The 57,671-nt window shown below is 73.3% G+C and carries 46 protein-coding genes; 20 read left to right on the top strand and 26 right to left on the bottom strand.

Annotation, left to right across the window (positions count from 1 at the left end; all coding sequences use genetic code 11):
• Window positions 1–17 precede the first annotated feature (17 nt).
• Complete coding sequence (locus tag ACZ6RT_RS26230; protein ID WP_470156771.1) at window positions 18–716, top strand: hypothetical protein; 699 nt, start codon at window positions 18–20, stop codon at window positions 714–716.
• Between the two features lie 185 nt (window positions 717–901).
• Here ACZ6RT_RS26230 and ACZ6RT_RS26225 read toward each other — a convergent pair whose 3' ends face one another.
• Both ACZ6RT_RS26225 and ACZ6RT_RS26220 read right to left on the bottom strand, forming a co-directional pair.
• Complete coding sequence (locus ACZ6RT_RS26225) at window positions 902–1,171, bottom strand: hypothetical protein (RefSeq protein ID WP_470156769.1); 270 nt, start codon at window positions 1,169–1,171, stop codon at window positions 902–904.
• Window positions 1,172–1,331: 160 nt separating this feature from the next.
• Complete coding sequence (locus ACZ6RT_RS26220; RefSeq protein ID WP_470156768.1) at window positions 1,332–2,282, bottom strand: SURF1 family cytochrome oxidase biogenesis protein; 951 nt, start codon at window positions 2,280–2,282, stop codon at window positions 1,332–1,334.
• Window positions 2,283–2,472: 190 nt separating this feature from the next.
• Here ACZ6RT_RS26220 and ACZ6RT_RS26215 point away from each other — a divergent pair, with 190 nt between their 5' ends.
• Window positions 2,473–3,138, top strand: a complete 666-nt coding sequence (locus ACZ6RT_RS26215; RefSeq protein ID WP_470156766.1) for a VC0807 family protein — start codon at window positions 2,473–2,475, stop codon at window positions 3,136–3,138.
• Between the two features lie 101 nt (window positions 3,139–3,239).
• On the opposite strand, the gene ACZ6RT_RS26210 is transcribed toward ACZ6RT_RS26215, so the two are convergent.
• Entirely contained in the window at window positions 3,240–3,755 is a 516-nt protein-coding gene (locus ACZ6RT_RS26210) for a winged helix-turn-helix transcriptional regulator (RefSeq protein WP_470156764.1), read from the bottom strand.
• Between the two features lie 86 nt (window positions 3,756–3,841).
• Between ACZ6RT_RS26210 and ACZ6RT_RS26205 the strand changes: the two genes are divergently transcribed.
• Together ACZ6RT_RS26205 and ACZ6RT_RS26200 are read left to right on the top strand one after the other, a co-directional pair.
• Window positions 3,842–4,525, top strand: coding sequence for a GNAT family N-acetyltransferase (locus ACZ6RT_RS26205; RefSeq protein WP_399190196.1), 684 nt, complete (start codon window positions 3,842–3,844; stop codon window positions 4,523–4,525).
• A 187-nt stretch (window positions 4,526–4,712) separates the two neighbouring features.
• Window positions 4,713–5,309, top strand: a complete 597-nt coding sequence (locus ACZ6RT_RS26200; RefSeq protein ID WP_399190194.1) for a TetR/AcrR family transcriptional regulator — start codon at window positions 4,713–4,715, stop codon at window positions 5,307–5,309.
• A 33-nt stretch (window positions 5,310–5,342) separates the two neighbouring features.
• Here the strand turns inward: ACZ6RT_RS26200 and ACZ6RT_RS26195 are convergent, their stop codons facing one another.
• Window positions 5,343–5,657 carry a hypothetical protein gene (locus ACZ6RT_RS26195; protein ID WP_470156761.1) on the bottom strand — a complete coding sequence of 105 codons (315 nt, stop codon included), beginning with the start codon at window positions 5,655–5,657 and terminating at the stop codon, window positions 5,343–5,345.
• 136 nt (window positions 5,658–5,793) lie between these two features.
• Here ACZ6RT_RS26195 and ACZ6RT_RS26190 point away from each other — a divergent pair, with 136 nt between their 5' ends.
• Entirely contained in the window at window positions 5,794–7,245 is a 1,452-nt protein-coding gene (locus ACZ6RT_RS26190; protein ID WP_470156759.1) for a DUF7059 domain-containing protein, read from the top strand.
• Window positions 7,246–7,563: 318 nt separating this feature from the next.
• On the opposite strand, the gene ACZ6RT_RS26185 is transcribed toward ACZ6RT_RS26190, so the two are convergent.
• Window positions 7,564–10,845, bottom strand: a complete 3,282-nt coding sequence (locus tag ACZ6RT_RS26185; RefSeq protein ID WP_470156757.1) for an AfsR/SARP family transcriptional regulator — start codon at window positions 10,843–10,845, stop codon at window positions 7,564–7,566.
• A 591-nt stretch (window positions 10,846–11,436) separates the two neighbouring features.
• Between ACZ6RT_RS26185 and ACZ6RT_RS26180 the strand changes: the two genes are divergently transcribed.
• Both ACZ6RT_RS26180 and ACZ6RT_RS26175 read left to right on the top strand, forming a co-directional pair.
• A complete protein-coding gene (locus tag ACZ6RT_RS26180) occupies window positions 11,437–12,102 on the top strand; it encodes a ribonuclease HII (RefSeq protein WP_399190186.1) in 666 nt (221 codons plus the stop codon).
• A 268-nt stretch (window positions 12,103–12,370) separates the two neighbouring features.
• Window positions 12,371–13,474, top strand: a complete 1,104-nt coding sequence (locus tag ACZ6RT_RS26175) for an LLM class flavin-dependent oxidoreductase (protein WP_470156756.1) — start codon at window positions 12,371–12,373, stop codon at window positions 13,472–13,474.
• A 7-nt stretch (window positions 13,475–13,481) separates the two neighbouring features.
• Here ACZ6RT_RS26175 and ACZ6RT_RS26170 read toward each other — a convergent pair whose 3' ends face one another.
• The gene (locus ACZ6RT_RS26170) at window positions 13,482–13,868 is read right to left on the bottom strand and encodes an SCO5389 family protein (protein WP_399190182.1); all 387 of its coding nucleotides are present in this window, start codon (window positions 13,866–13,868) and stop codon (window positions 13,482–13,484) included.
• Between the two features lie 63 nt (window positions 13,869–13,931).
• Window positions 13,932–14,897 carry an ATP-binding protein gene (locus ACZ6RT_RS26165; protein ID WP_470156826.1) on the bottom strand — a complete coding sequence of 322 codons (966 nt, stop codon included), beginning with the start codon at window positions 14,895–14,897 and terminating at the stop codon, window positions 13,932–13,934.
• Window positions 14,898–15,714: 817 nt separating this feature from the next.
• Here ACZ6RT_RS26165 and ACZ6RT_RS26160 point away from each other — a divergent pair.
• Window positions 15,715–17,817, top strand: a complete 2,103-nt coding sequence (locus tag ACZ6RT_RS26160) for a DUF7927 domain-containing protein (RefSeq protein ID WP_470156754.1) — start codon at window positions 15,715–15,717, stop codon at window positions 17,815–17,817.
• A gap of 96 nt (window positions 17,818–17,913) precedes the next feature.
• Here ACZ6RT_RS26160 and ACZ6RT_RS26155 read toward each other — a convergent pair whose 3' ends face one another.
• Window positions 17,914–19,305, bottom strand: a complete 1,392-nt coding sequence (locus ACZ6RT_RS26155; protein ID WP_470156752.1) for an LCP family protein — start codon at window positions 19,303–19,305, stop codon at window positions 17,914–17,916.
• Window positions 19,306–19,534: 229 nt separating this feature from the next.
• Here ACZ6RT_RS26155 and ACZ6RT_RS26150 point away from each other — a divergent pair, with 229 nt between their 5' ends.
• The gene (locus ACZ6RT_RS26150) at window positions 19,535–20,581 is read left to right on the top strand and encodes a hypothetical protein (RefSeq protein WP_470156751.1); all 1,047 of its coding nucleotides are present in this window, start codon (window positions 19,535–19,537) and stop codon (window positions 20,579–20,581) included.
• On the opposite strand, the gene ACZ6RT_RS26145 is transcribed toward ACZ6RT_RS26150, so the two are convergent.
• From ACZ6RT_RS26145 to ACZ6RT_RS26125, 5 genes are all read right to left on the bottom strand, one after another.
• Complete coding sequence (locus tag ACZ6RT_RS26145; RefSeq protein ID WP_470156749.1) at window positions 20,536–21,447, bottom strand: NAD-dependent epimerase/dehydratase family protein; 912 nt, start codon at window positions 21,445–21,447, stop codon at window positions 20,536–20,538. The genes ACZ6RT_RS26150 and ACZ6RT_RS26145 overlap by 46 nt on opposite strands.
• A 148-nt stretch (window positions 21,448–21,595) precedes the next feature.
• The gene (locus ACZ6RT_RS26140; RefSeq protein ID WP_470156747.1) at window positions 21,596–23,389 is read right to left on the bottom strand and encodes a class I adenylate-forming enzyme family protein; all 1,794 of its coding nucleotides are present in this window, start codon (window positions 23,387–23,389) and stop codon (window positions 21,596–21,598) included.
• Entirely contained in the window at window positions 23,386–24,597 is a 1,212-nt protein-coding gene (locus ACZ6RT_RS26135) for a cytochrome P450 (RefSeq protein WP_470156745.1), read from the bottom strand. The genes ACZ6RT_RS26140 and ACZ6RT_RS26135 overlap by 4 nt, the downstream gene beginning before the upstream one ends.
• Window positions 24,594–25,325, bottom strand: a complete 732-nt coding sequence (locus tag ACZ6RT_RS26130) for a glycosyltransferase family 2 protein (RefSeq protein ID WP_470156743.1) — start codon at window positions 25,323–25,325, stop codon at window positions 24,594–24,596. The genes ACZ6RT_RS26135 and ACZ6RT_RS26130 overlap by 4 nt, the downstream gene beginning before the upstream one ends.
• Complete coding sequence (locus tag ACZ6RT_RS26125) at window positions 25,325–26,284, bottom strand: 3-oxoacyl-ACP synthase III family protein (RefSeq protein ID WP_399190164.1); 960 nt, start codon at window positions 26,282–26,284, stop codon at window positions 25,325–25,327. Before ACZ6RT_RS26125 ends, ACZ6RT_RS26130 begins: the two co-directional genes overlap by 1 nt.
• Window positions 26,285–26,454: 170 nt before the next feature.
• Between ACZ6RT_RS26125 and ACZ6RT_RS26120 the strand changes: the two genes are divergently transcribed.
• The 3 genes from ACZ6RT_RS26120 to ACZ6RT_RS26110 all read left to right on the top strand — a co-directional run bounded on the left by ACZ6RT_RS26120 (window position 26,455) and on the right by ACZ6RT_RS26110 (window position 29,987).
• Window positions 26,455–27,906 (top strand): MFS transporter, encoded by a 1,452-nt coding sequence (locus tag ACZ6RT_RS26120; RefSeq protein ID WP_399190162.1) that lies wholly within the window; start codon window positions 26,455–26,457, stop codon window positions 27,904–27,906.
• Between the two features lie 74 nt (window positions 27,907–27,980).
• A complete protein-coding gene (locus tag ACZ6RT_RS26115; protein WP_399190160.1) occupies window positions 27,981–28,361 on the top strand; it encodes an ArsR/SmtB family transcription factor in 381 nt (126 codons plus the stop codon).
• Between the two features lie 279 nt (window positions 28,362–28,640).
• Window positions 28,641–29,987 carry an ABC transporter substrate-binding protein gene (locus ACZ6RT_RS26110; RefSeq protein WP_470156740.1) on the top strand — a complete coding sequence of 449 codons (1,347 nt, stop codon included), beginning with the start codon at window positions 28,641–28,643 and terminating at the stop codon, window positions 29,985–29,987.
• 12 nt (window positions 29,988–29,999) lie between these two features.
• On the opposite strand, the gene ACZ6RT_RS26105 is transcribed toward ACZ6RT_RS26110, so the two are convergent.
• A complete protein-coding gene (locus tag ACZ6RT_RS26105; protein WP_399190155.1) occupies window positions 30,000–30,965 on the bottom strand; it encodes a GlxA family transcriptional regulator in 966 nt (321 codons plus the stop codon).
• A 59-nt stretch (window positions 30,966–31,024) separates the two neighbouring features.
• Complete coding sequence (locus ACZ6RT_RS26100; RefSeq protein WP_470156738.1) at window positions 31,025–31,498, bottom strand: MarR family winged helix-turn-helix transcriptional regulator; 474 nt, start codon at window positions 31,496–31,498, stop codon at window positions 31,025–31,027.
• Window positions 31,499–31,555: 57 nt separating this feature from the next.
• Between ACZ6RT_RS26100 and ACZ6RT_RS26095 the strand changes: the two genes are divergently transcribed.
• Window positions 31,556–32,344, top strand: a complete 789-nt coding sequence (locus ACZ6RT_RS26095; protein WP_399190151.1) for an alpha/beta fold hydrolase — start codon at window positions 31,556–31,558, stop codon at window positions 32,342–32,344.
• A gap of 19 nt (window positions 32,345–32,363) precedes the next feature.
• Here ACZ6RT_RS26095 and ACZ6RT_RS26090 read toward each other — a convergent pair whose 3' ends face one another.
• The 8 genes from ACZ6RT_RS26090 to ACZ6RT_RS26055 form a co-directional block, all read right to left on the bottom strand.
• Complete coding sequence (locus tag ACZ6RT_RS26090; RefSeq protein ID WP_399190149.1) at window positions 32,364–33,143, bottom strand: glycoside hydrolase family 16 protein; 780 nt, start codon at window positions 33,141–33,143, stop codon at window positions 32,364–32,366.
• Window positions 33,144–33,145: 2 nt separating this feature from the next.
• Window positions 33,146–34,822 (bottom strand): hypothetical protein, encoded by a 1,677-nt coding sequence (locus ACZ6RT_RS26085; RefSeq protein ID WP_470156736.1) that lies wholly within the window; start codon window positions 34,820–34,822, stop codon window positions 33,146–33,148.
• Between the two features lie 19 nt (window positions 34,823–34,841).
• Window positions 34,842–35,558, bottom strand: a complete 717-nt coding sequence (locus ACZ6RT_RS26080) for a hypothetical protein (protein WP_470156734.1) — start codon at window positions 35,556–35,558, stop codon at window positions 34,842–34,844.
• A gap of 77 nt (window positions 35,559–35,635) precedes the next feature.
• Entirely contained in the window at window positions 35,636–36,628 is a 993-nt protein-coding gene (locus ACZ6RT_RS26075; RefSeq protein ID WP_470156732.1) for a MinD/ParA family ATP-binding protein, read from the bottom strand.
• A gap of 43 nt (window positions 36,629–36,671) precedes the next feature.
• Window positions 36,672–38,879, bottom strand: a complete 2,208-nt coding sequence (locus ACZ6RT_RS26070; protein ID WP_470156730.1) for a hypothetical protein — start codon at window positions 38,877–38,879, stop codon at window positions 36,672–36,674.
• Window positions 38,876–40,933 (bottom strand): hypothetical protein, encoded by a 2,058-nt coding sequence (locus ACZ6RT_RS26065; RefSeq protein WP_470156728.1) that lies wholly within the window; start codon window positions 40,931–40,933, stop codon window positions 38,876–38,878. The genes ACZ6RT_RS26070 and ACZ6RT_RS26065 overlap by 4 nt, the downstream gene beginning before the upstream one ends.
• A 62-nt stretch (window positions 40,934–40,995) precedes the next feature.
• The gene (locus tag ACZ6RT_RS26060) at window positions 40,996–42,222 is read right to left on the bottom strand and encodes a DUF8094 domain-containing protein (RefSeq protein WP_470156726.1); all 1,227 of its coding nucleotides are present in this window, start codon (window positions 42,220–42,222) and stop codon (window positions 40,996–40,998) included.
• 814 nt (window positions 42,223–43,036) lie between these two features.
• On the bottom strand, window positions 43,037–44,386 hold the full coding sequence (locus tag ACZ6RT_RS26055) for an MFS transporter (protein ID WP_399190134.1): 1,350 nt from the start codon (window positions 44,384–44,386) through the stop codon (window positions 43,037–43,039).
• Between the two features lie 263 nt (window positions 44,387–44,649).
• On the opposite strand from ACZ6RT_RS26055, the gene ACZ6RT_RS26050 reads away from it, so the two are divergent.
• The 3 genes from ACZ6RT_RS26050 to ACZ6RT_RS26040 are packed head-to-tail and all read left to right on the top strand — an operon-like array spanning window position 44,650 to window position 47,910.
• Entirely contained in the window at window positions 44,650–45,495 is an 846-nt protein-coding gene (locus ACZ6RT_RS26050) for a shikimate dehydrogenase (protein WP_470156724.1), read from the top strand.
• A gap of 9 nt (window positions 45,496–45,504) precedes the next feature.
• On the top strand, window positions 45,505–47,241 hold the full coding sequence (locus tag ACZ6RT_RS26045) for a bifunctional sugar phosphate isomerase/epimerase/4-hydroxyphenylpyruvate dioxygenase family protein (RefSeq protein ID WP_470156722.1): 1,737 nt from the start codon (window positions 45,505–45,507) through the stop codon (window positions 47,239–47,241).
• A gap of 9 nt (window positions 47,242–47,250) precedes the next feature.
• Window positions 47,251–47,910, top strand: coding sequence for a TetR/AcrR family transcriptional regulator (locus ACZ6RT_RS26040; protein ID WP_399190128.1), 660 nt, complete (start codon window positions 47,251–47,253; stop codon window positions 47,908–47,910).
• Between the two features lie 136 nt (window positions 47,911–48,046).
• Here the strand turns inward: ACZ6RT_RS26040 and ACZ6RT_RS26035 are convergent, their stop codons facing one another.
• Entirely contained in the window at window positions 48,047–49,681 is a 1,635-nt protein-coding gene (locus ACZ6RT_RS26035; protein WP_470156720.1) for a pectate lyase family protein, read from the bottom strand.
• A 514-nt stretch (window positions 49,682–50,195) separates the two neighbouring features.
• On the opposite strand from ACZ6RT_RS26035, the gene ACZ6RT_RS26030 reads away from it, so the two are divergent.
• Window positions 50,196–50,786 (top strand): hypothetical protein, encoded by a 591-nt coding sequence (locus ACZ6RT_RS26030; RefSeq protein ID WP_470156718.1) that lies wholly within the window; start codon window positions 50,196–50,198, stop codon window positions 50,784–50,786.
• A gap of 61 nt (window positions 50,787–50,847) precedes the next feature.
• Here ACZ6RT_RS26030 and ACZ6RT_RS26025 read toward each other — a convergent pair whose 3' ends face one another.
• Complete coding sequence (locus tag ACZ6RT_RS26025) at window positions 50,848–51,906, bottom strand: beta family protein (protein ID WP_399190122.1); 1,059 nt, start codon at window positions 51,904–51,906, stop codon at window positions 50,848–50,850.
• Between the two features lie 569 nt (window positions 51,907–52,475).
• A complete protein-coding gene (locus ACZ6RT_RS26020; protein WP_470156716.1) occupies window positions 52,476–53,327 on the bottom strand; it encodes an alpha/beta fold hydrolase in 852 nt (283 codons plus the stop codon).
• A gap of 72 nt (window positions 53,328–53,399) precedes the next feature.
• On the opposite strand from ACZ6RT_RS26020, the gene ACZ6RT_RS26015 reads away from it, so the two are divergent.
• The 3 genes from ACZ6RT_RS26015 to ACZ6RT_RS26005 all read left to right on the top strand — a co-directional run bounded on the left by ACZ6RT_RS26015 (window position 53,400) and on the right by ACZ6RT_RS26005 (window position 57,576).
• Window positions 53,400–54,581: a sigma-70 family RNA polymerase sigma factor gene (locus tag ACZ6RT_RS26015; protein WP_470156714.1), complete on the top strand. Its 1,182-nt coding sequence runs from the start codon at window positions 53,400–53,402 to the stop codon at window positions 54,579–54,581.
• A 176-nt stretch (window positions 54,582–54,757) separates the two neighbouring features.
• Window positions 54,758–55,513 carry an ABC transporter ATP-binding protein gene (locus ACZ6RT_RS26010; RefSeq protein ID WP_399190116.1) on the top strand — a complete coding sequence of 252 codons (756 nt, stop codon included), beginning with the start codon at window positions 54,758–54,760 and terminating at the stop codon, window positions 55,511–55,513.
• Window positions 55,510–57,576: an FtsX-like permease family protein gene (locus ACZ6RT_RS26005; RefSeq protein WP_470156712.1), complete on the top strand. Its 2,067-nt coding sequence runs from the start codon at window positions 55,510–55,512 to the stop codon at window positions 57,574–57,576. Before ACZ6RT_RS26010 ends, ACZ6RT_RS26005 begins: the two co-directional genes overlap by 4 nt.
• Window positions 57,577–57,671: the final 95 nt, after the last annotated feature.

Below are 57,671 nucleotides of genomic sequence, written 5' to 3'. Positions count from 1 at the left end.
GGGGACGGGGGCGGCGGATGCGCGTGGTGGTTCCGGTACGGGAGGACGTGCCCTTCGGGGTCCGCCTGGCGCTGTTGTTCGTGCTCGCCCTCTCCACGGTGATCGTCCACCTCAACCAGGCGCCCGTGCTGCGCCCGGCCGAGGAGCTGATCTCCGACCTGCGGGCGGGCGGGGTGAGCAAGGTGGTCCACGACCGCGACTGGCCCGCCTACGGCACGCTGACCTGGTCCCACGGGCCGCTGTCCTGGACCCAGGCCCGCTTCGACCAGCCCGACGACGTCTGGGACCCCGAGACCACCCGGCTGGACCGCGAGGCCCTGCAGCGCCGCCAGGAGGCGTTCCTGGCCCGGGTGCGCGCCGCCGCCGACCCGTCGGTGGAGATCGTGCGCACCGAGGGGTCCCGGGGAGCCGCCCTCCTGGCGGGCTCGCCCGCCTACGAGCGGTGGTGGAAGCCCTTCGCGCCGGTGGCGGTGACGGCCGAGGCGCTGACCTGGCTGCTCATGCTCGCCCGGCCGAACCCGCGCTACGCCAGCCGCTGGGCCTGGTTCTGGATGTTCCTCACCGGCGGCTCGCTCCTGTACGTCCTGCTGGAGCCGCGCCCGCTGTGGCGGGGACCGTACGAGATGCCGTCACCCGCGCCGGAGAGGCTCGACGGGACACGGGGGTTCGCGATCGCGGTGGCGGTCCTGTTCGGGACGGCGATGGTCAACGCCTGACCGCGGCCCGCCGGGGCCCGGTCCTCTCATCGAGGGCAAGGTCGTCGATCGGCCGCCGTCCCCGATGAGAGGAGCGGCGGCACCGCGACCGGGATGGCGGCAGCGGAGCCACCCCGGCCGCGCGATCGACCGGCCTCGTCACGGGACCTGTCCGGATCCGCCCGGACGGGATCGTGCCGTGACGATCAGCTCCCGAAGATCAGGTACAGGTCCCAGCCGCCGTTCTTGGCCTGGCACCGGTAGTCGTCGGCCCCGCCGGGGTTGTGGGGCCACAGGTACTCCTCGCCCACGGCGACGCACTCGGCGTGGGTGCGGTAGTGGCCGTGGTACTGCCAGTAGTCCATCGCCTTCGCCGTCGTGCCTGCGGCGGCCTGGCCGGCCGGCGCGGCGGACGCCACTCCACCGGTGAGCGCCAGGGCCGCGGTCGCGACCACTCCCACCGCCAGTGCGCGCATACGGGTTCTCACTGGAAGACCTCCCTGGGGTACGGCCATCGTTGATCCATTCATTGAATGGAAGATTCCGTTACCCCGCAAGAGGCTGGACCGTTACATCGGAAAGGGCTTTCCCGGCAGGGGCTCCGACGCGCGGGAAAAGCCCCGGACGGGCGCTCTCCTACGGCACCGGAGACGTCTCGGACGCGGAGTCCCGGCCGGTTCCCCCGGGCGCGGGATCCCGCCCCGTCCCGGCGTCCCGGCCCGACTCGGGGCCGTCGGAGCCGGAGCCGGAGGCAGGACCGGAGCCGGAGCCGGGGCCAGGGCCAGGGCCGGGGCCGGTCGGTGTGGCGGCCGCGGCCTTGAGGTCGGCGGCCTCCCTGCGGATCAGCAGCGCCCAGCCGCCGACCGCGACCCCGATGAACAGCCACCACTGCACGCTGTAGGCGAGGTTGAGCCCGCCTCCCCCTCCGACGTCCGGCGGCGGGACGGGCGCGGGCGCGGAGGCCGCCCCGGGCGTCTGCTCCACCAGCTCGACGTACCCGCCCAGGAGCCGGTACGGCAGGCGGCGGCCGATCGCCGCGGTGTCGATCAGCAGCACCTGGCCCGCGGGCAGCCCCGCCCGGTCGCGGATGCCCGAGCTCTCCTCGGACTCGGCGGGACGTAGCCTGCCGGTGACAGTCACCTCACCCGGGGGCGGCGGGGGCACCGGGGGGACGGAGTCGGCCGTGGCGCCCGCCTTGATCCAGCCCCGGTTCACCAGCACGCCGGTGCCGTCCCCGACGACCAGCGGGGTCAGCACGTAGAAACCGACCATCCTGTCCTGGGTACGGCGCCTGACCAGGAGCGACGCGCCCGTGTCGTACGTTCCCCGGACCGTGACGGCGCGGTGGCGGTCCCGGGCCGCGACGGTACCGCCGGGTGAGGTGAGCTCCCGTACGGGGACCGGGGGGGCGGTGAGGTTGGCGGTGGTCCGGTCGCTGCTGGCGGACCGTTCCTCGAAGCGCCCGAACTGCCACTGGCCCAGGAACAGGAAAGCGGGGATGACCAGCAGCACCACCACGTGGAGAGCCAGCCATCGGGGAGTCAGCAGGAACCGGTACACGCACCCAAGGGTAGGCACCGCGGGCACCGCCCTGTCCTTCGCGTGGGCCTTTGGGGCGACCGGGTGTGCCGTAGGGCGTAGTAGGGTGCCCGGAATCGCTGGATCGTTGGATGTCATGGAAAGGTTCGCCGGACACTCCGGACATCACATACGGTCGGGTGAGATCTCCCCCGGGACGTTCCATCACCTCCGGAGTCCGCCCCTGATGACCGTGCTCATGTCCGCCCCCGTGACTCCGCTCGTCCTTCCCCGTATCGGCCCCCTGCTGCGGCACGCCGCCCCCAGGGTGTTCGAGAGCATGATCCTTCCCGTCCTGGTCTTCTACGTCGCGCTGCTCTTCGCCGACGCCGGTGTCGCGCTGGGCGTGGCGGCGGCCTGGGTGTACGGAGGGGTCGCCTGGCGGCTGGTCAGGGGCGGCGAGGCGCCCGGCACGCTGCTGCTGGCGGCCGGCACGATCACCGTGAGGGTGGGGCTGGCCGTGGCGACCGGCAACCCCATCGTGTTCTTCCTGCAGCCCTGTCTCGGCGTGTTCTGCGTGAGCATGGGCTTCCTGCTCACCGCGCCGTTGCGGCGGCCGCTGATCCGGCGGGTGGTGGCCGACCTGGTGCCGTTGCCCGACCACGTGACCGAGCACCCGCGGATGCGGCGCTTCTTCGTACGGCAGTCGGTGCTGTGGGGGTGCGCGCAGCTGCTCAACGCGGTGCTGAGCCTGTGGCTGCTGCTCAGCCAGAGCCTGCAGACCTACCTGGTGGTCCGCACCTCGGTGGTCGCGGTGCTTCTGGGCGGAGCGGCGCTCGTCTCGGTGCTCAGCTTCCGGCACTGCCTGCGCAGGCTGGACGGCATCGCACCGCGTCCGGCGGACGCGGAGCCCCTCGCGGCGTGACCCCCGCCGACGGGCGCCTCCCGGTGTGATCCCTCAGAGCGTGACCCCTCGCGGGTGACCGCCGCCGACGGGCCTCTCCCAAGGCGACTCCTCACGGCTCCTCACGGCGCGACCTCGACGGACGTGCCCGCCGGGGCCGGGGCGGTACGCAGCCCGGGGCCGGGAAGCGCGGTGACCTGCCTGGGGCCGGCGACCTCGTGTCCCTCGGCGCAGCGGAAGTACTGCTCGATCGGCGCGCCGCAGTCGCGGTGGGTGAGGAGCACCGGCGGGCCCTCGCTGTCGCTGAGGTACCGGTCGCCCCACTGCATCAGGCTCACCAGGATCGGATAGAGGTCCAGGCCCATCTGGGTCAGCCGGTACTCGTCGCGCTGCCGCTGGCCGGGTTCGCGGTAGGGGACCTTACGCAGCAGCCCCGCCTCCACGAGCCGGGTGAGCCTGGCGCTGAGCACCTGCCGGGGCGCTCCGGTGGCGAGCTGCATGTCGGCGAAGCGCCGCACCCCGGCGAACGCCTCGCGCAGGACCAGGAACGTCCACTTCTCCCCGACGACACCCAGGGCGCGTTCGATCGAACAGTTCTCCAGCCGCAGGGGAAAGCCGCCGGGTGTCACCTCGCTCATGTGCGCATCGTAGGTCGCCATCACGCCACCTCCAATTATCGCTAAGTCTACTTGACATACCCAGCCCTTCGCGGAACTCTGAGTCCATGATGCGAACTCAGCCGGTGTCCCCGCGTTACGCCCCCGCGACGGCGGCCCCCGAAGGTGCCGGTGCGGCCGTCGTGGCACCGCCCGGCCAGGAGGCGACCGCGGGGTGCGGGCCGGACGCGGCGACGGCACCCGCGGGCATGACGACCGTGTCCGGAGTCGTGACGACCGCGCCGCAGCACGTGACGATCGCGTCCGGGGACGTGACGACCGTGCCCGGGGCGGCCGTGGGGATCCGGCCCGCGCGCCCTGAGGACGAGGAGCGGATCCGCCGCTTCCTGGCCGGCCTGTCGTCCCGCACCCGGATGCGGCGGTTCTTCACCGAGGTGCACCACCCCGGCGCCGGGTTCGTCAGGGCGCTCCTGGCGGTGGACGAGCGACGCGACGCGCTGCTGGCCCTGCACGGGGACCTGCTCGTCGGGCACGCCATGAGCTACCGGGGCCAGGAGACCGACATCGAGATCGCCGTGGTGGTGAGCGACGAGTGGCAGGGCATGGGGCTCGGCTCCCGCCTCGTCCGCACGCTGATGCGCCGGGCCGCGGCCAGGGGCGCCACGACGGTGGGGATGGACGTGCTCGGGGACAACCACACGGTACTGGCGATGATCCGCGGCATCTGGCCGGACGCGGCCATGCGCGCCTCCTCGGGCACGGTGGAGGTGACCGCCCGCGTCCAGGGCTGAGCGTGCCGGGGCCGGGTCAGGCCGGGCCGGGCCGGTGGCGGGCCCCCGGGCCGTCGGTCACCGCCCGCGACCGGCCAGGGCCGGGGGCGGGGGCGCGATACGACGATCACGACGGTACGATCGACGTGGTCCACGCCGTTCCCCGGAGAGTTTGCGGAACAAGGTTCTGTTACCCCACCATTGGAACGTGAAGACCGCCAAGAACGGCCGTGACGGCCGCACCAGGATCGTCGAGGGTGCCCTCCGCCGGTTCAGCCAGGACGGGGTCTCGGCCACCACGCTGGCCAGCCTCCGCGAGGAGAGCGGCGTCAGCGTCGGCAGCTTCTACCACCACTTCGCCAGCAAGGAACACGTCTTCGGCGTCCTGTACGCCGAGACCCTGAACATGTACCAGGAGGCGTTCCTGGCCGAGCTGCAGCGCCACGAGGCCGCCAGGGACGGCATCGAGGCCATCGTCGCGCTGCACATGTCCTGGTGCGGCGAGCACCGGGAGCGGGCGCACCTGCTGATCAGCGAGCGGCCGCCCCGGCGTGAGGAGCCGGGCGGCACCGAGGTGTCGGAGTCGCGCAGGGCGTTCTTCCGGAAGGTCGCCGACTGGTGGCGCCCGCACATGAAGGACGGGCTGCTCCAGCCCGTCCACCCGACGATGTGCTACGTGCTGTGGCTGGGACCGGCCACCGAGATGTGCCGCCTGTGGTTCGCCGGGGCGCACCAGCCCACGTCCGAGGAGATCGCCGGCCTGTGCGAGGCGGCCTGGCAGAGCCTGCGGCAGCAGGGGGCCTGACCCCGGCCGGAACGTTCCCGGCCGGTGCCGGGGTCAGTGGGCGCCCACCAGCCGGCGCGTCCCCGTCGGCACCCGCCAGACCGCCTCGTCCAGCGAGATGTCCAGCCGCAGGTCCTCGCGCCGCCGACGCAGGCCGGGGACGCGCACCCGGTCGGAGACGTCGAACCCGCCGTGCCGCGCGTAGCCGAACCCCAGCTCCCCGGTGAAGACCCGCAGCTCGTCCTGGTTCCCGCACCGCGGGCAGGTCCAGGCGACCACGTCCTTGCCGCGGTGGTAGTCGTGGCAGGCGCGGAAGTACTCGTCGGGCCGGAAGCGGGACTCGCAGGCGAAGCAGGGGATCAGCATCATGGATCCTTTGGAACGGGTGACGCGGTCATACAGGAGTACTCCCCGGCACTTGAACCGCGCTTGCAGAACGCTTGTCCGGGTGGGTAACGGTCTCGTCACCGCGTCGTGCGGACGCGCCCGGTGCGAGGATTGGCCGGTGAACGATCTGCCGATCCGGCTCAGAGAACTCCTGCTCGAAACCGGCTACACCATCGACGGCGTCCGGGCGCGCCTCGGCGACGTCGCGGCCGGCGCCCTCGCCCGCGAGGAGACGGTGCCCGCCCTGCGCGCCACCGCCGACGGCGACCCGCTGGGCACCCTGATCCGGCTGTGGTGGCTCGGCGTCCCCGTCGACGGGCGCGCGATGCCCGCGGGGCCCTCGGTGGAGGAGCTGGCCGCGGCGGGCCTGGTCCGGGTCGAGGACGGCCGGGTCACCTCCACGGTGCACCTGCAGCCCTGGGAGACCGGCGGCCACCTCGTCTCCGACCGCAAGGTCAGGCCGGGTGACCCGGCCCTGCGCCCGGACCACGTCGTGGGCGCGGGCGGAGCCTCGGCCAACCTGGCCCAGCTCGCCTCCCGCCGCCCGGCCGGGCGCGCCCTGGACCTCGGCACCGGATGCGGGGTGCAGGTCCTGCACCTGGACGGCAGGGCCGAGGAGATCACGGCCACCGACGTCAACCCGCGTGCCCTGGAGCTGGCCCGCCTCAGCTGGGCGATCTCCGGGATCGACGGGGTCGACGCGCGGCAGGGCTCCCTGTTCGAGCCCGTGGAGGGCGACCGCTTCGACCTGGTGGTCTCCAACCCGCCGTTCGTGATCTCCCCCGCGGGACGGTTCACCTACCGCGAGTCGGGCCTGCGCGCCGACGACTTCTGCCGCGAGCTGGTCCGGCGGGCGCCGCGCCACCTGGCCCCCGGCGGGACCTGCCACCTGCTGGCCAACTGGCTGCACGTCGCCGGCGAGGACTGGCGCGACCGGGTGGGCGGATGGCTCACCGGGACCGGCTGCGACGGCTGGGCGGTCCAGCGTGACGTCCAGGACCCCGCCGAGTACGTGGAGCTGTGGCTGCGCGACGCCGCCGAGCAGGGCACCCCGCGCCACCGCGAGCTCTACGACGAATGGCTGGCGTGGTTCGAGGCCGAGAACGTCACCGGGGTCGGCTTCGGCTGGATCACGCTGAACGACTCCGGGAGCCTGGACCCGGTCGTCCGGGTGGAGGAGTACGCCCTGCCGGTGGAGCTCCCGGTCGGCGGATACGTGGACCGGGTGCTGGAGGCGGTCACCACGGCGCACCGGCTGACCGACGCCGAGCTGCTGGACGCCCGGCTCGCGCTCGCCGACGGGGTGGTGGAGGAGCGGATCGGCCCGCCCGGCGCCGAGGACCCGGCGCGGATCGTGCTGAGGCAGACCGCGGGGCTGTGCCGCAGCGTGCGGGTCGGGACCGTCGAGGCCGCCCTCGCGGGGGTCTGCGACGGTGACTATCCACTGGGCCCGCTGCTCGCCGCGATCGCGGAACTCACCGGCGAGGACCCCTCCGACCTGCGGGCCAAGGCTCCGGCGGCGCTCCGCCCGCTGATCGCGGAAGGGTTTTTCCACATATCCACAGGGTGATCGTCCACAGGCTGTGGATATCGCGGCTAACGTCTGGCAATCGAACGTTGACCGCGGCCGGGCAGTCTGTTCGTCGTGGGGCACGGACCCGGGGGGGTGAGGGGTCCGTGCCACGTTCGGCCGGCCGTCCCAGTGAGGCGGCCGATCCGCGGGCGACGTACCGGACAACCGGGCCCCCTACACGTCGCCCGAGGTCCAGACGGCCGGCCGGACGCCCACGCCCATCGGGGGCCGTACGGCCTGACGTCAAGGGAAGAGCCGTTGATCAATCACGTCTGGATGACACGTCTCGACGACGACCTGTACGACGACCTGCAGTCAGCGCTCGACCCGATCGTGCTCGACCCCGTCGTGCTCGATCCGGCCGTGCTCGACGCGGTCGCGCTCCAGCAGGAGGCGCAGGTCCTCGGCCTCGGGCGCCCCGAGCCTGCTGAACAGGTGGTGGGCCCGCTCCAGGCAGTCGCGACCCCGCCCGGCGTCGGCGGTTCCGGGGGCGCCGGCGCCGACGGCACCGCCGATGGCCTTGCCGAGCACCCATAGGGCCTGTGCCTCGCCGTAGGGGTGGCCGATCTCCCGGCTCACGGCCAGCGCCTGCTCGGCGTAGCGGACCGCGTCGGAGAAGCGGCCCGCGTGGATGAACGTCTCGGCCAGCCGGGAGCAGACCCGCTGCTCCCAGACGCGCTGGTCGCTGGCGCGGAAGAAGGCCAGGCACTCGGCGTGATGGTGCACCGCCTCGTTGAGCCGCCCGACCCGCGACAGGATCATCCCCAGGTGGTAGCGGGCCCTGGCGGTGCCCGCGCTGGAGCCCATTTCGATGAACAGCGCCAGTCCCCGCTCGGCGGCGGCGATCGCCTCCTCCGGCTGGCCCAGGAAGAGGTGGTCGCGGGCGGAGTAGCTCAGCGTCAGGGCCTCCCCGCCCCGCGCCCCTGCCCTGCGGAACTCCTCGCGCGCCGCCTCGAACCAGGAGAGGGCCTCCCCGTGCCGCCGCATGCGCCCGGACACGACGGCCAGCGCGTTGAGCGCCTCGCCGGCCACGATGCGGTCGCCCCCGTCCGACAGCTCCAGCGAGAGCCGGAACTCCCTCTCGGCCTCGGTGAGCCGGTTCGCCCCGAACAGCACGCGTCCCAGCACGTACCGGCAGCGCAGCTCGCAGGGGGCGGCGTCGAGCTTGCGCGCGACGGCCAGCATCTCCCGGGCCCGGTTCTCGAACTCGCGGACGTGGCTTCCCGACTCCAGCAGCGGTTCCATGGCCAGCAGCAGGTCGGCGCCGGGCAGCAGCTCGCCGGGCTCGTCCGTGCAGATCACCTGGGCGATCGCGGCGAACAGCGACTCCGCCTCCAGGGCCAGCCAGGCCACCGCCTCGTCGGCGGAGGAGAAGACGCGGCCGGACCCGCCGACCTCGATCCGGTCGGCGACCGTGCTGCCCTCGTAGGCCAGGCGGTGCGCCGAGCGCGCGGAGGCCAGGTAGAACTCCAGCAGCCGGCGCAGGGCCTTCTCTCCCTCGCCGCCGATGGTCACGCTCACCTCGGAGCCGCGCCGCCCCCCGTGCTCCACCTCGCCCCCGGCACAGCTCTCCTCGGTCGCGTCGGTGACCCGTTCCGCGGTACGGCGGGCGAAGAGCTTGAGCAGGTCGTGGAAGCGGTAGCGGCCGGGGGTGGGGGCCTCCAGCAGGCTGGCGTCCACCAGGGACTCCAGCAGGTCCTCGGTGTCCATCGGGTCCAGGTCGAGCAGCGCGGACGCGGCCTGCACCGAGATGTCCGTCCCGCCGGGCAGGGAGAGCAGCCGGAACGCGCGGGCCTGGGCGGGGGCGAGCTGGCCGTACCCGAGGGCGAAGGTCGCCTCCACCGCCAGGTCGCCCACCCGCATCTCGTCCAGTCGGCGGCGCTCGTCGGCCAGCCGGGCCACCAGCGAGGCGACGGTCCAGGACGGCCGGGAGGCCAGCCGGGCCGCGACGATCCGTACCGCGAGGGGCAGGAAACCGCAGGCGGCCACCACGTCCATGGCCGAGCCGCGCTCGGCCTCCACCCGGTCCGCGCCGGCGACCGTGCCGAACAGCGCGAGGGCCTCCTCCGGCTCCATGACGTCCAGGTCGACCAGCCGGGCCGAGGCCAGGTCGGCGAGCTTGCCGCGGCTGGTGACGATCGCCGCGCACCCGGTCGAACCGGGCAGGAGCTGGCTCACCTGGGCCGCGTCGCGGGCGTTGTCCAGCAGCACCAGCATCCGCCGGTCGGCCAGCAGCGAGCGGAACAGCGCCGACCGCTCGGCCAGGCCGTCGGGGAGGGCGTCACCGGGCAGGCCGAGCGCGCGCAGGAAGGCCGCCAGCACCGAGTCGGGCGCGGCGGGCGCCTCGCCGTACCCGCGCAGGTCGGCGTACAGCTGCCCGTCGGGGAACAGGTCGTGCACGGTGTGGGCGACGTGCACGGCCAGGGCCGTCTTGCCCACGCCGCCGATACCGGAGATGGCCGCCACCGGCACGCCCTCGGAGCCGTCCCGGGCCGACAGCAGGGTGCGCAGCCGGGCGATGATCTGGCGGCGCCCGGTGAAGTCGCTCGCGGCGGCGGGGAGCTGCGCCGGGCGCGGCAGCTCCGCGATCGGCGACGCGAGTCTCGCCTCCGGTACCGCCCGGTCCGCCGACGTCGCCGTGGGGAGACCGTCCCCGCGGTCCCCGGAGGCGCGTCCCGCCGCCGTCCCCGCCGTCCCCGCCGTCCTCGTCGTGCCCGGCTCGGGGCCGCGGGACGCGCCGCCGCCGCGCGCCTCGCGGGTCTCGTCCGTACGGCCCGCCGGGGCGGACGCGGACCGGCCGGCGCGGACGGGCATGAGGGACGGGTCGTCGTTGAGGATGCTCCGGTGCATGCTCGTCAGGTCGGGGCCGGGCTCGATGCCCAGCTCCTCGATCAGGGTGGCGCGGGTGTCGGCGAAGGCCGCCAGCGCCTCGGCCCTGCGCCCGCAGCGGTAGTAGGCCAGCATCAGCTGGGCACGGAGCCGCTCGCGCAGCGGGTGGTCGCCGACCAGCGCGATCAGGTCGGACAGGACGTCGGCGTGCCTGCCCAGCTCCAGGTCGAGGTCCATCAGGACCTCCAGCACGTTCATCCGGCGCTCGGTGAGCCGGCCGCGCTGGTGCTCGGCGTAGGGGCCGACCGCTCCCGCCAGCGGTTCGCCGGTGTGCAGCGCCAGGCACGCGCGCAGGCTCTCGGCGGCCCCGGCCAGGTTCCCCGCGCGGCGCGCGGACTCGGCCTCGGAGACGCCCCGCTCGAACAGCAGCAGGTCCAGGGTGCTCCCGTCCACGCGCAGCGCGTACCCCCTGCCGACGGAGGTCAGCAGCTCGGGACGGGTGCGCGGGGACCTGCCCGGCTCCAGCACCGAGCGCAGCCGGGAGACGTAGGTGCGCAGCGCGCCGAGCGCGCGGGGCGGGGCGTCCTCCCCCCAGATCGCGTCGATCATCTCGGCCGGGGTCACCGCCCGGCTCTCCCGCAGCAGGAGCATCGCCAGAATGGAACGTTGCAGGGGGGTGCCCAGATCGAGTTCGGTTCCCCCACGCCAGGCCCGGACGGGACCCAGTACGGCGAACCGCAGTCCGTCTTCGCCGTCCTGAACAGCCATTTCCTGAATCTCCGCCCCACCCGAAAGTTTTATGGGCAAATGATAGGTCCTTTCTTGCTTACCCCGCGGGTAGAGGCTTGCTTGTTCTCCCTCCCGTTGATTACACGTTGATCCGTTGTCAAGTCGCACTCGTCATGCTGAACACGTCGGGCATGGTCCCTACGGGGGCGGCCATGCCCGGCATGCCGTGACGGTTCTCCGGACGGGCGCGAAACCGGCGACGCGGACGGTGCGTATCCCGAAACGGCGTGTACGCGGGGGCGGGACGTCTCCGGAAGGGCACGTGACCGAGGACGGCGCGTATCCGGGAACGGCATGTGGCCGGGGACCGGTGCGTATCCGGAACGGCGCGCGACCCGGAGGGCGCGTGTCAGGGAACGGCGCGGGCGCGCATCGGATCCGTACCCGGATATCGCAGGGCGTTTCACGCCCTCAAGTCACCCGAGCAGTTGTTTTTCCTTTATATGCATGATTAAAGATATTCATCCTTTTTGTCGTGGCCCGGTCCTCCGGCGTTTCCGCGCCACGGAACGCCACGGAACGCCACGGAACGCCGCGCCCGTGCGGCCCCTCTCCCGGTAACGTCGGCACGTGCCTCCCTCCTACGCGCTCGAACGGTTGCTGAACGACGGCGGATCCAAGCTGGTCGCCGGGGTGGACGAGGTCGGGCGCGGGGCCTGGGCCGGTCCGGTGGCGGTCTGCGCCGTGGTCACCGACCTGTCGGAGCCACCCGCCGGGCTCACCGACTCCAAGCTGCTCACCCCCGCCCGCCGTGCCGCCATGGCCGATGAGATCACCGCCTGGGCGGCCGGGATCGGCTACGGCGAGGCGTCCCACCGGGAGATCGACGAGCTGGGCATGACCGAGGCGCTGCGCAGGGCGGCGGGCAGGGCACTGGCCGAACTGCCCGTCAGGCCCGACGTGGTCGTCCTCGACGGCAGGCACGACTACCTGGGCGCCCCCTGGGCGGTGCGCTGCGAGATCAAGGCCGACCTGTCCTGTGTCTCCGTGGCCGCCGCGTCCGTGATCGCCAAGGTCCGCAGGGACGCCCACATGGCCTCGCTGGGACCGGACGCGTACGGGTTCGCGGCCAACGCCGGGTACCCCTCGCCGGTCCACCAGGCGGCCCTGGCCGAGCTCGGCCCGACCGAGCACCACCGGCTGTCCTGGTCCTACCTCGACGACCTGCCCCGGTGGCGGCACCTGAAGAGGCACCGCAACCCGCTGGCCGGGGAGGGCCAGCTCGACCTCTTCTGACGGACGCCTGCCCGGAGGCGGCGGCCACGATCGCCGGGACGAGGGCGGACGCCGGGCGCCACCCGGGGACCGGGGCGTCACCGGGGGACCAGGGCGCCACCCGGGACCAGGGCGGCCTCGGAACCGGTGGTCACCGTCACCGCACCCGGGCGCCGAGCAGATCGCCCGGGGTGCTCCCCTGCTCTCCGCCCTCCTGGTTCGCTTCGCCGTACGGACTCGCGCGGCGGGCCGGGTACCGGATGCCGCTCGCCGGGGACATCATCGGAACATGCGGATCGGAGTCTTCCTGGTCGCCGCCGGATTCCCTGGACGGGAGCCGGGACAGGTGCTGCGGGACACGGTGGAGGCGGTCGTCGCGGCGGAACGGGCCGGGTTCGACGACGCCTGGATCGCCGAACACCACTTCATGTCGTACGGGGTGTGCCCGTCGGCGGCGACGCTGGCCGGGGTGGCGCTGGGCCGCACGACCAGGATCGGGCTCGGTACGGCGGTGAGCGTCCTGTCCACCCGGCACCCCGTGGACCTGGCGGAACAGGCGGCCGTCCTGGACCGGGTGTCCGGAGGGCGGTTCACCCTGGGGGTGGGCAGGGGCGGGCCGTGGGTGGACCTGGAGGTGTTCGGCACGGGGCTGGAGAGGTTCGAGCGCGGCTTCCCCGAGTCGCTCGACCTGCTGTGCGAGGCGCTCTCCAAGGACACGGTCTCCGCCGACGGGGAGTTCTTCGGGTTCAGGAAGGTGCCGATGGTCCCCGCGGCCAGGTTGCGGCCGGTCGTCGCGTGCACCTCGCCGCGGACCGTGGCGCTCGCGGCCGAGCGGGGGCTGCCGATGCTGCTGGGCATGCACATCGGCGACGAGGACAAGGCCGCCCTGCTGCGCGGGTACGAGGAGGTGGCCGCGGCGCCGGTGCCGGGCGCGCGGGCGAACGGGGCCCCGAGGGTATCGGCCTCGTCCCGGGATCGGGACCGGGACGCGTCGTTCCGGCCGGCACCGCCCCGGCACGTCGCGGCGGCGGTGGGCCACGTGGCCGACACGACGGAGCAGGCCGTACGGGAGCTGCGGGAGGCCATGCCACGCTGGCTGGAACCGGGCCTGGCGGGCTACGTACCGGTGGACGGGCGGTCGCGGCCCGCGCGGGACGTGCCGGGATACGTGGACTTCCTGTGCCGGACGCATCCGGTCGGCTCGCCCGGCCGCTGCGTCGAGATGATCGAGCGGACCGCCGCGGCCACCGGGCTGCGGCACCTGATCCTGCTGGTGGAGGGGGCGGGCGACCGCGCGCGCACCCTGGAGAACATCGGGCGGCTCGGCGCGGAGGTGCTGCCCCGGATCCGGGGCCGTGCCCGTCAGGCGCGGGCGGGCACGACCCCGGGATGAGGGCCCGTCAGCAGTCGACGAGCTCGGGCGTCTGGTTCAGGATCTGCGACCTCGCGGTGATGAACCTCGCGTGGGCGTCGGTGGCGGCCGGGTCGAAGACCGCGACCCGGTGACAGTTCTGGAAGGCGAGCCGTACCCCGAAGTGACGTTCCAGGGCGCCGCGCATGGCGTCGCTGGCGAGAGCGCGCAGGAGTTGACCGCGGGCGGCCTCGTCCGGCGGGGGCACGGTGTTGTCGGCGAACTCGGCGCCGGTGTTCTCCCGCTGTTCGACCAGGCCGGTGATCAGGGCCCAGGCGTAGGGCAGGGAGTCCCTGACACAGGTGACGAAGGCCGCGTCGTCCACCTCTCCGGCTTTGGCCTGGTCGAGAAGATCGTTCGAAACGGTCAGCGACATGCTGCGTTCTCCTCTCAAAAGGGGATCATTGAGACAGTAGTTGGGGGGCGGTGATCGCTCCACCTAGCCGGAGAGCGACACTCGCGTGGGTCCGAAGACGAAGTCGGGATCGATCTGGGCCGCCAGGTCCTCGCCGGTGGCCCTGTTCGCCCACGCCTTCGCGTTGCGCAGATGGAACAGCGCGGCCTGGTCGCCGAAGCGGGTCCAGTCCTTCTCCTGGGCGTCGAGACGGTCGAGGAGCCTGCCCAGCGCCAGGGCGTTGGCCGGTTCGAGGTCGCGGAGGGTGAAGGGACGGCCCTGCTCCATCGCGCGGATCGCGGCGGAGTGCTCCAGGCAGACCAGCAGGTCGTCGCCGACCTCGTCGCGCAGGAACGCCACGTCACCGGGACCGTGCACCTTGTTGCCCACCACCGCGATCGGCACCCCGTAGTCGGCGGCGTAGTCGCGGTACTGGCGGTAGACGCCCACGCCCTGCCGGGTCGGCTCGGCCACCAGGAAGGTCATGTCGAAGCGGGTGAACAGCCCCGAGGCGAAGGAGTCGGCCCCGGCCGTCATGTCGACCACGACGTACTCGCCCGCGCCGTCGATCAGATGGTTGAGGTAGAGCTCGACCGCGCCGACCTTGGAGTGGTAGCACGCCACCCCGAGGTCGTCCTCGTCGAACGGCCCGGTGACCATCAGCCGGGGCCCCTCGGGCGTGGTGACGGCGAACCGGGAATGGATCGGGTCGTCACCCCCGTCCAGGTGGAGCAGTCTCGAGCCGCGTCCCGGCGGGGTGGTCTTCACCATCGCCGAGGCCGACGAGATGCGGGGGTTGTCGCCCCGCAGGTACTCCTTGATCTCGGTCAGGTGCGAGCCCATCGGCCTCGGTAACGCCCCGTCCTCCATCCCCAGTGCCATACCCAGGTGCTGGTTGATGTCGGCGTCGACGGCGACGACGGAGCCGCCCCGGCTCGCCGCGTACCTCGCGAACAGCGCCGACAGCGTGGTCTTGCCGCTGCCGCCCTTGCCGACGAATGCCACCCTCACGGACGTTCCCATCTGATTATGAAAATCATTACAGTCGGTTCGAGGAACATCATGCCACGGCCGCGCGGGGCGCGGGGCGATTACGGCCGCGGGTGGCGCGTCCCTGACCAGGCCGGATATGCGGACAAAGGTGATCTTTGCTGACATCGGCCACGAAACCGGAGGGAGAAACGCGTGCCCTGTCATGACCGGTCCGGAAGATCCTCCGTTCCCGCTTCGCGGTCTCCTGTACGGGCTCGGCGACCGGCTTGGGGGCCGGCGGGGCAGAAGTTTGCCCTGGCCGACGATCAGGTGCCGCCGGTACGGGTATCCCCCTCCGAATCAATGGATCTTGAGCCCCCCGGCGAGATCGTGGACAAGGGTCAGCAAGGGGCTTGCGGTGTTGCGTACCGGTACCTGGTCGCGTCCTGTTCGAAGGGGGAGATCCGGCGGGGTCGCCGCGTGGGGGGCGGTGCTCGCGACACTCACGGTGCTCGCGACACCGTCGGTCGCACCCGCGGCGTCCCGGCCGGCGACGGCCGGCAAGGGCGGCGGGCCCGAGCTCTCGGTGAGGACGGGAGAAGTGGTCGTACCGTCTCCGGGGGGCGTGACGTTCCGGCAGGCGACCCCGTCCATGACGGCGGTCCCGTCCGCGCGGGCGGTGTCATCCGCGCGGACGGCACCGTCCCGGGAAGCCGTGCCGCCACCGGAGGCGGACCCGGAAGCGAGCCCTGAAACGGGTCCGGAGGCGGATCCCGAAGCGGGCCCTGAAGCGGGCCCGGAGGCGAGCCCGGGATCGGGGACCGGGCCGGGGACGGCGCCCGCGGCGCCCGCGGGGGTGAGGGACGCTCCCGGCACGTCCCGGACGGACGACGAGTCCCGGACGGACGACGAGCCCCGGGCGGACGACGAGTCCGAGGCAGGCCGGTCCCGGACGGGCGACGAGTTCCGGGCCGGTGAGGGGTCCCGGACGGGTGGCCCACGGGCGGGCGGTGGGTCCCGGGCGTCCGACGAACCTCGGGCCGCCGGTGGATCCCGGGCCGGTGACGAGCCCCGGGCGAACCTCGGGCCGGAGATCGAGGTCGTCACGTCGGTCTCGCCCGTCCACGCCAGGCCCGGCCAGAAGGTCACCCACACCGTCCGGCTGCGCAACACCGGTGACGTCCCCCGCTCCGGCCTCACCTTCACCCGTGACCTGTCGGGCCTGCTGGACGACGCGACCTTCGGCCCCGGCCTGTCGGCCACCTCGGGCACGGTCTCCTTCGACACGCCCGAGGTGACCTGGACCGGTGACCTGGCCGCGGGCCAGGCGGTGACGGTCACCTACGACATCACGGTGAACGACCCTCCGGCCGGAGACCTGCGCCTGTCCCTGGAACCGGCCGGTTCCCGGGGACCCGGCTGCCAGACCGGCTCCGGGGATCCCGCCTGCGACGATCCCGGCGCGCCCGGCCTGCCGCTCCTGTACGTCCTGATGACCGCGGACCACGACAGGGTCGCGCCGGGTGAGGTGGTCACCTACACGGTCACCGTCGGAAACGTCGGGACCGCCGCCTACCCGGACGCCTCCCTCACCGGACAGCTCTCCCGGGTGCTCGACGACGCCGCCTACAACGGCGACGCGCGGGCCACCCGCGGGACGGTCACCTACACCGCGCCCAGGCTGGCGTGGACCGGCGACGTACCCGCGGGCGAGACGGTCACGATCACCTACAGCGTGACCGTCGACGCTCCCGACACCGGGGACCGCGTGCTGGACAGCGCCGTCCAGACCCTCGGAGGAGGGACGAACTGCCCGGCCCCCGCTCCCGTACGCGCGACCGCCCCGGGTGCCGTGCCCGTACCTGGGCCCGTACCTGGGCCCGTGCCCGGGTCCGGGTCGACGCCGGGATCCGGGGCCGGGTCCGCGCCGGGGTCCGTGGAGGGGGTCGCGGAGGGGGCCGCCAGGCTCGCCGGGCCCGTCCCCGGGACGAACCTCGGCTGCGGCCAGCGGGTCACCGTGGAAGGCGTGACGATCACCAGGAAGCAGGTGCCCGAGGTTCCCCGGCCGGGCGACGTGGTGAACTACACGATCACCGTCACCAACCCGCGCCGGGACGCCTACCCCGGGGCGCACCTGAGGGACGACCTGTCGGGGATCCTCGACGACGCGGCCCTCGGCGACGTCGTGGCCTCCTCGGGCACCGTCGCCCACGCCGGACCGGTGCTCGACTGGCGGGGGGACGTTCCCGCCGAGTCCACCGTGACGATCACCTACGCCGTCACGGTGGGCGATCCGCCCGCGGGTGACTCGACGCTTCGCGGTGGTGTGGTGGGGGTGCGGCCGGAGTCCAACTGCCCGGCCGAGTCGGCCGATCCCGCCTGCGGGAGGTCCCCGGTGAGGATCGCCCCCGCTCCTGCCCCCGTCCCCGCAACCGCCCATGCCTACGCCCCCGCTCCCGACGTCGCCCTCGCCCCGGTCGGGGCGCTCGGTCCCGACTCGGCGGAGGCCCCGGCCCCTGCCCTGGTCCCGGCACCGGTCCCCGGGCAGGAGCCGGTCCCCGGACGCGCCCCGGCACCGGACCTGCCCTCGGTACCTGACCGCGCCGCGGCACCGGATCGGCCCGCGGTGAGCGAGGAGAACGCCGTGCTCGATGAGGACTCGGTGCTCGCACGGGATTCGGCGCTCGGACAGGGCCCGGCCGCCGAGGAGGGGACGACGGCCGTTCCCGCCCCCTCGTGGGAGGCGGGCGAGCGTCCCGGCGAGGCGGTCGAAGGGTTCCGGGAGCCGGGCACGGAAGAGCCCTTCCCGGACGCCTGCCGCGTCGGCGGGCCCTGTGCCCGGCCGGCCGTTCCGGTCCTCCCCTTCACCGGGTCGCGGCTCGACCCGCTCCTGGCCGGGGTGCTGCTGGTCCTCCTGGGCCTGGCCCTGCGGTCGCGCACCCGGCGCGAGACCCCCTGATCCGACCCGGACGCCGTATCCCCGGCCGGGTCCGCCCGGTACCCCGGACCCTTCCGGACGCCCTGGACGTCCCGGAGGGTCCGGGTGTGCCGGACGTCAGTCGCAGGCGGAGTCGAGCACGACGGCCCTCGTACCGGCACGGCCGCCCGCGTTCTTGCGGTTCCCGGTCGGCACGGCCGGCAGGGCGGCGCGGGGAGCGGGGGGCGGCGCGGCCAGGGTCGCGGCGACCTCGCGCCTGATCAGGTTGTAGTCGGGCGCGCCCGAGTAGATCAGCGGGGGCACGAACTGCAGGCTCCTGATCCTGGAGTGCTTCACCTTCTCGGAGAGCTCCACCAGATCGGGCAGGAGCTCGCGCGGGATGTCGGTGGAGATCGCGTCGACCGCGGCGCGGGCCAGCCTCTCGAAGCTCTTGAACACCGTCATCGGGTCGGCCTGCTTGGCGACCGCGTTCAGCAGGCACTTCTGGCGGCTCATCCGCACGTAGTCGTCGCTGTAGGTGCGCGACCTGCCGTACCAGAGGGCCTCCTCGCCCGAGAGCCGGCGCCTGCCCGGCTCGATCCGGCCCTCGTTGCGCAGGCCGTAGACGATCGGGTCCTTGACGCGGACCCGCACGCCGCCCATCGCGTCGACGATCTCGGTGAACCCCCGCATGTCGACCATCGCGTAGTAGGGGACGTCGAGGCCGAGGATGCCGCCCACCGTCTTCTTCAGCAGGGCGGGACCGCGCTGCCGCTTGCTCAGCCGGGGGGCCATCTCGGGGTAGTCCTCGGCGTACTGGTAGACCTCGTTGAGCATGCCCGGCGTGTACGGCGGCTGGCCCTCGAAGCCGTAGGGGAAGCGGTCGCGGGCCGGGCCGGGCGGCATGGGGACGTTCTCCAGGTTCCTCGGCAGGCCGAACAGCACGGTGTCACCGGTGCGGGTGTCGACGCTGGCCACGGTCATGCTGTCGGTACGCACGCCGACGCGGTTGGCCGCAGCGTCGGCGCCGATGAGCAGGATGTTGATCCGCTCCATGTCCTTCCACGGGTCGTCGACCGGGATGGGCGTGACACTCTCGGCGAACACCGAGGTCACCACGGTCTGCGAGACGTACGCCAGCCGGGCCGTGTACACCAGCGGGGCGACGATGAGCGCGCAGAGCAGGCCGATGGCGGCGGCCGAGAGGCACTGCGCCGTCGGGGACGCCCCCTTGGGGCGGACCAGCAGGTACGAGCGGATCGTCACGGTCACCGTCACCCCGGCGACCAGTAACGCGGTCAGTGTGAAGGCCCACAGCCAGGCCGGCTGGACCGCGAGGGCGAGCAGGGCGGGCCCGGCGGTCAGCATCGCGGTCATGGCCGCGAGGGCGAGGATCAGCTCGATGCCCATCAGCAGGGCACCGGTCAGCCTGCGGCCGACCCACAGGTGCGCCAGACCCCACAGGACGGCGGATCCCAGTGCGAGGGCCAGGCTCGATCCCACGTCCGTCCGCCCCGCATCGCGCGTCATAGCCCCTGCTTCTGCCGTCCGTCACCCCACTACATCGCAGGTTAATAACGGTTTTCGGGTCAATGAGCTATGTGGTCGTTCGACGCGCTGAGGGGGGTCGGTCAAGGTTTGTAGACCCGATCTCACCATCGAGTTGACAACGAGTCCCAAATTATCGTCAAAAACCCCGTTTGTGGGGTTTTACCAGGCAAAACGGGGGATTTGCAGGTAAAGCGGAGAGGGGGTTTCCGTGCGCACCGTGATCGGCTCATTGGTGATCGCGCTCGGCTGTCTCCTGGCCCCCCTGGCCCTTCTCGCCGGGTGGGCGGCGAGCGAGGTCGCCGATCCCGCGGGATATCTGCGGACCATGGCCCCGCTCGCCGGTCATCCCGTCGTCCGGGACGCCGTCACCGACCACGTCGCCGACGAGGTCACCCTGCGGTTGCACGGGCTGGGCGTCCCGGCGCGCGCGGAGGTGGTCCGCCGGACCGCCGAGACCGGTACCGGGGACGACTTCGCCGCCGTCTGGGTGGAGATCAACAGGGCGGCGCACCACCGGTTCACCACCGTGCCGGGCGGTGCGGGCGACAGGGGCGACAGGGGCGACAAGGGCGACAGGGGCGGCACCGGTGGCACGGACCGCGCCGTACGCGGCGGGGTCGAGTACGACTTCACCCCGATGTACGAGCTGGTCAAGAAGAGGCTGCAACGCTCCGGCGTGGAGGCCGCCACCCGCCTGCCCGACACCCCTCCCACCGCCCGGCTGATCCCGGCCTCCGCCGCGGCCGACGCCCACCTCGTCTGCCACGGGCTCACCTCGCTGCGGTGGGGCCTGGCGGGCACCTCACCGCTCCTGATCGCCGCCGGGGTGTTCCTGATCCGCGACAGGCGCGTCGGGCTGATCGGCGCGGGCATCGGGACGGCCGTCGGCATGCTGGCCCTGGCGATCGCCCTGTCCGCGCTGCGCAACGTGTACCTGCCCGAGTCCATGCCGCGGAACGGCCTGCGGATCGGTGCCGTGCTCACGATGTTCGACACGCTGACGACGTCGCTGAGGAACGGCCTGAGGGCGATCTTCGGGCTGGGCCTTTCGGTGGCGGCGGCGACCTTCCTCACCGGGAGCGGCTTCAGCCGTCCCGCCCCCGAGGCACCGGGGGTCCCGGGGCCCTCCGCGTCCTCGGCGTCCTCGGCGTCCTCGGCCTCCCCCGGGTCCTCCGCGGCGCCCGCCGCCGTGTCCTTCGCGGTCCTTCCTCACCAGCCGGCGGCACCCGCGAAGGACGTCGCCGACGGCCGGTAGCCGAGCCGGAGCCGGGCGGCGGTGATGTCGAGGGTCCGCTCGACGGCCAGGTGTCCCACGGCGTACCGGGTCAGCCGGGGCGGGTACCGGCGGCGGAGCGACCGGTGGGCGGTCTCGGCCACGGCGGCGAGCAGACCGGCCGGTCCCGGCGGCAGGTAGTACGGTTCGGCGTCCAGGCCGCGTTCCCGAAGGAGCGCGCGCAGGGCCTCGTCGAGCACCACGGGCTCGGCGTCGGTGACGTTGAAGACGCCGTGGTCCACCGGGCCCGCCGCGGCGAGCAGGCAGGCGCGGACCAGGTTGTCCACCGAGGTCAGGCTGACCCGCTGGCGCCCGTCGCCCACCGCGAACACCCGGCCGCCCCTGACCGCGCCCAGGATCCGGGGGAGCAGCGTGGTGTCCCCCCTGCCGTAGACCGCGTGGGGCCGCAGGACGACCGCCCCGTCCAGGCATCTCTCGGCCGCCGCCTTCGAGGCGCCGTACGCGTTGGCGTACCACCGGACCGGGGCGGCGTCCTCGGCGGCCATCACGGTCGGCCGGAACGGGTCGTAGACGCTGGCCGTGCTGACGTGCACGAACCTGGCGCCGGGGAAGGCCGCGGCGGCGTTGCGGGTGCCGTCCACGTTGACCGCCCAGATGGCGCGCGCCGGGCCCCAGTCCGTGACGCTCCCGGCGCAGTGGACCACCACGTCCACCTCGTACGACCGCGGGGCGGCGTCGAGGAGATCCCAGGAGGTGTACGGGGCACCGCCGACGTGCTCCCCGGCCACGGCCGGCCGCCTGCCGAAGGCCGACACCGTCCAGCCCTCGGCCACGGCCGCCCGGCAGACCGCGCCCCCCACGAACCCCGACGCCCCGGTCACCGCCATCCTCCGCCCGTTCCCCGCCCGGGTGCGTACGGGAAGGAGAGGGCGGTCCTCGGCCTCGGGGACGGTCCCGGTCACGGCGGACCCGGGTACAAAGGACACGGAAGGCTCGACGGGCCGGGGGACGGCGGGCACGGAGGGCACGGCGGGGTCAGGCACGGCGGGTGACCAGGTCCCGCAGGGCGGCCCGGTCGAGCTTGTCGGACCGTCCCGAGCGCGGGAAGGCGTCGAGCGGCTCGATCCGATCGGGCAGGGCCGCGGCGTCGACGATCCCGGGGAGCGCCCTGCGCAGCCGGGCCTCGTCGTAGCCGCCGTCCGGGACGACGGCCAGCACGACCTCCTCGTCCCCGGTCTCCGGGTCGGCGAGCCCGACGATCGCCGCCTCGGCCACCCCGGGCAGTGCCGCGATGCCGGGCTCGTACAGGCCCGGGTAGATGTTGAACCCGTCGCGGAGGATCATGTCCTTCTTCCGGCCGAGCAGTACCAACCGGTCCCCGTCGAGGCGGACCAGGTCGCCGGTGGCGACCTCGCTCAGCGGCTCCTCGCCGAGGTAGCACCGGGCCAGGTGGGGGCCGGAGACGAACAGCTCGCCGTCCTCGGCGATCCGGACGCCGACGCCGGGCAGGGGCGTCCCGAGCAGGTCCCCTCCGTCGTGGGCGAGCTTCTCGCCCGCGGACGCGATCGCGATGGGAAGCGCCTCGGTCATGGCGTAGACCGACAGCACCTCGGGCCCGGCCTCGATCGCCCGGCGCAGCACGCCCGGCGGGGCGGGGGCCGAGCCGAGCAGCAGGTAGCGGAGCGTCGCCGGGAGTCGGGGGGTCTCGCGCAGCAGCCGGTCCAGCCGTACCGGGACCGCGAAGGTGTGGGTGGCCCGCCGCTCGGCCAGCTCGGTGGCGAGGTCCCCGCCGCCGGGCAGCGACCAGGTCGCCCCGGCCAGCAGCGCGGGCAGCCCGAGCATCAGCTGGTCGGTGTGCACGACGTCCCCGGGTTCCAGCGGGAACGCGCTCCTGAACATCTCCAGCCCGGCGGCGAGCGACCCGCGGGTGTGCACGACCCCGCGCGGGCGCGCCGTCGTCCCCGAGGTGAAGATCACGGCCGCAGGCCGGTCCGGGTCCGAGCCGTACGCCGTTCCGTCGGCCCGCTCCGGGTGCCGTGCCCCCTCGCCGGCCGGGTCCGGGCCGTACGCCTCCGCCCGGCACGGGTCGGCGGACGTCCCTGCGGCGGCCGGGGCGGGTGGCCGCTCCCCGGGCCGGGAACGGCCGGACGGCCGCAGGATCCGCGAGAGCCGCAGCGCCCCGCGGGGGACCCCGGGCAGCCAGGGGCCCGCGTACAGGTGACGGACCGGCCGGCCGGGGAGCGGGTCCGCGAGGTCCGGCAGGAGCAGCCCGCGTCGGCGGGCCAGCCCCCTGAGCGGGCCGCTCAGGGTGTACAGCAGGGACTCGGCGACCACCCAGGCGGGCCGGGCCGCGGTCATGCGGGCGGCGAGCACGTCGGGCGCCAGTCCGGGGTCGGCCAGGACGAGCGTCCCGCCCGCCGCCACCGCCCCCAGGGCCAGCGCCACCGCGTCCACCCCCGGGCGCACCGCGAACAGCACCCCGTCCCCCGGCCGCACCGCTCCGGCCACCGGCCCGTCCTCGGACCGGGTCCCGTCCTCGGACCGGGTCCCCGCCTCGGACCGGCTCTCCGCTCCAGGGCGGGCCTCCGCTCCGGGCCGCGTGTCCGTCCCCGTCCCCGACCGAGTCCCCGGCCGAGTCCCCGATCGGGGCCCGGACCGGAGGCCGGGCCGTTCCCGCCGTGGCGGAGGGGCGACCATGGCGTCGCGGACCGCGGCCACCCGGCGGCCGAGCACGCCGTAGGTGATCTCGCGGCCCCTGCCGTCGACGATGGCGACCCGTGCGGGCTCCCGGGCGGCGACGGCCATGATCCCGGCGACGATGTCGTTCACGAGGCGCTCACCCACAGTCGCTCGTAGGTGGGGATGAGGACCCGCCTGGCCGCGCGCCGCCGTACCACGCGCACCCGGTGGGAGAGCAGGACGGAGGCCACCGCCCGGATCTCCGCCAGGGCCAGCGGGTAGCCGATGCAGAAGTGCGGTCCCGCGCCGAACCAGAGCCTGCGCAGTTCGGGAGGGTGGGGCCTGGAGGGGTCGAACGGGCCGTACGCCCTGGCGCAGTTGTGGGTGACGATCAGCACCCGGTCACCGGGCCGCACCCCGACCCCGCCGACGCGGGCGGGGGCGGAGACCGAGCGCAGCATCACCGGGGTCGGCGTGGTGACCCGCATGGCCTCCTCGACGAGCGCGTCCAGGTCACCGAGACCGCCGAGGCCACCGACGTCGCCGGGACCACCGGGACCACCGGGACCACCGGGGCCGTCGAGGCCACCGGGACAGCCGCGGTCGCCGGCCGGGGGCCGGTGGTCGTGCACGAGGGCGACGAGCCGGGGGACGAACGTGGCGACCGTCTCGGTACCGGTCAGGAAGAACGCCCCGGCCGCGCCCCTGGCCTCGGCCGCCGACAGCCCCTGCGCCCGCATCCGGCCCATCACCGTGGACTCGTCCCCGGCCTCGTAGGCGGCCTGCGCGATGTCCCCGATCCGGTCCAGCACCCGCCGGGCGGCCGCCACCTGCCGGTCCGACAGCCGCCGCGAGCGCAGCGAGACCATCGAGACGACCCGCTCGCCGTCGGCGAACAGCTCCCTGGCGCGCGCCTCGGAGACCTCGCCCAGGCCGATCACCCGGCAGATCACCGCCCCGGCCATCAGCCGCATGGCGTCCACCACGTCGACCGTCTCACCCCGTCCCAGCCGGGCCTCCAGGTCCGCCAGCGGACCGCGGAGCACGTCGTCCACCAGCGCGGAGACATGCGCGGGGGCGAAGAGCGGCGCCAGCTTCCTGCGCAGCGCGAGATGGCCGGGTCCCTCCATGTTGAGCAGCACGGAGGGGCCGAGCACGGGGGTCCACAGGTCACCGGGCGATCCGGGGCCGTCCTTGCGGAACCGCTCGTCGGTCAGCACGGCACGCGCCACGGCCGCGTCGTTGACCACGACGCCCAGGCCGGGGACGCGGACCACCGGCCCGAGCCGGGCCAGCGTCCGCATCAGCGGGTAGGCGACGGGATGGGCGGCGAACTGGAGCCTGCTCTCGTGGTTCACCGGACGTCGACCACGTCGGGCCGGTAGTGGTGGTCGGCGTACCAGGCGAGGGTGCCCGCCAGGCCGTACGCGCGCAGCCTGCGCACCGACCCGAAGACCACCACGTCGCGGCGCGAGGCGTACGCCGGGGTGAGCGTGCGCACCCGGTTGACCAGGGCGCGGTCCTCGTGGACCTCCTCGATCGCGGTCCTGGGGAAACCGCCCGCCCGCACGTACAGGCCGGCGGTGATGGCCAGCGTCGCACCGGGCATCATCACGTACGGCCCCCGGTAGCGCGGGTCCCTGTTGCCGGGCCGGAAACGCCCGAAGGCCGCGGCCACCCCGATCACGAACGGGATGAGGTGCCGCTCCCAGAGCTTCAGCCGGAACTCGTCGGTCCGGGGCCGCAGCTGCCCGCCGACCATCTCCAGCCCGTCGCCGAACGCCCGCCGGATGTTGCGGATCCAGTCCGGGCGGGGCAGGCAGTCGGCGTCGGTCCTGGCCAGGTGGGTCGCGCCGTGCGCGATGGCGTGCCGCATCCCGGTGTCGGAGGCGGCGCCGGTGCCCTTGCGGGTCTCGGTGATCACCTGGACACCGTGCCGCCGGACGATCTCGGCGGTGCCGTCGGTGCTGGCGTTGTCCACCACGAGCAGGGTGAAGTCCGCGTCGTCCTGCGCGGCCAGCGCGGCCAGCGTCCCCTCGATGCCCGCGGCCTCGTTGTACGCGGGGACGATCACCCACAGGTCCATCACATCTCCGCCAGCATCACGCCGGTGCTGATCCCGCCGCCGAGCCCGAGCATCGCCACCCGGTCGCCCGGACGGACGCCGCCCAGCGCGAGCTGGAGCGGCAGCGTGGTCGAGGCGCAGTTGCCGTGCTCGGTCAGGCTGACCACCAGCCTGTCCTCGGGGATGTCCAGCACCCGCGCCAGGAAGTGCAGGTAGGGCAGGGCCACCTGGTGCACCGCCACGACGGCGAAGTCGTCCCAGGTCAGGCCGGTGCGCTTGAGGGCGTTGAGGAAGATGTCCGGGCCCACCGCCTCGAAGGCCCGCCTCAGGGCGCGCCCGTCGCCGCGGAAGTAGGAGTACTCCAGGTCGCGGGGGTGCGCCGAACCGCCTCCGGGCAGGGTGCCGATCGGCCAGGCCGTGGAGTCGGCCGCGAAGTCGCGGTAGAAAATGCCACGTTCCACATCCGCGGCGACCGTCACGGCGGCGCCGGTGTCCGACAGCGTGTAGCCGGCGAACGAGTCGGCGAACTGCGCGCGGTCCCTGACCCGCCACCGGATCGCCCGCGACGGGATCTCCCCGGCGCAGACCACCACCTTGCGGTGGGCGCCGGACAGGATCAGCGCCTCGGCGATCTGGATCCCGTTCAGCATGCTGTTGCAGGCGTTCTTGACGTCGAACACCGGGCAGGACAGGCCCAGCTTGGCCGCCACGATGTGCGCGGTGGCGGGTTCGATCATGTCCTGCGAGGCCGACGCGAAGATCAGCAGGTCGACCTCGGAGTGGTCGAGCCTCCGTACCGCGTGGACGGCCAGGTCGGAGGCCTGCTCGTCGTCACCGGCCACGTGGCGTCGCCTGACGCCGGTCAGGCGCTCGACGACGCCCCGATGGGGCGCGTAGCCCTCGATCCGCCGCTCCACGTCCGCGCTGGACACGGTCCGTTCCGGCAGGTACGCCGCCACGCCCGTGATCCGGGCCTTCATTGATCCCCCTGAACGGGTCACGTATCCATCTGTTCGCGCAATGTATCTAAAAGCCTGGGATTTGTCCTGATCTGGGGTGTCATCATGGCGCCGCCGAGCAGGGGAAGGCCGAGCGGAAAGGGGTCCCCCGCGCCGCATGAGCCGGGCTCACATGGGTAATCCGGTGCGTCATGAACGACGCTCGGACGAAGGCGGTGACCACCAAGGTCCCCGCGCGCCTGGACCGGCTTCCATGGTCACGCTGGCACTGGATGATCGTCATCGGCCTCGGCACCGTCTGGATCCTCGACGGTCTCGAAGTGACGATCATCGGCAACCTCTCCGCCACCCTGGCCAAGGAGGGCAGCGGGCTTGCGATCACGCAGACCCAGGTGGCGGGCACGGCCGCGGCCCTCTACGTGGCCGGGGCGTGCCTGGGAGCGTTGTTCTTCGGCTGGCTCACCGACAGGTACGGCCGCAAGAAGATGTTCATCATCACCATGGTCGTCTACCTGGTGGCCACCGCCGCGACGGCGTTCTCGTTCTCCGCCTGGTGGTTCTTCCTGTTCCGGTTCCTGACGGGCTTCGGCATCGGCGGCGAGTACGCCGCGATCAACTCGGCCATCGACGAGCTCATCCCGAGCCGTCACCGGGGCAGGATCGACATCATCATCAACGGCAGCTACTGGCTCGGCGCCGCGGGCGGCGCGCTGCTGACCGTGCCGCTGCTCAACAACCTGCCGCTGAACATCGGCTGGCGCGTGGCGTTCGGCCTGGGCGTGGTGCTCGGCCTGGCCATCCTGCTGGTCCGCAGGCACGTGCCCGAGAGCCCGCGCTGGATGTTCATCCACGGCCGCGACCGGGAGGCCGAGGGCCTGGTCGACGAGGTCGAGAAGCGGATCGAGCAGGAGAAGGGCGTCCGGCTCGACGAGCCGTCGCGGTCGATGACCATCCACCAGCGCAAGGCGATCGGGTTCGGCCAGATCGCGCACACCATGGTCGCCCGCTACCCCAAGCGCACGGTTCTCGGCCTGTCGCTCTTCATCGGCCAGGCGTTCCTCTACAACGCCATCACCTTCGGGTACGCGCAGATCCTGTCGACCTTCTTCGGCATCGAGACCGAGACCGGCTACTACTTCGCGGTCATCGCGGTCGGCAACTTCCTGGGCCCGCTGCTGCTGGGACGGCTGTTCGACACGGTCGGCCGCATCCCGATGATCTCCGGCACCTACATCGGGTCCGGGGTGCTCCTGCTGGGCACGGCCTGGCTCTTCAACCAGGGGATGCTGACCGCGGTCACGCTGACCGCGTGCTGGTGCGCGGTGCTCTTCTTTGCCTCCGCCGGGGCGAGTTCCGCCTACCTGACCGTGAGCGAGATCTTCCCGATGGAGACCCGCGCCATGGCCATCGCGTTCTTCTACGCGATCGGCACCTTCGTCGGCGGCGTGGCCGGTCCGCTGATCTTCGCCAACCTCGTGGAGAGCGGCAGGCCCGCCGACACCGCGCTGGCCTTCACCATCGGCGCCTCCCTCATGATCGCCGCCGGTCTGGTGGAGGTCTTCCTGGGCGTCAAGGCCGAGGGCAAGGGCCTGGAGGACATCGCCGCGCCGCTGAGCACCGCGCCCGGTACGACGTCGAGCTGAGCACGACGCCGTCCCGGCACCCGATGACCTTGGTACGATAGTCGTTATCATTGAGCATCTGTTCAGGAGTCGTCATGGAAGCCGTCACCCCCCTGGACACCTGCGTGACCATGGAGCCGGACGAGGGCAGGGTGGCGGCGACGCGGGACCGGCTCGTCACCCCCGAGGAGGCCGCCCGGCTCGCCGACCTGTTCCGGCTGCTGGGCGACCAGACCCGGGCCCAGCTGCTGTACGCGCTGCTGGAGGCCGGGGAGATGTGCGTCTGCGACCTCACCGAGACGGTCGAGGTCAGCGACACCGCCGTGTCGCACGCCCTGAGGCTGCTGCGGACCGCGGGCATCGTGGCCGGTCGCCGCTCCGGCCGGATGATCTACTACCGCCTGGCCGACTCCCACGTCCGGATGCTCCTCGACCTCAGCCGCGAGCACCTGCGCCACGAGATCGTCGCGGGCTGACCGCGAGTCGGCGGCGGGCCCGGCCGGGCTGACAGCGGGCCCGGTCGGGCGCGGCCGGGCGGGGTCGGGCGGGGTCCACGCGCCTCGTGCGAACCGGCCACCCGGAGCCTGGCCGACGGCGGCCCCGGCGAGGGGCGCGCGGGACGGACGAGGCGTCCGAGGTGATCGTGGTGTTTGATCCCCCCGTGTGGTGGCAGTGGACCCATAAGATCGTTTTTCGCGGTAGGCCTCCCCGGGCTTGATGTCGCCGTCCGCACCACGATTCCGCTGGAGGTATGCATGCGCGGTACGACTCGCGTGTTCGCCGTGACCACCACCGCCGCACTCGCCCTCGGGCTGGCGGCCTGCAGCCCCGGCGGGACGGCCGACGGTGGCCGGCCGGTCCAGCAGGCCGTTCCGACGGGCGACCAGAAGTCCGCCAAGCCGGTCACCCTCACGTACTGGACCTCGTTCCTGCCGGACGCGACGCTGCGCGAGGCGATCACCGCCTTCGAGACGGCGCACCCCGGTGTCAAGGTCGAGCTGCGTTCCTTCGACGAGCCCGGCTACCACGGGCGGCTGCCCAAGGAGCTCGCCGCGGACAAGGCGGCCGACGTCGTGGGCCTGCGGATCCCGGCGATGACCGGTGAGATCAGGGACCTGCTCCGCCCGGTCGCCGAATGGAAGGACAAGGTCTCCGCGGGCTGGATCGACGAGCTCGACGAGGCCGCGATCGACCGTACCGAGAAGGCCGCCGGGAACGGGAAGCTCTACGCCGTTCCGATGGGCTCCAGCGGCGGCGCGGTCATGTACTACAACGCCGGGCTGCTCTCCGAGCTGGGGATGTCCTTCCCGGAGCGGGCCGCCGACCTGGAGACCATCGTCAGGCGGGTCAAGAAGGAACTGCCCGACGTGCAGCCGGTCGTCTTCTCCGGGGAGCCGCGCGGGCAGGAGGAACTGCTGTTCACCATCGCCGGCCAGAGCCACCCGACGCTCTCCGACGAACTGCTCGCCGGCCGGAAGGCGTGGAACGGCCCCGACGTGGTCTCCGCGCTGACCGCCTACGGGTCGCTCTTCGAGCGGGGTGTGCTGGCCAGGTCGGCGCTGAAGCTCAAGGGCGACCGCCCGGCCGAGCTGTTCCGCTCGGGCAAGGCGCTGTTCCTGGTGGACGACTCCGGCCAGAGCCCGATGCTGTCCGCGTCCCACCGCAAGACCGCCAAGATCTCCGTCAAGAACGTCGGCGCCGGCCCGTTCCCCACCATCCTGCCCGAGGCCGAGCCGGCCGTCCGCAGCACGCCCGAGGTGGGGCTGGCCGTCACCAAGAGCTCCAAGCACGTGGCCGAGGCGGCCGCGCTGGTCGAGTTCCTGACCGTGGGCGACGGCGTCCCGATCTGGGCGAAGAGGCTCACGATGATCCCCGCGCGCGAGGACTTCCGGCCGGAGTCGTCCGTCTTCGCCACCCCGGAGGGCAAGAAGGGCCACGCCGCGATCGAGGAGCTCGTCCGCGACGGCGGTTCGGCCAACGTCCCCGACGAGGTGTTCCTGAAGCGGGCCGAGGGCGCGATCATCCTCGACGTCGCCCACGGACGGCTCACCGCCCGCAAGGCCGCCGACCGCCTGCAGAAGGAGTGGGCACGCGGCCAGTGACACCCGCGCGGCTCAGGCGTCCACGGTCCTGAAGGTACGGCGGTAGGCCATCGGTGAGACCCCGATGGCCGACTGCAGGTGCTGGCGGAGCGAGGCGGCGGTGCCGAACCCGGCCCGCAGGGCGACGCCGTCGATCGGCAGGTCACTGGTCTCCAGCATCCGCCTGGCCAGCTCCACCCGCTGCAGGACGAGCCACTGCCCCGGGCTGAGGCCGACCTCGTCGCGGAACCGCCTGGTGAAGGTGCGCCGGCTCATCCGGGCGTGCGCCGCCAGCTCGCTGAGCGGGAGCGGCCGGTGCAGCCGCTCCAGCGCCCACGCCCTGGTCGCGGCGGTCGTGCTGGCGGCCGGGGCGGGGAGCGGGTGCTCGATGAACTGGGCCTGACCGCCGTCGCGCCACGGCGGGACGACGCACCGCCTGGCCACCCGGTTGGCCACCTCGGTGCCGTGGTCGCGCCGGACGATGTGCAGGCACAGGTCGATACCGGCGGCCACCCCCGCCGAGGTGAGCACGTCCCCGTCGTCGATGAAGAGCACGTCGGGATCGACCCTGACCCGGGGGAAGAGCCGCTGGAAGTGCTCGGCGCTGCTCCAGTGCGTGGTCGCGGGACGGCCGTCGAGCAGGCCGGCCGCCGCGAGCACGTAGGCGGCCGTGCAGATCGAGACCAGCCGCGTGCCCGGCCGGATGCGCGCGAGCGCGTCGCTCAGGGGCTCGGGCAGCCGCCCCTCGGCGGAGATGGGACCGAGCCCGTAGGTGGCCGGGATCACCACGGTGTCCGCGGCCGACAGGGCCTCGGGGCCGTGCCGGACCGTGATCGAGAAGTCGGCGTCGGAGCGCACCGGGCCGCCGTCGACGCTACAGGTGATCACCTCGTAGAGCCGCTCACCGGCCGGCCCGCGGGCACCGCCGAAGATCCGTGGCGGGATGCCCAGCTCGAAGGGGATCACACCGTCCATCGCGAACATGACGACCCTGTGCATGACCCGATTCTGGCACGCGATGGAAACGGGCCACGGGCCACGGGTCCGGTCCGGTCCGGTCAGTCCATGTCGACGTCGTCGAGGAGCCGCAGGAGGCGTGAGAGCACCTTCAGGCAGGCGGTGATCTCTGCGTCGGTCAGGTCGCCGCCGACCTCGCGCAGCATCGCGCGCTCCCGGTCCACCACGGAGGTGGCCGCGGCCTCGCCCTCGGCGGTCAGCCGGATGAGCGAGGACCTCCTGTGCGCCGGGTTGGGGACGATCTCGACCAGGTGGCGCGCGGCCGCGTCGTTGACCATGCGCTGCACGAACTGACGGCTCAGCGCCTGGGCGCGGCCCATCTGGGGGACGGTCATCGGGCCGTGCCCGCGGAGCATGACGAGCACGGCCCGCGTCCCCACGGAGAGCCCCTCGAGGGCCACGTCCTGCTCCACCCTGCGCCAGGCGCGCCGGTACAGCGGCCCCACCAGGTCGAAGACCTCGGTGAGGCGGTCGGTCGATGCTCCGGTCGCCGGGCCGCGGCCTGTCTCGTCCACGGGACCATGATGACACCCCAGTTGTCATCGTCGAGCAAAGATGACACCTTAGGTGTCATGAAAGATCTCTTCTGGCTCGACTCCGGCACCGGACGCCCCGTCGTCCTGCTGCACGGAGGCTTCCTGGACCACCACATGTGGGACGACCAGATCCCGGCCCTGGCCTCGCGTCACCGCGTCATCGCACCCGACGCCCGCGGTCACGGCCGGTCCGCCAACGCCACCGGGCCGTACCGGCTCACCGACGACCTCGCCGCGCTGCTGCGCCACCTGGACACCGGGCCCGTGACGCTGGTGGGCGTCTCCATGGGGGCGGGCATCGCGGTCGACACCGCCCTGGAGCACCCCGAGCTGGTCGCCGCCGTGGTCGTCAGCGGGGCCGGCACCAGCGAGCCGTACTTCACCGACCCCTGGACCACCCGGGCACTGGCCACGTGGCACTCGGCGATGGCCGCCGGTGACCTGGACGCCTCGGTCGAGGGGTTCGTGCTCCTCGCCACGGGCCCGCACCGCACCCTCGACGACCTCGATCCCGAGGTCGTGGACCGGCTGCGCCGGATGGCCAGGGCCACCATGTCCAAGCACACCGCCGGCGAGCCCGACCGGCTCGTCCCGGTGCGCGACACCTGGGAGCGCGCCGCCACGATCGGCGTCCCCGTGCTGGCGATCAACGGCGCCGCGGACTCGCCCGACCACATCGGCATGGCCGAACGCCTCGCCGGCGTCGTCGCCGACGGCCGCGCGGTCTCGATCGACAAGGCCGCGCACTACCCCAACATGGAGCGCCCGGAGGTCTTCGGCGAGATCCTCGACGACTTCCTCCGTACGGTGCGGTCACCGCTGTGACCGCACCGCCGGTACGGGGTCAGCCCGCGCCACCCGACGCCGGGTAGATGCGGAGCCAGTCCACCTCCATCCACGCCTCTCCCGCGCTGCCCTGGCCCGGGAACCAGTCCAGCTGCAGGCAGACCGACATGGAGCTGCGGGTGGCGTTGCCGGAGCGGAACCACTCCTTGCCGTCGATGTACCCGACGACGGCGGACGGGGTGATCTCCACGGCGTAGGTGTGCCAGGTGGTCATGTCGATGTCGGCGTGGGCCTGTTCCTGCCCCTGGGGAGTGTGCAGGAAGAAGTTCGGCCGCTGCCGTTGCGGGTCGTCGATGACCTCCAGGAAGTCCACCTCCTCCCCGGTGGCGCTCTGCACGTTGCCGCCGCCGTTCTCGGGCCAGAGCAGCGCGACCGGGTGGTAGGAACCGGCGCCCGGGTACAGCCGGACGCGGGTCTCCCAGCGCCCGTAGGTCTGGGCGTGACGGGCGGCCAGCCCGGTCGTCGTCCCGTCCTCGCGGCCGTGCAGGTAGAGCGCCCCGTTGCCCAGGTAGAGCTGCCCGGGAGAACGGCGGCCGTTGCCGGCGTGCCCGGCGGAGTCGTAGAAGACCCAGTCGGACTCGTCGAGGTAGTCGTCGAACTCCGCGCACCAGGACGGCGCGCCCCAGCCGAGGGCCTGCGCGGCACTCGTCTCGCCGGTCGCGGCCGGGGCGCAGGGCGCCGCCGAGGCCACCTCTCCCTGGGCCGAGCTGAGCGTGCTCACCGCCAGCGCGGCCACCATGCTGAGTACGGCCACCCGCACGTGGGATCGGGTGATCATGGCTACTCCTCCCAGGATCTGGCGCAGAGCGTGGAGGGACTGAAGCTCCAGCAGCCGACGCTCGTCGGGCTCGGGGCCGGGGTCGCCGCCGCGCTCGGCGACGGCCGGGCGGGAGAGGCGGGCGGCGCGAACACCCAGCGCGGTGCCGCCGGTGCGGCCGGTGCGGCCGATGCCCCCGACGTGGGCGCCTCATGGCCGGCGATCAGCAGGACACCGGATTCCGGGCCACGGCTCAGCCAGGGCGCCATGCTCCAGCACGAGGCGAGATCCCCGGGACCGCAGGGGTCCAGGGAGCGCCTGAGCGGGGGGAGCGGCACGACGACCCGTGGCGAGGGGGTCGGGGACGGCGCCGCCATCGGGGACCGGACGGGCTTCGTCCACTCGGCCCGCAGGGTGGGCTCGGTGACGGGCCGCTGTACGCGCGACGGCCGCCGCGACGGGGTGACGGACGGCGAGGCGGGCTTACGGGACGAGCTCGCCGAGGGCTTCGGCGGGGCCGGCTTGGAGGTGGCCGTCCTGGTCGGTGAGGGAGTGGCACTCGGCTTGGCCGAGGCCGTGGTGCTCGGTTTGGCCGAGGCGGTCGCGCTCGGCTTGGCCGAAGCGGTGGGGCTGGGTTTGGGTGGGGTGGACGCGGTCGGTTCGGCGGAGGTGGTCGCGCTCGGCGCGGGCGACGCGGTCGGTTTGGCCGTGGCGGTGGGGCTGGGTTTGGGCGGGGTCGACGTGGTCGGTTTGGCCGAACCGGTGGCGCTCGGTTCGGGCGCCGGTTTCGTGGCCGTCCCGGAGGGCTCGGGACGCGGGGTCGCGCCCGGCCGCCCCGGCGTGGTGGAGGCGGTGGGGACCGTGCTCGGTTCGGGGGCGGTGGAGGCACTGGACGACGGCCCGGGGGTGGGCTTGGTCTCCGGTCCCCTGTCACCGGGGTTCGCGGGCGTGGCGCTCTTGGGAGCCGCCTGGGACGACTTCGGCGTGGCCTGCGGCCGCGTCTCGCGTCCGCCGTTCTCGGGGGCCTTCGTCGCCCTGTTCCGCGACGGTTCCTCGGCGGGAGGCGTCCTTTCGGAACGCGGGGCCGTCGTCTCGCCGCGCCTCGGCTGTACCGGTTCCCGCGCGGCCTCCTTCCGCTGCGGCGTCCGGGACGGCTCGTCCGGGACCTGCTCCGGCGGGGCGTTCCGACGGGACCTGGCGGGTGGTTCGGCCTCTTCCGCGGGGGCTCTGCGGTTCGATCGTGCGGGTGGTTCGGCCTCCTCCGAAGGGGCCTGGCGGTTCGATCGTGCCGGTGGTTCGGCTTCCTCCGAAGGGGCCTGGCGGTTCGATCGTGCCGGTGGTTCGGCCTCTTCCGCGGGGGCTCTGCGGTTCGATCGTGCGGGTGGTTCGGCTTCCTCCGCGGGGGCCCTCGGGGCCGACCTCGTCGGCGGTTCGGCCTCGGCGGGCGGGTTCTCGTCCGGTCTGGAGGGGGCCTCGGCCTCGGGGGCGCTCTCCTCCTCCGGGGCGACCTCCTCGCGCCCGGCAGGAGGTTCGTCGGGGGGAGGCGCGGCGTACTCCTGCGAGGGCGCGCCGGTGTTCACGCCCGGGTCGGCCACGGCGGCCCACGGCTGGGCGATGACCGCGCTCGTCGTCGCGGATACCGCGGCCAGCAGAAGGCCGGAGACCAGGGTGACACGCCGGGATGAGCTGCGTGGGGGCATTGGGGGGCTCTTCCTGGATCTATGGGGTGGGCTCTGGGCCGGAGACGGGTTTCCAGCCCGCGGCCGTGAATTCGGGGGTGCCCGGCAGGGCGACGGGCGGCACCGAGGCGGAGAGCGGGTCGGGGACGTTGACCCAGTCACCCCGGTTCGTACCGCGCAGGTCGGGATGCCAGGCCATGAGCAGGCTCATGGCGTACGGGCTGGAGTAGGTGGGGTCGGTGTCCCCGACGCCCTTGGTGGCGGTCACCTGGACCAGCACGGAGACGTGTATCTGGTCGCGCGCGCGGGACCGCCACTGGACGCCGATCGTCCGGGTCCGCATGGCGGCCCCGTCGGGGAGCGCTCCCTCCTTGGGAAGGCCGAGGATCTCCCTCCATCCGGCGGCGGCCTCGCGGGCACCGGCCCGTGCCGCCTCGTGCTGGTCCGGCGGGGCGTACAGCACCGCCGCCTGCTCGGCCTGCTCGGCGTCCAGGGTCCAGGCCGCCTCCAGCGCGGCGGCGGCGGCCGAGGCCGCGCCCAGCTCGTTACGCGGGAAACCGACGGGGTAGCCGGCCGCGCCCTCGTAGCCGGACGGCGCGGCCAGACGCACGGTGTCCCCGGTCTCCCCGGCGTCCCCGGTGGTCCCGGCGTTCTCGGTGCCGCGCGAGGCCGAGACGTCCACGGGATCGAAGACGGGCCGCAGCAGTTGCCATGCGCCGGCCGCCAGCAGGATCGCCCCCACGATCGAGACGACCACGATGAGCATCCTTCGCCGGGCGCTCGGCGGAGGGCCCAGATCCCAGTCCAGCGTGGGATCCTCGGCGGCCGGCCGCACTAGTGACCCCGGTCGGGACGCTGGCCGAACGCCACCCCGGCCGCCGCGGCCAGGCGCAGGTACGCGCCCCGGGTCGTCGGGCGCAGGCGGACCAGGTCCACCTCGGCGCCCTCCTTGAGGTGCGGGTCGTAGGGGATGCGGATCACCGCGCGGCAGCGGGAGTTGAAGTGGCGCTCCAGCAGGTCCAGGTCCACGTCGGACTTGGGCTCCACCGCGTTCAGCACGACGATGGCGTTCTTGACGAGGTCGGCGTGGCCGTGGGCGGTCAGCCAGTCCAGCGTCGCGGCGGCCGAGCTGGCCCCGTCCACCGCGACCAGGCTGACCAGCACGATCTGGTCGGCCAGCTCCAGCGTCGCCCCCATGGCCCCGTGCAGCAGGCCGGTCCCGCAGTCGGTGATGCAGATGGAGTAGTAGCGCTCGATGAGACCGGCGACCGTGCGGTAGTCCTCGGCGTTGAACGCCTCGCTCACCGCCGGGTCGGTGTCGGAGGCCAGGACCTCCAGGCGGGCGGGCGACTGGGAGGTGAAGGCGCGGGCGTCGGCGTAGCGCACGATGTGCGGGGCCTCGGCCAGCATGGTGCGGATGGTCGCGGCCGTCTCGGACTTGACCTTGATGCCGAGGGTCCCCCGGTCGGGGTTGGCGTCGATCGCGATGACCCGGTCACCGCGGAGCGAGGCCAGGGTGTTGCCCAGGGCCACGGTCGTGGTGGTCTTGCCGACCCCGCCCTTGAGGCTCATGACCGCGATCCGGTGGTGCCCGCTCGCCACGGGGGTCTGGGCCTGCGCGATCAGCGTGCGGCGCTCCAGCTCCGCGGCCGACTCCGCCGGGATGATCCGCTTGCCGGAGAGCTGCCAGACGAGCCGGCGCCACCCTCCGGCGGGTTCCGGGCGGCGGTTGGTGAGCAGGTGCTCCGCGGTGAGCGGGACGCTCTCCTGGAACTGGTCGGGAGGGGTGGACGGCGATTTACGAATGTGAGGGGAGGTATCCGTCATTGCGAAGGTTCCTTTCGCAGGGAGCGAGCGCGGGTGGGGGCTGTCAGCAGGTCCGCCAGCGCACGGTGGTGCTGATCGAGTCGTCGGGGCCGTGGACCGTCAGCGGGGCGGTGACGGAGGCCGGGTTGCCGCACCAGCTACGGGTCCTGTGGGCACGTAGGTTGATCACCTGCGTGACCCCTTCCCGCAGGGTGCCTTCGGAGGGGCTCACGGCCAGGCCGGGAGCCGATATCCGCCAGCCGAGCGGTTCCCCCGACAGGGTGAGGACCAGGCTCCCCTGGCCGAACTCGTCCAGCGCCACGACGGGCGGCACCCGCAGGCGGGAGGCGAGCCCGTCCCGGCGCCCAGGCGTCCCGGCGGCCGGTGGCTCCGGGGTGGCCTGGCTGGTGGAGGACTGCAGCGACCTGGCGGGCTCCTCGGATCCGATCGCCGGGCCGAGGAAGTTCATCCCCGTCAGGGTGCCCGCCGCGCCGGCCACGACGATGATGACCACCTTGACGGTCGTGTTCCTGATCCGCGTCCCCGCCCAGCTGAGCGCCTCCAGCACCTGGACGGACGCCCCGATCCGCTCCTCCTCGGGACGGTCGTCGGGCTCGGTGTGGAAGCGCAGGGCCGGGATCTGGTCGTCGTCGCGCGTCCGGGCGGGGGTGCGCATCTCGACGGAGTGCTGCCCGGCGATGACGACGGGCTCGCTCCTGACCGGGGGCTCGGGGACGGGGGCCTGCCGGGGGATGGTGCCGGTGATCTCCTCGCTCTGCGCGAGGACCTCACGTGCCCAGGCCTGGGTCAGCAGGGCGTCGTAGAGGGGGGTGTCGTGCCCGGTGACCGGGGGCGCGACCGGCGGGCGGGACGGCCGGGTCCGGTGGGGCGGCAGGGCGGGCAGCGGCGGCAGCCCCGAGGAGACGGGGGATCCCGTCGCCGGCCCGCTCGCCGGTGACGACGGCGCCGTCGGCGCCGACGGCGACGGTGAGGACGGTGAGGACGGTGAGGACGCGGCCGGTGACACCGCACCCGGAGAGGTCGTCCCGGGCGGGGCGGCATCGGGTGAGGCGGTCCCGGACGGTGTCGTGCCGGGTGACGCCGTCCCCGGGGAGCCGGTGCCCGGCCGCCTCCGCTCCCGCCCTCCGGTGTCCGGCGTCTTGGACGCCACCGGCGGATAGGGGGACGCGCCCGGTCTGGGCGCGGGCGGCGTCGTCGCCGGGGGTGCCGGTACGCCGTCCCGTCCTGGCGGGACCGCCGGGGTCAGGGACCGTTCCTGCGACGGGAGCGTGGACGCCGGAGGCCGCCCGCCCGCAGGAGGGGCGGACAGCACGGGAGACCTGCCACGCGGACGCGACACCGGTGGCGGCGCCTCGGTGGACGGGCCACCTCCCGGAGGAAGGGGTGGGTACGGGACGCCCCCCGAGGAGCGCCCCCCGGGGGACGCGACACCGGTGGACGGGGCGCCCGGGGACGCGACGCCTGGAGGCGACGTGCCCGGGGACGCGCCGGTGGACAGGGCGTCCGTGAGCCGCCGGCGTTCCTCGGCCGGGAGCGGCGCGACCGGCGGGTGCGAGATCATCTGCGGGACCGTGTAGCGGATGTTGATCGGCCGGGTGCACACCGAACACCTGATCATGTGGGAGAGCAGCGCCGACCGGTCGTCCTCCGAGCCGATGCCCGAGGGCGGCTCATGGCCACCGGGAGGCCCCCCGGGCAGGCCGGCCGGGAAGGCGCCCGGGAAGACGGCCTCCACCAGCGGGGGCAGCTCGGGGCAGGTACGCCGCCCGTGGGTGAGCGCGTCCAGCCCGCTCACCAGCGTCTCGATCAGGTCCTGGGTACGGGTGGCGAGCCTGCCGATCTCCTCGGCGGGCATCGCCAGCACGTGGGAAAGGTCGTCCATGCCCAGCGCGTGGCGGTACATCAGCCTGAGCGTCTCCGTGCCCAGCGGGTCGACGATCGTCCACACCCGCTCGATCAGGGGGGCGTCGGGCATGCCGGGCCCGGAACCCGGCACGTACCGCTCCCGGTGTCCCGGGGAGGTACGGCAGTCACGGCGCAGTACGGCCAGCGCCCGCCCCCGGACCGTGACGTTCCCGGGAACGTCCCCGGCCCAGCCGGCCGCCAGCGCGGAGACGACCGCCGCGTGCACCCGGCCGGGTTCGAGGTGGGAGGCGGCGTAGTCCACCAGGTGCGCGCCGTGCTCGCGCACCCAGGCCGCCTCCTGGCCGGGGCCGGGCGCGGGGCGCCCGGATCCGGTGGGTGTGCTCATCGGCCGTCGTACTCGTCCGGGTCCGGCTCGACCTGGCCTTGGTCGGGCGGCAGGGGCGCGCCCCGCTCCCCGGTGTTCCAGCCGGAGTCCTGCCGGGCCTGCTGACCCTCGGCGGGACCGGGACGGCCGGGGTCCGGCTGGACCGGACCCGGCTGCGCGGGGTCGGGCCGGTCCTGGCCCTGCCGGTCGGGGGCGGGCGGAGCGGGATTCGCCTCGTCCTGGCCGGACCGCTCGGCGCCTTCCCGGTCGTTCCCGGAGTCGCCGGGGACGTCCTGCTCGGGCTCGGCGGGCAGGGGCTTCTCCCCGCCGGGGATCGGACGCGGGAGCGGCACGGGCGGCGGGTCGGTCACCACGAGCTCCAGGTTGCGCTGCGGCAGCCCGGTGAACTTCGTCCAGTTGCTCACCTCGCCCGGGGCGGGCGCGGCGTAGAGCCAGCGGACGAAGGCGGGCCACACGCACGAGTCGCGGGGGATCGCCTGGCGTCCCTTGGCCGCGCCCTCTGCGCGGGAGGAGCTCAGCGCGTCGATCTCCTCGGCGGTGTAGTCACGGCACGGCGGGGTGCCCGGAGGGGCGATGTTGAGGTCCCACACGCCGTTCTCGTCGGTGTAGCGCATCCCCCGGTCCAGGCCGAGGGCCTCGTGGGCCCGGCGCAGCAGCTCGGGGTCCTCGAAGATCGGCAGCGAGACGCCGCCGTCCGGGCCGCCACCGGGGAGCCGCGGGGTGGCCGGCATGAGCACGGTCCCGTCGGGGCCCTGCGACGTGTTCGCACCGGGGCCGGTCGAGGGCTGCGCGCCGGACGGGTCGCGTTCCTGCGAGCGCTCACCGGGCTCCGCGGGCTCCGCGGGCTCGGCGGTCGGCGGGGCGGGTACCGGGGCCGGAGCCGTCGTCTCCCCGGGCCGGGCCCTCCTCGAGGGCGGGCGCGCGTCGTCCGTCGGCCTCGTCTCGGGAGGAGCGACCTCGCCCGTGGGCACGACCGGTCCGCCGGGGCCGGATCGGATCGCGGGCTTCAGCGTGCCGGTCGGCCGGGAGTGCCGGGGACCCTCGCCCGGCTGCGAGGGCCGGTCACCGGTGGTGGGCCGGGGCTGGGACGGCCGGCCGTCGCCGGTGGGGCGAGGCTGCGGCTGCGGGTCGCCGGTCGGCTGCGAGGGCCGGTCGGCGGTCGGGCCGGGCTGCGGCCGCGAGGGCCGGTCACCGGTAGGGCCGGGCTGAGGCCGGGAGGGCCGGTCGGCGGTGGGGCCGGGCCGGGGCTGCGAGGGCCGGTCGGCGGTGGGCCGGGGCTCGGACGGCCGGGAGGGATCCGACGATCTCGTCCCGTCGGTCTCGGGAGCGGGCTTGGGCGGCGCGACCACGGTCTCCGCCGGGCGCTCGATGACGCTGCCGCTCTCCTTCTCGCTCTGCTTCTCGCTCTGCTTCTCGTTCTGCGTGATGTCGCCGCTGACCTTCTTGGTCGGGGTCGGGGCCGGCTTGGCGGGCCGCTCGTTCACCACCGGGGGCGCGACCGGGGGCCGTGCCACGGGAGCCGGATCGGGAGCGGGCTGCAGCGGCGCCGAGGTGCGCCTGGCCGCCTGGGCGTTCGACCTGGGGGCCGCGGACGGCTTGGCCGGGGCCGCCTTCGGCTTCTCCTTCGGTTTCTCCTTCTCCGGGGCCGAGGACTTGGCGGGCGGTGCCGGGGTGCTCTTGGGGTTGCCCGGCCGCTGCGCGAGCGGCGCGGCCGCGGCCGCCGCCAGGACCGGCAGGGCGACGCAGCCCTCCGCGGCGGTCCCGACCGCGTGCCCGTCGACGGTGGTCGTCAGGCAGACCCGCTGGCCCGCGGCGTCGCCCGCGGCCGAGCCCTTCGAGATCGTGCTGCCCGCGTCCGCGCCGGAGAGCGGGAGCGGTTGATCACCCCCGGGCGACGCGCTGGACGTCCAGGCTCCCGCCTGGTCGTCCAGAAGGTACGTCCCCGCCGCCAGCCGCATCACCTGCCCCTCACCGGTGTCGGGGCGGAGGGCGACGACGGTTCCCAGTCCGGCGCCGGCGCCGAAGACGCCGATCGCGACACTCGCAGTGATCACCGTCGCACGTGATGGCTTACGTGAGGGCGTCATCTGAAGGTTCCTTTTCTTCCGGTGAAACGTCAGTCGCCGTGGCTTTCCAGGACGTCGCTCCACTCGCCGAGTACGCGAGCGGGCTCGTTCGAACCGGCGGGGGGGACATGTGTCACGTACATGCGGCCGTACGTGGCGCTCACCGAGCGGGCGAAGGCCTTGCCGCGGGTACGGACGGCGGCCGAGCCCTTCAGCTTGACCGTCGCGCCTTCCCGCTCCGCCTCGCGGAGCTCGGTGGATCGGGCTCCGTACCAGACCAGGGCGCCCCCGTCACCGGTCCTGAGCGCTCGTACCGGTCCCTCAAGCCGGTACGAGAGCGTGAGCTTCCAGTCGGCCTCTCGCAGCCGAGCCCGTTCCTGCTGCCAGAACAGCACGGTCTCGCTGGTCCAGGGGCCCTCGTCGAACGCCGGGTCGATCTCGGCCCTCTCCAGGCTCGCCAGGTGCGCGCGGGCGATCTGGCGAGGGGTCGCGATCAGTCCGGTGGCGTTCTCGGAAAGACCCGTCGCGTACCCCTCGGCGTCCGTCGCGATCGCGGGGAAGCGTGCCGGGGTGGCGCGGGTGTCGGCCGCCGAGGCGACGAGCCGCCAGCCCCCGGGGGCCGAGCTCATCACGTCGACGATCCGGGCGACGCCCGGTTCGTGCGAGACCGCCACGAACCAGTCCGCGACACCCTCCACGTGGCGCGGAATCCATATCTTCGGGTTGGGCCAGACGCCCGTCGCGAGCGACGTCCCCTCCATCTTCGCCGTCGTGAAGGCCGCCCTCGTCATCTCCAGCGCCAGGCCGTGCTCCAGCTTCGCCATGGCCTCACGGTCCTTCCTGGCCTGCGCCGCCGACAGGCCCCGCTGGTAGCGGCCGTGGACGGCGTACGCCTCCTTGGAGGTGAGCTGGGGACGGCCGGACCCGGCCGGTGCCTCGGCCGACGGCGGAGAGGTCGGCGTCCCGGTGCGGGGCCTGAGCGACGTCGTGGCCCTGGGCCGGGAGGAGGCCTCGGGCCGCAGGGACGTCTCCGGCCGGGAGGAGGTCCTCGGGCGGGGAGACGACCTGTCCGTGCCCTCGGTGCCCTCGGTGCCGCCGGGTCTCGGGGTGGGCTTCCGGGCGGAGCGGGACGGGGACGACGTCGGGGAGGGCGAGGAGACCGCCCCGCCCCAGTCGCCACCCGAACGGTCGGGGGTGGGGTTCGCCGCCAGGGACGGGCCCGAGGGCGATCTGGTCGCGAGCCAGAGCGCCGAAGCGGCGATGATCGTCAAAACCACCGTGAACAGAATGACCTTCCGCCAATCGAATGACAGCAGTCGTTCGGGGTGCCAGTCGGATGCCTGTTCGGAATCGCGGCCGGGGGAAGCGTTGCCACGGCCGAAGGACCCAGCCTGTCCATCTGGGAAATCCGATGCACGCCATGACATAGGTCCAAATATTAGACTGACCGTGATCTATTGGGAAGGTAAAGGGCCGAGTAATCGACACTTATGGTTATACGGTTTTAATTAACACCTAACGCGCCATAAGGGTTGTCCGAAACCTCTGACCCTTCGACCTGCTGGTCTCTCGCGGTGGACCGTACCACTGGATCTATGGAGATCAACCCCCTTCTGCGGGTTTCGGATGAACCTTCATGTTTACCGCAGGAGCATCATTTACCTGGCGGGAGCCGGATGTTCACTCTCCGTCGGGCTTTCCGGCACCTGGTAGGAGGGTCCGCGTGAGCCCGGGGGCCAAACGGTTTCACGCTCCGATTGGCGCGAGCACTCATAACCATTTGATATGAATGCTTTCCCTCGCCCGGGAGATCGCCCGTCCGGGCGGACCCCGTCCCAGGAATTGGAGCTCCCTCTTTTCCGCTCCGCCGCGCGCCCAGCCTCCGCCGCGCGCCCGGTTCCCGCCCCGTGCCCGGCCTCCTCCGTGCCCGGCCTCCCCGTGCTCCGCTTCCGCCGCGTGCTCCGGCCGCGGCACGCGTCCCGCTCCGGTCACGGCGCTCCCCGGGTACGAGGCACATGACGACGGCCCGGCCTCGTGAGGGGATCACGAGACCGGGCCGGGTGCGGGACGGGCGGCGCCTTCGGGGTGCGGTCAGGCGCGCGCCCCGGTGACCGGCTCCCTCCCGGTGAGGCCGAGCTCCTCGGTGGGGACGCGGTGGGTCTCACGGGTGGTGGCCACGGCGATCGCGCTGATCGCGCAGAGGACGGCGGTGAAGACGCCGACGCCGATCCACCCGCGCAGACCCAGCCAGCCCTCCGGGGACACGATCCCGGCGGCGGAGGCGACGGCGAAGCCGGCGATCGCGAAACCGATCTGGGTGCCGATCGCCATGCCGGACAGCCGGACCCGGGTGCTGAACATCTCCCCGTACAGGGAGGGCCAGATGCCGTTGGAGGCGCTGTAGACGACGCCGAGGGTGAGGATCCCGGTGGCGAACACCAGCGGGTAGCTCCTGGAGTTGATCGCGGCCAGGTAGGCGAAGATCATGATCGGGCTGCCCACGGCGCCGATGAGGAAGACGGGCTTGCGGCCGATGCGGTCCGACAGCATGGCCCAGAGCGGGATGGCGACCAGGGCGACCGTGTTGGCGGCGATGCTCACCCAGAGCATGGTGGCCCGGTCCAGCCCGATCTCGTCGCTGGTCGCGTAGTTCAGGGCCCAGACGGTGAAGATCGTGCTGACGGTGGCGATGAGGGCGGCGCACATGACGCGCAGCACGCTGCTCCAGTGGTCGCGGAACAGCACGGCCAGCGGCATCTTGGGCACCGTTCCCTGGGCGACCTCCCGCTCGAAGGCCGGGGTCTCCTCCAGCCTTCTGCGGATGATCCAGCCGACCACCGCGACGACCACGCTGAGCAGGAACGGGATCCGCCAGCCCCAGCTGAGCAGCTGCTCCTCCGGCAGGGCCGCCACCGGGATGAACACGAGGGTCGCCAGGATCTGGCCGAACTGCGTGCCGTTGAGGGTGAAGCTGGTGAAGTAGCCGCGGCGGTCGGCGGGGGCGTGTTCCAGCGTCATGGAGTTGGCGCTGGCCTGCTCGCCCGCGGCCGAGAGCCCCTGCATGATCCGCAGCAGGACCAGGAGGACGGGCGCCAGGCCGCCGATCTGGTCGCGGGTGGGCAGGCAGCCGATGAGGAAGGTCGAGACGCCCATCAGCATGAGCGTGAACACCATGATCTTCTTGCGGCCGAACCGGTCGCCGACGTGCCCGAGGATGACGGCCCCCACCGGCCTGGCCGCGTACGCCACGCCGAAGCTGGCCAGCGACTGCAGGGTGGCGGTCGCCGGGTCGGAGTCGTCGAAGAAGACCTTGGAGAAGATCAGGGCCGCGGCGCTGCCGTAGATGAAGAAGTCGTAGTACTCCAGGGCGCTGCCGATCCAGGCGGCGACGGCCGCCTTGCGCGGCGTGCCCTGTGGGACGGCGGGTGGGTTCTCGGTCACGATGACTCCTTCGGTACGCGTGGTCCGGCCGTCCCCCCGGATGCCGTTGCCTACTGTTTACGAACTAGATAGTTAATTAACGCTGCCGCAATGCTGCTGGTGGCGGGCGTCACATGTCAAGGTCCTCTTCACTTCGGCTCGCCGGTACGTTATACCTAACTCACTAGTTCGTACATTGTTGGGAAGTGGGTCATGGACCGGAAGGACACCCCTCGTGCCACCGGGCGGGCCGTACCGCCGCGCGTACCGGGAAGGAGGGATCGATGACCTCTTTCCTGACCGGGCTGATCGGCTCCGGCATCGGCCCGTCGTTCAGCCCGCCGCTGCACGAGCGGGAGGCCGCCCACCACGGGCTGCGCTACGTCTACCGGCTGCTCGACACCGACGTCCTCGGCACCGACGTCGGAGAGCTGGTCCGCACGGCCCGCCGCTTCGGCTACGACGGCCTCAACATCACGCACCCGTGCAAGCAGGCCGTCATCCCCCACCTGGACGGGCTGTCGGCGGACGCCCGGACGCTGGGCGCGGTCAACACCGTGGTCTTCGAGAAGGAGCGCGCGATCGGCCACAACACCGACTGGACCGGCTTCAGGGAGTCCTTCACCCGCGGCCTGCCGGACGCGCCGATCGAGCGGATCGTCCAGCTCGGCGCCGGGGGCGCGGGCGCCGCGGTCGCGCACGCGCTGCTCACCATGGGCGCGGGCCGGGTGACCCTGGTCGACGCCGACCCCGCGCGGGCGACGGCGCTGGCCGCCGAGCTGGCCGGCCGCTTCGGGGACGGGCGGGCGGACGCGGCGCGTGCGGACGACCTGCCCCGGCTGCTCGCCGTCGCGGACGGCCTGGCGCACTCCACCCCCACCGGGATGGCGGGCCACCCCGGGCTGCCGCTGCCCGCGTCGCTGCTCCGCCCGGACCTGTGGGTGGCCGACATCGTCTACCGGCCGCTGGAGACCGAGCTGCTGCGGCGGGCACGGGCGCTGGGCTGCAGGACGCTCGACGGCTCCGGCATGGTCGTCTTCCAGGCGGCGCACGCCTTCCACCTGTTCACCGGGCGCACCCCCGACACGGGACGGATGCTCACCCACCTGACCGAACTGATCGCCACCTGAGGGGGAGCCATGCGCACGTCCATCGCCACCGTGTCGGTGAGCGGCACGCTGCCGGAGAAGCTGGCCGCGATCGCCGCCGCCGGGTTCGACGGGGTCGAGATCTTCGAGAACGACCTGCTGGCCTGCCCGCTCTCCCCCGAGGAGGTACGGCTGCGCGCCGCCGACCTGGGACTCTCGATCGACCTCTACCAGCCGTTCCGCGACTTCGAGGCGATGCCCGTCCCGGACCTGCGCAGGGCCGCGCACAAGTTCCAGGTCATGGAGCGGCTCGGCGCGGACACGCTGCTGGTCTGCTCCAACGTCTCCCCCGCCGCGATCGACGACGACGAGCTCGCCGCCGCGCAGCTGAGGTCACTGGCCGAGCTGGCCGCCGAGCACGGCGTCCGCATCGCCTACGAGGCGCTGGCCTGGGGACGGCACGTCGACGACTACCTGCACGCCTGGCGGATCGTGCGCATGGCCGACCACCCGAACCTGGGCACCTGCCTGGACAGCTTCCACATCCTGTCGCGCGGCTCCGACCCGATCGGCATCGAGGCGATCCCCGGCGAGAAGATCTTCTTCCTCCAGCTCGCGGACGCGCCGCTGCTGGCGATGGACGTGCTCCAGTGGAGCCGCCACTACCGCTGCTTTCCCGGCCAGGGCGGCTTCGACCTCACCGGGCTGGTCGGCAACGTGCTGAACGCCGGGTACACCGGCCCGCTCTCGCTGGAGGTGTTCAACGACCACTTCCGGCAGGCCGACGCCGCCCGGACCGCCCGGGACGGCATGCGCTCGCTCATCGCCCTGCGACAGGCCCTCGGCCGTACCGCCCACCCCGCCGTGCCCACCGGTTACGCCTTCGCCGAGATCGCCGACACCGATGCCCTGCGCGGCGTGCTCACCGCGCTCGGCTTCGCCCCCACCGGCGCGCACCCCAGCAAGCCGGTGCAGCTGTGGCAGCAGGGCGACGCCCGGCTCCTGCTCAACGCCACCGGTGACGATCCCGCCCTGATCAGCCTCGGGCTGGACAGCCCCGACCCGGCCCGCGCGGTCGAGCACGCCGGGTCGCTGCTCTCGCCGGTGCTGCCGCGCGAGCGCGCCCCCGAGGAGGCGCCGCTGGACGCGATCGCCGCCCCGGACGGCACCGAGATCTTCTTCTGCGGTACGGAGTGGCGCGGTGACTTCGCCCCGGGCGGGACGGTCGCCGGGCCGATCACCCACATCGACCACGTGGCGCTCACCCAGCCCTGGCACCACTTCGACGAGGCGGCGCTGTTCTACCGCAGCGTGCTCGGCCTGCGCCCGCAGGAGAGCCTGGAGCTGCCCGACCCCTACGGCCTGCTCCGCAGCATGGCGATGTCGACCGCGCCCGGTGCGGCGGGCGGGTCCGACGGCCGGGTGCTGCGGCTGGTGCTCAACCTCGCCCGGGTCGGCGCCGGGGACGTCCCCTGGCAGCACATCGCGCTGGCCTGCGACGACCTGCTCGCCACCGCCCGCAGGCTGCGCGCCGAGCATCCGGAGCTGCTGCTGCCGATCCCCGGCAACTACTACGACGACCTGGAGGCCCGCCACGACGTGGACCCCTGCCTGAGGGAGCTGGGGGTGCTCTACGACCGCGACGCGGACGGCGAGTTCCTGCACCTCTACACCGTCACCCTGGGACGCGTCTTCTTCGAGATCGTCCAGCGGATCGGCGGTTACCGGGGATACGGCGCCGTCAACGCCCCCATCCGCCTCGCCGTACAGCACGCGGACGGTCACTAAGATGGGCGGATGACCTCGCAACCCGCCACCGGGGAACGCCGGCGCGACGCCGACCGCACCAAGGCGGAGATCCTCGAGGTCGCCCAGCGGGAGTTCGCGCAGCACGGGTACGCGGGGGCGAGGGTCGACGAGATCGCGGCCCTGACGCGTACCACCAAGCGCATGATCTACTACTACTTCGGCAGCAAGGAACGGCTCTACATCACGGTCCTGGAGAAGGCCTACGCCGAGGTCCGCGAGGTGGAGCGCACGGTCGACGTGGAGCACCTGGCCCCGATCGAGGCGATCCGCACCCTGGCCGAGCTCACCTTCGACCACCACGACGCGCACCGTGACTTCATCAAGCTCGTCTCCATCGAGAACATCCACCAGGGCGAGCACATCCGCAAGTCCGAGGCGCTGGCCAACCTCGGCACGCCGGTGCTCGACATCATCGGGCGCATCCTCGACGCCGGTACGGCCAGGGGGGACTTCGTCACCGGGGCCGACGCCACCGACGTGCACATGATGATCAGCGCCTTCTGTTTCTTCCGCGTGGCCAACCAGCACACCTTCGGCGCCCTGTTCGGCCGCGACATGACCGCGCCCGAGCACCGGGCCCGGCAGCGCCGGATGGTCGGGGAGATGGTCGTCGGCTACCTGCGCGGCGGTGGCGGCGACCGGACCTGACGCGCCGCGGCGTGCGGTCCGTGCCCGGGGTGACGGGACCACCGGCCGACCGCGCCGATGATCCCGTTCCCATGGTCTCCCGGGGCTCCCGGCGGGCGCCGGAACGGGCCGCCCGCCGGGACCCCGATGCGGAGGGTCAGCCGCCGATCTTCCCGACCCCGGCTCCGGCGGTGACGCTCGCCTTCACCGAGTTCGGGTTCTCCAGCGTGTAGCCGTAGTAGGAGCTGGCCTCCTGCACGCTGCCGCTGCACTCGGGGGCTCCCGAGTCGACGAGCACGTTGTTGCGCGCGACGCACCGGCCGGAGGGGCCGGCGTAGCTGTTCGACACCGGGTACTCGACCCGCTCGAAGTAGTTGCCCTCGACCAGGCAGCCGGCGTTCGCCTGGCAGGCGACCCCGACGTCGGTGTTGTAGTAGTAGTAGTTGTTGAAGATGTGCACCGGCTCGCCGAAGCGCACCCGCGGGTTGCGCTGCGGGGTCGCGTCGAACCAGTTGTGGTGGTAGGTCACCTTCAGCCGGCCGACGTCCTGCGCGCCGTTGCTGTCGTCGTGGCCGAGCAGCATGTTCTTGCTGTGGTCGTGCGCGTGGTTCCACGACACGGTGATGTAGGACGAGCCGCGCTTGATGTCGAGCAGCCCGTCGTACCCGTCGGCCAGGTCGTTGTGGTCGATCCAGACGTGGTGGGAGAACATCTGCACGTTGATCGAGTCGTCGCTCGCGTTCCGGAACGACAGGTTGCGGATGATGACGTTGTTCACCGCGTTCGCGGGCGGCGAGGTGACCGAGCTGTCGAGGGGGAGACCGACGTTGAGCCCGCCGCCGCTGATGCCGGCGTCGGCGCCGATGCCCACGATCGTCTTGTCCGAGGCGACGTTGTGCATCCCGGCCGGAACCGTGATCATCCCGCGTACGCAGACGTTCAGCGGACCGCTCTGGCCGATGGCGGAGATCAGCTCACTCGCCGTGTCGACCTCGACGGTCGGTCCGCCCGCGCCTCCCGTGGTGCCGTTCTGGCCCCAGGCGTTCACCGAGGCGAACCCGATGGGCGAGCCCGAGGTCTCGCACGAGCCCGGGGGCGGCGTGATCGTCGGGGTGACGGTCGGGGTGACCGTGGCGGTGGGCGTCGGGTCGACCGGCCCGGCGACGTCGGTGACCTGCACGTCGTCGAACGAGGCGCTCGTGTAGTGACCCGCCAGGCCCGCCTTGCCGGAGGCGAAGGTGGAGTCCGTCGCCGAGACGACCTCCACGTTGTTCACGAAGCCGCGCAGCGTCGAGCCGAACGCCTCCAGCCGGAGGGTGTACCACGTGCCCGCGGTCACCGTCGCCGGAGCCGAGTCCAGGATCGTCGTGCCGCCCCCGGCCCGCTTGCCCAGGACGACCGAACCCGCGTTGCTCAACCCGAGATAGTAGTAGTTGCCGGTGCTCTGCGCCCTGGCCAGCACCGCGGCGTACCGCCCGCTGCCGTTGAACGCGATCGGCCTCACCCGCGCCTGCACCGCCTGGTTCGACCATCCGGCCCCGGCGATCGCCCTGGCGTCCGCGCCGGTGCCGGACTGGCGGTACACCCGGGAACCGTCGGTGGTCACCGACCAGCTCCCCCCGGACTTCGACCAGCCCGAGGAGTCACCGTCCTCGAAGTCGTCGACGAACAACGTCGCGGCGAACGCGCTGGGCAGCGCGGGCAGCGCCAGCGCGCCGAGCACCGCGGCCATGACGGTCATCATGATCGCGACGAGCAGCGAGCCGGTGCGGGGCTCTTTCCTTCTTCGCACTGTGGAACCTCCGGTTATGTCGGCTCCGGCCGGGCCTGCTGCGGTCCGGCCGGACCATGGCCTCGCGCCGGGAGGCCGATCGGCGCCGGCGCCGCGGCCGCGTTCCGCGGTCACGTGCAGGCACCGCCGGTGGCTCCCGGCGAGCGATGTCCGTCAGGCGGTGCCCGGTCGTGCCCGCGGCCCCCTGGCGGAGGGCATCGGACATGGCCGGACCTGCGATGGAGCACCCGAAGGTGGATCCACCGCCGCTCCAGGACGAAGGGTGGGAAAGCGCTATCCAACTCTTTTCGCACTTTTACGCCTGGAGAAAGGTTCGGGTCAAGCGTCCGGTCCGATCCGATGTCCTCGCGGGCGTGACCGCCCTCCCCGCGCCCGTGCCGTCCCCGCAGGTGGGGGCCGCTCACGGCGTGCCGCACAGGGCGAAAAAGTTTTCGGTGATCCGGCCCGGCCCGTACGGGCGCGCGTCCGGACCGATCCGGCGATTCCGGTGCCTTCAATCACCCGGACCGGCACGATGGGAGACCACCTCACGCACGACCGCCCCATCCGCGAACACGAGCAGGAGGTCATCGTGATGCCCATGCGCGAGCAGCCGGGGCCCGTCGACCCCGCCACCTGGCGGGTCGTCCCGGGCGAAGGCAACGACGACGCCGAGGAGGACGGCACCTGGGCGATCACCGGGGCCGACGGCGACGAGCACGCCCTCTACCTGGAGGTCCGCGACGCCGAACGGCCCCGCGAGGTCGCCGAGCTCATCGTCGCGACGATGGCCGGCCACACGCGCCGGTCACGCCTGGAGGGCGCCCTGGCCGAGGTCGAGCGGGAACGCCTGCGGCGGCAGGCCGAGGACGACGTGCTGGACCCCGCCAACCCGCACCTGGTCGAGGTGGTGAAGCTGGCGGCCCTGGTCGAGCGGATCGGCGAGGTCGGCCGGGAGCTCAACCGCGACAGGTTCCACACCGGCCGCGAGGAGCTCGACAAGCACCTGTACGAGCGGCTGACCCAGGTGGCCGCCACCGCGGTGGCGTGGATGGAGGGCATCCAGGCCCGTGACGTCCCCCGGCCCCGTCACACCGGTGATCCCTACGACGCCCGCGACTCCTAGGACGGCCGGTTCCGGTACGGGCCGGTGTCCCGGCCGGGCTCAGGCCGGTGTCAGGCAGGGGTCAGGGACGTCCGAGGCGGTTCAGCCGGTCGACCACCGTGGCGACGTGATGCGACATGCCGCAGGCGTACCACGATCCCGGCCTTCTTGGCAGCAGCGGCTGCCCGGCGGCGAAGCGTTCGATCTCCTGGTCACCCCACGAGGACGCCACCCCCCGCGCCGACCGGAGATCGGCGACCACCGCCTTGCACAGGTCGTCGAAACCCCCCAGGGCTCCGGCCCCGTCGCCCCGCTCGCACCGGTAGACGTACCAGTAGTCGTCGAACGTGTACCGCAGGTTGGGGTGCGGGGTCCGCGGCTCGGCCCGCGGGCTGGACACCCCGTAGTCCCCGTAGAACACACCGGGGTGGGAGGCCGCGACGGTCCTGTACAGGGCGGCGTCCCGCCGGGGGACGGGCACCGGGGCGCCGAACGGCATGGCGTCCAGATCCCTGGGGAACGCCCCGGCGGCCACGGTGATCGAGCGCATCGGGAACCGGCTCGCCCACCGGAGCGCCCTGAGGGCGTCGGTGGTACGGCTTCTGAGCCGCGCGTCGGAGTCGACCGCCCACAGATCGATCACGAGATCCACGTCGGTGAACCTCAGGTTCGCGAGACGGTCCATCCGGCGTGACAGCCGGGCGTCCTCCGCCGCGGTCCGCGGCCCGGCCCAGGGCACGCGCAGGCAGGCCCCCCGCCCGTGCCGCCTCGCGGCGAGTCCCGCGTCCCGGAATTCGCAGTCCTCGTCCGTCGGCCTCATGACCGGGATGATGCGACGGCCGAGTTTCTCCATGACGTTCGACACCATCGTCATGGCGCCGCACGCGTGCGGGTGGCCGTACCTGTCGAGCACCGGCCGGCAGTCCACCGCGAAAACGCGTTCGGCGGGCAGGTGTTCTTCCACGCGTTCCTCGAAAACGGCGACGCTCTGCAATACCGTCCGGTTCTCGTCGTCCCGGGTCCGTTCCGCGGGCATCACCTCGATCAGTGCCCGGACGAACGGGCGAAGCTCTTCGGCGACCTTCCCCAGGGCCAGGAAATCACCGGCCCGGCCCCTCAGGATCGGCATGTACACCGTCATGAATCGGTTCTCCGTAGGCTTGGCGAACCCGGCGTCCGGCGAGGTGACCGGCCCTGTCCCGCGGGCACGGCGTCACCTTCCCGGCCTTCCGACGGTCCACTCCGGCGACGGATCCGTCAATATCCCTGCGGTTAGGTTCCGTACGGGAACCGTACCGGAGATGCGTTTGTGACGGAGGAGATGAACGAGGTCTCCGGCCTCCTCCCGCGTATACCGATATGTCATGACGGCGCTTTCTGAAGGCAACGGAGCGTCATCCCGTCCCTACCCGGAAGCGCCCCGGCCCGTCCGGTGGAGGCCCCGGAAAGGCCCGTGCGGAAAGCGCCGGAAGAAAGGCCCCGGAACGGAAACGGTCCGGTGGTCGACGCCTTTCTCCCCTCCCGGGAACACCCGCGGGCGCGTACGGAGAAGGGTCCCGGCCGCTTCACGAAGCGGCCGGGACCCTTCTCGTGCCCGAGTGCCCGAGTGCCCGAGTGCCCGAGGGGTCAGGGGGTCGAGGGGCCCGAGGACCGGGGGGCCGGAGGGCCGGAGGGCGAGGCTCCCCTGTGCGCGAGCCCGTGCGCCGTCGCTCAGTCGCCGCGCAGGACCTCGCGCAGTCGGGGGACGAAGACCTCGGGGGTCTCGGCGAAGGCGATGTGACCGCCGGGGAAGAGCGTCGGCTTCGTGCCGAGCGCCGTGGCGAGCGCGCTGGACGTCAGGTCGCAGAACTGGCCGGCCGACTCCTCACCGACGCCGACCACGATGCGGACCGGCCCGTCGCGCAGGGCGGCGATGTCGGGCTTCCAGCCGGTGCTCCCGCGCATCTCGTGCAGGAACCAGAAGCGCTCGTCCAGAGCCTGCTGGGGGTCGGCCTGGGCCGCCTCCTCGGGCGAGTACGCGTCCGCGGGATCGCCGGACTCGCCGGGCTCGGGCATCTGGATGTTCGCGTTCGCCAGGAACTTGGCCCAGGCACCCCCGACGTCACCGGAGGCGTAGGTGGCGACGATGTCCTCGACGGCGGCGTGGCGCTCCTCGCGGTCGTCGAGCACCTCGTTCAGCGGGGCCTCGTGCGCGATCACGGTGTGCACCCGCTCGGGGTGGGCGACGGCGAGCGCCAGCGCGCTGACGGCTCCGCCGCTGGAGCCGAAGACCGCGGCCGGGCCCGCGTCGAGGTGGGCCAGCAGCCGGGAGAGGTCGTCGGCGCGCATCCGCGCGGTCGAGTCCTGCTCGGGGTCGTCGAGCGTGCTGCGGTTGATGCCGCGCGGGTCGGTGGTGAGGACCGTGTGGTCGGTGGCGAGCAGGTCGGCCAGTGCCGCGAAGTGCACGGCGTGCATCGGGGCGCCGACCAGGACCACCAGCGGCCCCTGCCCCCGTACCTCGTAGTACAGCGTGGCGTCGGGAACCCTGAGTGACCCGGTGGTAACGGTGGTCGTGCTGTCCATGACATCTCCTGAAACGGTGCCGCGGTGTTTCCTTACGGGGGAGACCGCGGCCATGGGGCAGAATCGTCGCATGTGAGCGAAATTTTTTCCTCGGGACCCGCGGGGTCCGACCGGCCCGCGGGACGTGAGCGGCCCGCGGAGTCCGAAGGACCCCGGGGACCCGCGTGGGGCACCGCGAAGGGCGCCGAGGGAGCGAAGGACGCCGAGGACACCCTGGGCACCGGGAACACCGGGAACACCGGGAACACCGTGGACGCCGATCTGGCCCGGGCGCGCGGCGGGGACGACGCCGCGTTCACCCGCCTGGTCCGGCCGCTGCGGCGGGAACTGCACGCCCACTGCTACCGCATGCTCGGGTCGTCCCATGACGCCGACGACGCCCTGCAGGACGCCCTGATCCGGGCCTGGCGGGGGTTCGCCCGCTTCGAGGGGCGCGGTTCGCTGCGCTCCTGGCTCTACACCGTGGCCACCCGCACCTGCCTGGACATCATCGCGACCCGCGGCAGGCGGGCCCTGCCCATCGACCTCGGACCGTCCAGCGACCGCGTCGTGGTCGACAACGCCCCGTTGACCGACGTCGCCTGGCTCGGCCCGTACAACGACGTGGGGCTCGCCGACGGCCCGGCAGGTCCGGGCGCGCGCTACGAGCAGCGCGAGGCGGTCGAGCTCGCCTTCGTCGCCGCGTGCCAGCACCTGCCCGGCAACCAGCGGGCGGCGCTGCTGCTCTTCGAGGTCCTCGGCTTCTCCGCCGCCGAGATCGCCACGATGATGGACACCTCGGTCACGTCGGTGAACTCCGCCCTGGCCCGCGCCCGCAGGATCGTCGCGGAGAGGGTGCCCTCCGTCACCCAGCAGCGGGCGCTCCGCCGGATCGACGACGCCAGGGTCCGCGAGATCGTCGCGGGCTACTCCGCCGCCCTGGAGGACGGCGACGCCGGTGCCCTGGTCGCGCTCCTGACCGAGGACGTCACCTGGTCGATGCCACCGATGCCGCACTGGTACCGAGGCATCGACATCGTCACCGACTTCGCCGTACGGGTCCCGCTGAACTCGTGCGGGCACTGGCGGCACCTGCCGGTCGGCGCCAACGGCCAGCCCGCGGTGGGCTCCTACCTGTGGGACGACCAGACCGGTGCGCACCGGGCCTGGGGGATCGACGTGATGACCCTGCGCGAGGGGCGCATCGCCGAGATCACCTCGTTCATCGGTCTGGCCCACTTCGACGCCCTGGGGCTGCCCTCGTCCCTGCCCTGACGGCCTCCTCCCCACCCTGACCGGCTGACCGGCCCTGACCGGCCCGTCCCCGCCCTGGCCTGTCCCGGGCGGCGCCGACCGGTGTCGACCGTCAGGACTTTCGGCCGATGGGCCGCGGGAGCGATCGGCCGGTCGGCCGATCCGGGCGAGGGGGCCCGCGGGCCAGAGTCGACGGCATGAGTGAGTTCGTGCTTTCCGGCCACCGCCTGACCAAGCGGTTCGGGCCGGCCGTCGCCCTCGCCGGGGTGGACATCGGGATCGGCCGGGCCGAGGCCTTGGCGATCATGGGGCCGAGCGGGTCGGGGAAGTCGACCCTCCTGCACTGCCTCGCGGGCATCATGAAGCCCGACACCGGCGAGGTGCACCTGCTGGGACAGCGGATCGACGCGATGGGAGAGCGGGAGCGCAGCGCGCTGCGCCGTACCCGCTTCGGGTTCGTGTTCCAGTTCGGGCAGCTGCTGTCCGAGCTGCCCGCGGACGAGAACGTCGCGCTGCCGCTGATGCTCGGCGGGACGGCGCGGGGGCAGGCCGTACGGGAGGCGCGGACCTGGTTCGGGCCGCTCGGGCTCGACGGGCTGGAGGGACGGCGGCCGGGCGAGCTCTCCGGCGGGCAGGCGCAGCGGGTCGCGATCGCCCGCGCGCTCGTCACCCGTCCCGCCGTGATCTTCGCGGACGAGCCCACCGGCGCCCTCGACCGGACCACCGGCCAGGAGATCATGCGCATCCTGGTCCAGGCCACCAAGCACAACGGCGCGTCCCTGGTCGTGGTCACGCACGACCCCGAGGTGGCCGGCTGCTGCGACCGGACCGTCGAGGTCCGCGACGGGGTGATCGTCGCCCCCGGCGGGGGACCGGGCCACGGTGGGGCATGGGACCACGGCGGGGCATGGGACCGGACGAGCACCCGGGTGCTGCCCGGAGGGAACTCGTGAGGACCCTGCTGGAGCTGAGCTGGCGGCTGCTGCGCGGCGGCGGGCGCCGGTCCACCCTGGGAACGGGGCTCACGGTCACGGCCGTGGCCGTCTCGTCGGCACTGCTGTTCTTCGCGCTGGCCGCCAACCTCGCCTTCGCGGCACGCGCCGACCGGGAGGCGTGGCGCAACCCGGTCCCGGCCTCGGGGACGCCCTTCGCCGTCCAGTCCACGACCGAGGACCACGTCCGGGACCGGCCCGTCACGGTCGTGAACCTCGCCCCGCTGCGCGACGCCCACGGGACGCGTCCGCCCGGGATGCCCCGGATGCCGAGGCCGGGTGAGGTATGGATGTCACCGGCGCTCGCGGAGCTGATGCGGGAACTTCCGGCGAAGCAGCTCGCCGCGCGCTTCCCCGGCACGGTGCGGGGCACGCTGGGCGACGACGGGCTGCTGTACCCGGGGGAACTCGTCGCCGTGGTGGGACGCGCGCCCACCGACCCCGAGATGACGCTCCCCGCGTCGGGCTCCCCGCCGGACTCCCGGGCGGCCGGGACGCCGGTGAGGATCGGCGACCTCACCGGCAGGACCGGCGAGGACAGCATGGCCTACCAGGGCATGGCGATCATCGCGAGCGTGCTGATGGTCGTACCGCTGCTCGTGTTCGGCGGCGCGGCGGCCCGGCTGACGGTGGCCCGGCGCGACCAGCGGCTGGCCACGTTGCGGCTGGTGGGGGCCACGCCCTGGCAGGTCGCCGCGATGACGGTCGCCGAAGCGGTGATCACGGCGTTCGGCGGGGCCGTGCTCGGCCTGGCGCTGTACGGCGCGGCCGTCCCGCTGCTGAGCCGTATCCAGATGGCGGGCGGGTCGTGGTTCGCGGGCGACCTGTGGCCCGGAGTCCTTCCGGTGCTGGGCGTGCTGCTGGCCGTACCCCTGCTGGTCGGCCTGTCGGCGGTGGTCGGGCTGCGGCGGGTGGTGGTCAGCCCGCTCGGGGTGGCCAAGCGCGAGACGCCGCCCGCGATGCGGTTCGTCCGCGTGATCGTCCTGCTCGTGATCCTGGCCGCGGTCCCGATGACGTTCCGGAGCACCTCGGTGGCGGTCGTCGCCGTCGTCCTCGCCCTGGCCTTCCTCGCCGTCAACCTCGTCGGCCCCTGGGTGGTGGGCGTCATCGGCCGGGTCACCGCCCGTACGGCCCGCGGGCCCGTCCGGCTGCTGGCCGGTCGCCGCCTGATCGACGACCCCAGGTCGGCCTGGCGGACCGTCAGCGGGGTGGCGCTGACCGGTTTCGTCGCCGGGTTCATCGGGCTGCTGAGCCCCTCGGCCGACCTGCTGGGCGATCCCTCCGGCCCGACCGGCCTGCGCATCACGATCCCCGCCGACCGGGCGACCGTTCTCGCCGGGCAGGCGAGGAAGCGGCTGTCCGAGGCCGGCGTCGAGGCCCGCGTCCAGGTCTCCGGCACCGCGACCGACTCCGGGTCCGGGACCAAGGCCGACTCCGGGTCCGGGACCAAGGCCGACTCCGGGTCCGATACCGGGGACCGGCCGGGCCCGCCCGGGGAGCGGACGCTCGTCGTGGACCTGCCCCCGGGCGACGGCCACGCCGCGCGGACCGACACCGCCCGCACGGCCCTCGCCGGTCTGGTGCCGGGGCACGTCGCCACCTCGCCGGAGGACGACCGGTGGCGGGTCGACGAACTGCTCGGCGACGTCCGTACCGGCACGCTGATCGTGCTCGGTGTCTCCTTCCTGGTGGCGATCGCGAGCGCGGGGATCACCGCGGCCTCGTCGGTGCTCGACCGGCGCCAGGCGTACGCCCTGCTCCGCCTGGCCGGGACCCCGCTGGAGGTGCTGGACGGGGCGCGGCGCGCCGAGACCCTCATCCCGCTCGCCGTGATGGGTGGGGGCTCCATCCTGATCGGCATGTTCTGCGCGCTGCCGTTCATGTACGCGGGCATCAGCGTGAGCGGGGCGATCACCCTGCTCTCCGCGGTCGCCGTGGGCTTCGCCGGGGTCATGGGCGCCTCGGCGCTGTCACGTCCCCTGCTCCGCTCGGTCACCACCGACCCGGCTCCGCGCCCGGACTGAGGGCCCGGGGGGGGGGGGGGGGGGGGGGGGGGGGGGGGGGGGGGGGGGGGGGGGGGGGGGGGGGGGGGGGGGGGGGGGGGGGGGGGGGGGGGGGG

Source organism: Streptosporangium sp. NPDC050148 (assembly GCF_055586505.1).
This window is presented reverse-complemented; position numbering and strand designations above follow the sequence as displayed.

Bases quoted from the DNA above. Each gene is read 5' to 3' on its own strand.
- ACZ6RT_RS26170 (WP_399190182.1), bottom strand. From the start codon at position 13,868: ATGTCGCTGACCGTTTCGAACGATCTTCTCGACCAGGCCAAAGCCGGA.
- ACZ6RT_RS26010 (WP_399190116.1), top strand. From the start codon at position 54,758: ATGAGTGAGTTCGTGCTTTCCGGCCACCGCCTGACCAAGCGGTTCGGG.
- ACZ6RT_RS26040 (WP_399190128.1), top strand. From the start codon at position 47,251: ATGACCTCGCAACCCGCCACCGGGGAACGCCGGCGCGACGCCGACCGC.
- ACZ6RT_RS26225 (WP_470156769.1), bottom strand. From the start codon at position 1,171: ATGCGCGCACTGGCGGTGGGAGTGGTCGCGACCGCGGCCCTGGCGCTC.
- ACZ6RT_RS26205 (WP_399190196.1), top strand. From the start codon at position 3,842: ATGATGCGAACTCAGCCGGTGTCCCCGCGTTACGCCCCCGCGACGGCG.
- ACZ6RT_RS26110 (WP_470156740.1), top strand. From the start codon at position 28,641: ATGCGCGGTACGACTCGCGTGTTCGCCGTGACCACCACCGCCGCACTC.
- ACZ6RT_RS26075 (WP_470156732.1), bottom strand. From the start codon at position 36,628: ATGACGGATACCTCCCCTCACATTCGTAAATCGCCGTCCACCCCTCCC.
- ACZ6RT_RS26085 (WP_470156736.1), bottom strand. From the start codon at position 34,822: ATGCCCCCACGCAGCTCATCCCGGCGTGTCACCCTGGTCTCCGGCCTT.
- ACZ6RT_RS26130 (WP_470156743.1), bottom strand. From the start codon at position 25,325: ATGGACCTGTGGGTGATCGTCCCCGCGTACAACGAGGCCGCGGGCATC.
- ACZ6RT_RS26195 (WP_470156761.1), bottom strand. From the start codon at position 5,657: ATGATGCTGATCCCCTGCTTCGCCTGCGAGTCCCGCTTCCGGCCCGAC.
- ACZ6RT_RS26215 (WP_470156766.1), top strand. From the start codon at position 2,473: ATGTCCGCCCCCGTGACTCCGCTCGTCCTTCCCCGTATCGGCCCCCTG.
- ACZ6RT_RS26030 (WP_470156718.1), top strand. From the start codon at position 50,196: ATGGGAGACCACCTCACGCACGACCGCCCCATCCGCGAACACGAGCAG.
- ACZ6RT_RS26145 (WP_470156749.1), bottom strand. From the start codon at position 21,447: ATGGCGGTGACCGGGGCGTCGGGGTTCGTGGGGGGCGCGGTCTGCCGG.
- ACZ6RT_RS26120 (WP_399190162.1), top strand. From the start codon at position 26,455: ATGAACGACGCTCGGACGAAGGCGGTGACCACCAAGGTCCCCGCGCGC.
- ACZ6RT_RS26230 (WP_470156771.1), top strand. From the start codon at position 18: ATGCGCGTGGTGGTTCCGGTACGGGAGGACGTGCCCTTCGGGGTCCGC.
- ACZ6RT_RS26020 (WP_470156716.1), bottom strand. From the start codon at position 53,327: ATGGACAGCACGACCACCGTTACCACCGGGTCACTCAGGGTTCCCGAC.
- ACZ6RT_RS26090 (WP_399190149.1), bottom strand. From the start codon at position 33,143: ATGATCACCCGATCCCACGTGCGGGTGGCCGTACTCAGCATGGTGGCC.
- ACZ6RT_RS26070 (WP_470156730.1), bottom strand. From the start codon at position 38,879: ATGAGCACACCCACCGGATCCGGGCGCCCCGCGCCCGGCCCCGGCCAG.
- ACZ6RT_RS26210 (WP_470156764.1), bottom strand. From the start codon at position 3,755: ATGAGCGAGGTGACACCCGGCGGCTTTCCCCTGCGGCTGGAGAACTGT.
- ACZ6RT_RS26185 (WP_470156757.1), bottom strand. From the start codon at position 10,845: ATGGCTGTTCAGGACGGCGAAGACGGACTGCGGTTCGCCGTACTGGGT.
- ACZ6RT_RS26125 (WP_399190164.1), bottom strand. From the start codon at position 26,284: ATGAAGGCCCGGATCACGGGCGTGGCGGCGTACCTGCCGGAACGGACC.
- ACZ6RT_RS26105 (WP_399190155.1), bottom strand. From the start codon at position 30,965: ATGCACAGGGTCGTCATGTTCGCGATGGACGGTGTGATCCCCTTCGAG.
- ACZ6RT_RS26115 (WP_399190160.1), top strand. From the start codon at position 27,981: ATGGAAGCCGTCACCCCCCTGGACACCTGCGTGACCATGGAGCCGGAC.
- ACZ6RT_RS26155 (WP_470156752.1), bottom strand. From the start codon at position 19,305: ATGACGCGCGATGCGGGGCGGACGGACGTGGGATCGAGCCTGGCCCTC.
- ACZ6RT_RS26175 (WP_470156756.1), top strand. From the start codon at position 12,371: ATGCGGATCGGAGTCTTCCTGGTCGCCGCCGGATTCCCTGGACGGGAG.
- ACZ6RT_RS26025 (WP_399190122.1), bottom strand. From the start codon at position 51,906: ATGACGGTGTACATGCCGATCCTGAGGGGCCGGGCCGGTGATTTCCTG.
- ACZ6RT_RS26045 (WP_470156722.1), top strand. From the start codon at position 45,505: ATGCGCACGTCCATCGCCACCGTGTCGGTGAGCGGCACGCTGCCGGAG.
- ACZ6RT_RS26050 (WP_470156724.1), top strand. From the start codon at position 44,650: ATGACCTCTTTCCTGACCGGGCTGATCGGCTCCGGCATCGGCCCGTCG.
- ACZ6RT_RS26095 (WP_399190151.1), top strand. From the start codon at position 31,556: ATGAAAGATCTCTTCTGGCTCGACTCCGGCACCGGACGCCCCGTCGTC.